Here is a 44,719-nt window from a genome sequence, read left to right on the forward strand (position 1 = left end):
CGTCATGGAGCATGGACGCATCGTCGAGCAATTCAATGCCGACGAGCTCGATGCCAAGATGCCGGTGCTCAACGAGTTGCTCGGGGTGTGAACTTTCGCCACGCCCGTTTTTCGCATCCTTTTCACTTCACTTCTGTTCACCCGGCAACTAAATTTTGCACTGCGGCATAGCGCACCCGCTCAGGGTTATCGTGCAGCATCTGCACGTGTGTCTCGGTGGCCTGCCTGAGCTTATCCTTGGTGCGCACCTGCACGCGCGAGCCCAAGGCGTGCTTGAGATCGGCATTGAGTCTTTCGTCTGGATTGAACCCAGATTGTCCATAAGGCGGCGCTGCGCGCCTACGCGGGTGCTGGCGGACGTCTGGCGGTCATTTTGGCCGCTGCTTCGGCGTCCATGGCACCGGCCATGGACTTCTCACCCGCGACCAAACCGCCTCGCCAGCCGCCTCGCCATCATCCCGCGTCCTCATGAACAATCTGGGTTGAACTCGGGGCTGTAGCTGGGTAAGTAAAACACCTCGATCTGCGCCTCATGCTGGGCAAGCCATGCCTTGACCGGTTTGCTGTGATGTACGCGCAGGTTGTCCAGAATCAAAAACACCTTCTTACCCGCATCCTTGATCAAGGCCTGGAGAAACTCGATCAGTTTGTCCGAATTGAATGCCTCGTCAATGATCATCCAGCGCGTTTTGCCTTGGTTGGTGACGGTGGAGATCATCGAGAGCTTTTGCCGGCTGCCCGCAACGGCATAGGCCACCGGTGTCTGCGCCTTGGGTTGATAGCCACGCCCGCGCACATCGGTGTTCACCACCGCCGTCTCATCGCCCCAGTGAATTTCGGCCTCCTCGGCCTTGGCGCGTTGCGCAATCTTTGGATACTGCTCTTGGAGCCATTGTTTGACGGCCTCAGGACGTTGCTCGTAGGCCTTGGTGATGGGCCTTTGTGGCGTGAAGCCCCAGCGCTTGAGGTATTCGCCCATGGTGCGCACGGGCAGCTCGATGCTGCACTCTTGTTGCACGAGCTGCATCACAGCGGCGCGTGTCCACAGCGCAAACGATAGCTTGAGTTGTTCGGGCCGGTTTTTGCAGATCAAGCGCTGAATGTGCAACTCTTGCTCGGCCGAGAGCTTTCTCTTTTGGCCAACGGCCCGGCCCGTGGGCTTGGGCTTGAGCGCCTTGATGCCGCCGGTTTGCATTACTTTAATGGCGCTGCGCACCGTACCCTGCGCCATCCCCAGCGCGGCAGCGATGTCTTTGACCGGCATGCCCCCTGGTGCAGCCGTACCGCCTGCTTGCGTCTTTCATGCTGCGCTTGCCGCGGCAGCTTGCGTCCGTCTTCTTTGTCCATGTCTTTTAGCTGAGGCCGGATGCTTGAAAATTAACCCTTAGGTGCCTGGTCTATAGTGCGGCTCCGCGACTTTGGTGCGCGCGGCGCAAGCCCGGCGTCTGCGCCAGGCTTTCTCCACTTCCACCACGGCATAGACGAGCAGGGCGGCGCCAAAGCACAGGGCCAGTTCATCCCAACTCAGGGGCTGGGTTTTGAAAATGGGGTTGAGCGCGGGCACGTAGATGGTGGCCAGTTGCAGGGCCAGGGTGAGCAGCACGGCGCCGAGCAGCGGCAGGTTGCTTGCCAGGCCCAGGCGCCACAGGGGCTGGGTTTCGGAGCGGATCGCAAGGATGTGCGCCATCTGCGTGAGCGTGAGCACCGTGAACACCATGGTCTGCCAGTGCGCGTGGCCGGTGTGCAAGGCCCAGGCCTGCACGGCCAGGCACAAGCCGCCGATCAGCAGGCCCACGGCCAGGATGTGTTGCCACATGCCGTGCGCAAACAGGCTCTCGCGCGGGGGGCGGGGAGGGCGGCGCATGATGCCTGCCTCGGCCGGCTCGGCGGCCAGCGCCAGGCCGGGCAGGCCGTCGGTCACGAGGTTGACCCACAGGATGTGGATGGGTTGCAGCGGGATGGGCAGCAGCAGGAAGGGCGCCAGGAAGATGGTCCAGATTTCGCCCGAGTTGCCCGTCATGGCGTAGCGCACGAACTTGCGGATGTTGTCGTAGATGCGCCGGCCTTCGCGCACGGCTGCGACGATGGTGGCAAAGTTGTCGTCGAGCAGCACCAGGCTGCTGGCTTCGCGCGCCACGTCGGTGCCGCCGCGGCCCATGGCCACGCCGATGTCGGCGCGCTTGAGTGCGGGCGCGTCGTTGACGCCGTCGCCCGTCATGGCGACGAAGTGGCCCAGCGCCTGCAGGGCTTCGACGATGCGGATTTTTTGTGCCGGATCGACGCGCGCATAGACGCGCACCTGCTCGACACGTGCGCGCAGCGCGGCGTCGTCGAGCTCGGCAAGCTCCTTGCCCGTGAGCACGGGCGCTTCGGCGCTGGCGACGATGCCCAGGCGCAGGGCGATGGCGCGCGCCGTGGCCGGGTGGTCGCCTGTGATCATCACGGGCACGATGCCGGCGCTCTGGCAGTCGCGCACGGCGGCGGCGGCCTCGGCGCGCGGCGGGTCGATCAGGGCCACGAGGCCGAGGAACTGCAGCGCGTTTTCCACGCCTGCGAGGTCGTTGGTGTCGGGCAGGCGCGCGTGCTCGCGCCGCGCGAGGGCGAGCACGCGCAAGCCTTGTTCGGCCAGGGCGCTCGCGGCGGCGAGTACGGCGGATTTTTCGAGCGCAGCGTCGCCCGAAGGCGTCCATTGGCTGCGGCAGCGCGGCAGCACGGATTCGGGCGCGCCCTTGGTGTAGGCCACGTAGCCAGCGCTTGCACCACCGCCGGGCAGGCGGTGGAAGGTGGTCATGCGTTTGCGGCTGGAGTCGAAGGGCTGCTCCTGCACGCGCGGCAGGGCGGCGTCGAGCGCCACTTTGTCCAGCCCTGCGGACAGCGCTGCGAGCACCAGCGCGGTTTCGGTCGGGTCGCCCAGCCAGGCGCCGTCTTCGTTCCTTTCCTCTTCGGTGCTGTTACCGTTTTCGCCGTTTTCGCCGTTTTCGGCGCTTTTTTGCCGCACGGCATCGTTGCACAGCGCGGCGGCGCGCAGCGCCTCGGCGTGCACGGGGCTGGCGGGCTCGCCGGGGGTCCAGCGTTCGCCGCAGGCCAGCAGCAGCTCGGCGTGCATGCGGTTTTGCGTGAGCGTGCCGGTTTTGTCGGAGCAGATCACGGTGACCGAGCCCAGCGTCTCCACAGCCGGCAGCCGGCGCACGAGCGCGTGGAAGGCCACCATGCGCCGCGCGCCCAGCGCCAGCAGCACCGTGACCACGGCGGGCAGCGCCTCGGGGATCGCGGCCACGGCCAGGCTGATGGCGGTGAGCGCCATGCGCAGCGGGTCTTCGCCGCGCAGCACGCCGGCGGCGAAGATCACCAGGCAGATGCCCAGAATCACCAGCGCCAGCCGGCGGCCAAAAGCGGCAAGGCGGCGCTGCAGCGGCGTGCTGCGGTCTTCGGTGTCGAGCAGCTGCGCGATCTTGCCGAGCTCGGTGTGCATGCCCGTGGCCACGACGAGGCCGCGCGCCCGGCCCAGCGTCGCCGTGGTGCCTTTGTAGGCCATGTTGCTGCGGTCGCCCAAAGCGCCGCCCGTCTGCGGCGGCAGGGGGGCGCTTTGCTTGGCTACGGGCACGGATTCGCCCGTGAGCGCCGATTCGTCCACCTGAAACTGCGCGATCTGCAGCAGGCGCAAGTCGGCCGGGATCTGGTTGCCGGCTTCGAGCAGCACGACGTCGCCCGGCACCAGCGTGTGCGCGGGCACGGTCTGCACCTGACCGCCGCGCAGCACGGTGGCCTGCGCCGCGGCGAGCTGGCGCAAGGCCGCGAGCGCCTGGTCGGCGCGCCAGGCCTGCACGAAGCCGATGACGGCGTTGAGCACCACGATGACCAGGATGACCAGCGTGTCGGTGATCTCGCCCACGAGGCCCGACACCACCGCGGCCGCGAGCAGCACCAGCACCATGAAGTCCTGAAACTGCTCGGCCAGCAGGGCGAGCGCGCTGCGGCGGCGCACCTGGGCCAGGCTGTTGGGGCCGCAGAGCGCGGCGCGGCGCGCGGCCTCTTGCGGGGCCAGGCCCGTGTGCAGATCGACGCCCAAGGCGCGTGCGAGTGCCTCGACGTCGTGCAGGTGGGCGCTTTCGGCCCAGCGTGCGGCGGTTTGCGCCTCGGGCGCGGTCGGGGAATCTGGCGCGCAGGAAGTGGACGTTGGGTTGTGTGTCATGCCTTCCTCGCTTGTCGTCCGACTCGACAGGCTCAGCGGCCTTGTTGCGGGCGTGCCGTGTAAAAGCGCAGCGGCACCTCGTGCTGCTGGGCGCGCGCCTGCTGCAGCACCGGGCGCTTGATTTTGCCCACCACGTGCATTTCGCAGGGCTTGCAGTCGAAGCGCAGTGTGAGCTTTTCGCTGCCGTTGACGAGCGTCAGCGGCTCGGCGCGGATGGTGCCCTGCACGCCCGTGACGCCCTTGGCCTGCTTGGGGCACAGGCTCATCGAATAGCGCACGCAGTGCTTGGTGATCATGAGGCTGACTTCGCCCGTCTCTTCGTGGCTCTCGTAGGCGGCGGCGATGACTTTGACGCCATGTTTGGCGTAAAAGTCGCGCGCCTTGTGGTTGAACACGTTCGCCAGGTAGCTCAGCGTGTCCTCGGGGTAGGGCGCGGGCGGCTGCACGGCCTGCGCGCGCGGCAGGCGCTGCCAGGCGGCGCTGCGCGCGGCTTCGAGCGCGGCGATGGCGTCGCGCCGCAGCTGCTTGGCCAGGCTCGCGGGCACGAACCAGGGGTGCGGCAGGTCGAGCGCCACGTCGAATGCGCTGAAGATGGTGTCGCCGAGCGCACCCAGGGCCGCGCGCAGGCGCTGCGCCGCATCCGCTTCATCTTTAGGAGCTGCATATGCAAGCAGTATCTGCGCTGAGGCCGTATTTCCCTCTTCATCGGTGACCTGCAGGCGCAGCCCGCCCATGTCTTCCTCTTCCTGCAGGCGCAGCCAGACGGCGATGCGGCGCTCGCTCGATTTTTTCTCGAGCATGCGCACCCAGTCCATGTCGCGGTTGCGGTGCAGCGTCGTGCCTTTGCGCAGGTCTTTGCAGCCGGCGACGGCGTCTTTGGGGAACACGCGCCAGGCATTCGCGCCACGCTCTTCGATGCGCTCGGCGCGGTTGATCGCCAGGCCCATGAGCTCCTGCTGCAGGTCGAAGTAGCACAGGCCGTCGCCGTTGTGCAGCACGGTCGTAGCGTCTTCGGTTTCGAGTTCGACGAAGTTCGCGCCGACCTTCGTCACCCAGCCTATGGGCTGGCCGGGGTTCTTGGGCGTGTCGAAGGCGCCTATATCCTGCTGGCGGCCGTGCGTGAAGTAGTCGGTGAAGCCGCGCTGGAAGTTTTGCAGCGGGTCGGGCGTGAAGAAAAAGCGCGTGCGGCCGCTCGAAGCCCTTGCAAGCGGCTGGGCCGAAGTTTCGCTTTCGTCGATCAGGGCGTCGAGCAGCTGGCGGTAGTGCGCCGTGATGTTTTTCACATAGCCCAGGTCTTTGTAGCGCCCCTCGATCTTGAAGCTGCGCACGCCTGCGTCGATGAGTGCGCGCAGGTTGGCGCTCTGGTTGTTGTCCTTGACCGAGAGCACGTGCTTGTCGTGCGCGACGAAGCGGCCCTGCGCGTCCAGCACCTGGTAGGGCAGGCGGCAGGCCTGGCTGCAGTCGCCGCGGTTGGCGCTGCGCCCGGTGTGCGCGTGGCTGATGTAGCACTGTCCGCTGTAGGCCACGCACAGCGCGCCGTGCACGAAGTATTCGAGCGTGCAGCGCTGCGGGTCGGTGGCGGCGCGGATCGCGGCGATCTGCTGCACGTCGAGCTCGCGCGCGAGCACGATCTGCGACAGGCCCGCGTCCTGCAAAAAGCGCGCTTTTTCGGGTGTGCGGATGTCGGTTTGCGTGCTCGCGTGCAACTGGACGGGTGGCAGGTCGAGCTCGAGCAGCCCCATGTCCTGGATGATGAGCGCGTCGGCCCCGGCCTCGTACACCTGCCAGACCATGCGCCGCGCGGCTTCGAGTTCGTCGTCGCGCAAAATGGTGTTGAGCGTGATGAAAATGCGCGCGTTGAAGCGGTGCGCGTGGCGGATCAGGCGCTCCAGGTCGATGATGGGGTTGCCGGCGTTGGCGCGCGCACCGAAGGCCGGGCCGCCGATGTACACGGCATCGGCGCCATGGTCAATGGCCGCAATGCCGATGTCGGCGTCGCGCGCGGGGCTCAGCAGCTCGATCTGATGTGAAAGCAAAGACATGGCGCGGATCGTAAACAGCTTTGAATACCTGAATGCGACGAGCCCCCGCCGACTTGCCGGGCATTTGCGCGGGTGGGTGCGCGCCTGCTTTGATGAGCGCTTTGCCGAGCTGCGCCCCTGCGCCGCGTGGATGTGTCGTGGCGGTGCGCGTACCATGGCTGCTTTATTCGCGTCTGTTTGCAAGGAGGTCTCTCATGCACCGTCGTACCTGGATCGCCCTGGCGCTGGCCGCAGCGGCAGGGTCTGTCGCCGCGCAGGGCTACCCGAACAAGGTCATCAAACTGCAAGTGCCTTTTGCGCCCGGCGGCACGACCGACATCATTGCGCGCGTGATCGCCGATCCGCTCGGGCGCGCGCTGGGGCAGAGCGTGATCGTCGAGAACAAGAGCGGCGGTGGCGGCATCGTGGGCGCCAATGAGACGGCCAAGTCGGCGCCCGACGGCTACACGCTGGGCATCGCCACGGTCTCGACCACGGCGGCAAACCCGGCCATCAACCCCAAGACGCCGTACCACCCGCTGACCGACTTCACGCCCATCACCAACATCGCGGCCACGCCCAACATCATCGCGGTGCACCCGAGCTTTCCGGCCAAGGATTACAAGTCCTTCGTCGCGGCGCTCAAGGCGGCGCCGGGCAAATACTCGTATGCATCCTCGGGCACGGGCGGCATAGGCCATCTGCAGATGGAGCTGTATAAAAACCTCAGCCACACCTTTGTCACGCACATTCCGTACCGCGGCGCGGGGCCGGCGCTCAATGACGTGGTGGCCGGGCAGGTGCCCATCATCTTCGACAACCTGCCCTCGGCGCTGCCCTTCATCAAGGAAAAGCGCCTCGTGCCCATCGTCGTCGCCGCGCCGCAGCGCGTGGCGGCGCTGCCCGACGTGCCCACGTTCAAGGAGGTGGGCCTGGAGCCCGTGAACCGCATGGCCTACTATGGCATCGTCGGCCCCAGGGGCCTGCCCAAGGACGTGGTGGACAAAATCCATGCCGCCACGCGCAAGGCGCTCGAAGACCCGGCCGTGCGCAAGCGCATCGAAGACACGGGCTCCATCATCGTCGGCAACACGCCCGAGCAGTTCGCCGAGCAGATCCGCGCCGAGTACGAGGCCTATAAGCGCGTGGTGGCGCAGCAAAAGCTTTCGCTCGAATAGCGAAAGCGGCAGCGAAATATCGAAGGAATATGCATCAAATATGGCTTTTGCGCAGTATCCACGTGCACAAGCAGCTCCTGAAATGATTGCGCAAAGCCACCTGGCGATAGACGCCTTCATCGACGCCCTGTGGCTCGAGGACGGCCTGGCGCGCAACACGCTCGAGGCCTACCGGCGCGACCTGCGCCTGTACGCCGAGTGGCTCGCGCGCCAACAGCCGCCCATCGGGCTCGACGCCACGGCCGAGCACCACCTGCAGGCCTACTTTGCCGAACGCCACACGCAAAGCCGCGCCACCTCGGCCAACCGGCGCCTGTCGGCGCTGCGGCGCTACTTTCGCTGGGCGCTGCGCGAGCGGCGCATCACGGCCGACCCCACGGCGCGGCTGGACGCCGCGCGCCAGCCGCTGCGCACCCCGCGCACCCTGACGCAGGCGCAGGTAGAGGCGCTGCTGCAGGCGCCCGACGTGGCGGGCGCGCTGGGCCTGCGCGACCGTGCCATGCTCGAGCTGATGTATGCGAGCGGCCTGCGCGTGAGCGAACTCGTGGGCCTCAAGACCTTCCAGATCGCGCTCAGCGACGGCGTGCTGCGCACCCTGGGCAAAGGCGCGAAGGAGCGCATGCTGCCCTTTGGCGATGAGGCCAGGGAATGGCTGCTGCGCTATCTGCAGGACGCGCGCCCCGCGATCCTCGCTGGCCAGCAGAGCGAGGACTTGTTCGTGACGCGCCGCGGCGCCGGCATGACGCGCGTGATGTTCTGGATGATCGTCAAAAAATACGCCGTGCAGGCCGGCATCACCGCGCCGCTCTCGCCCCACACCCTGCGCCACGCCTTCGCCACGCACCTGCTCAACCACGGCGCCGACCTGCGCGCCGTGCAGTTGCTGCTGGGCCATGCGGACATCTCCACCACCACCATCTATACCCACGTGGCGCGCGAGCGCCTCAAGACGCTGCACGCCCAGCACCACCCGCGCGGGTGAACGTTTACTGTGGTCAGGCGTTGAAGGATGAGTGGCGCAGATTTCGCTGATCTGAAATGGAAGATCAAATCGAGCCCAAGCGAAGACCCATCAAGCGCGAGGCGCTCTTGTTTTCGAAGTGATAAAGGACCCACCATGAAAAAACTCACCGCCGGAGCCGTTCTGGCCGCGGCCATGGCCGTGCCTGTATGGGCGCAGGCGCAAGCGGCGTATCTCGCGGCCACCGTCAACCTGCGCGCGGGGCCGGGGCAGGCATATCCCGTCGTCGTCGTGCTGGGTGGCGGACAGACCATCAACGTGCAAGGGTGTCTGAGCGATTACAGCTGGTGCGATGTCATCGCCGGCCCCTACCGCGGCTGGGTGTACGCGGGCTACATCAACTACCCCTACCAAGGGGCCTACGTGCCGGTGCCCGACTACGGCCCGGTCATAGGCATAGGCATCATCAGCTTCACCCTGGGCGCCTACTGGCACGACCACTACCGTGACCGGCCCTGGTATCACGAGCGCGATCGTTGGGAGCATCGCTCTTTTGACGACCACTCGGGCTACTACCGCCGTCCGCCTGGCGACTACCGCACCGATCACTCCGACCACTCCGACCACTCCGACCACTCCGACCACTCCGACCGCATCGCCCCGCCCGGATACCGTCCTGCGCCCCCGGGCTACCGTCCGCCGCATGGAGACAATCGCCCAGACCACACGCGTCCCCCGCAGCCAGCGCCTGGAATGCAGCCGCCGCCGCAATACCCGCAGCACCGTGAGCCTCCTGGGCGGGGCCAGTACCGCACCGCACCCAACGCTCCCGAGGCCCACCCCCAAGACCGCGGCTACCGTCCAGCGCCGCCCTCGGCCCCGCGCGGCCCTGAAAATGTGCGCCCCATGCCGCCAGGCCAAGAAGGACGTGGGCCGGAGCGGGCAAACCCCGGGCAAGACCGCAGGCCGGACCGCGGGAGCCACGGGCCCGAGCGTGGCAACCCTGGAGATGAGCGTGGAAGCCCCGGATTCGGAAACCGTGGGCATTGATGATGCGGTCGGCGGGTTTGCCCGCTCGCGCATGAAACCGTGCGCTCCAGGCCTCTTTCGACCTTGCATGCTTTCGTTGTATGAATAAATAGGGAAAATTTCCCGTTATTTGTGGTTCAATACGGACTCCTATGTTGTGGGAGTCTTGTCATGGAATTTTTGAACCTTGTTGGGGTTTGGTGCCGCTGGGGGCGCGCCTGGTGGTGGGGTGTGGCTGTTCTATGGGGTCTGGGGGGCGGTGCCGCACAGGCGGCTGACGAGTTTTTGCCGCCTGAGCAGGCCCTGGCGTTTTCTGCCACGGCGGTCGATGGGCGCACCGTGCACTTGCACTGGGCCATCGCGCCTGGCTACCACCTGTACCGCGACCGCATCAGCGTGCAGGCCGATGCGCCCGGTGTGCGCTGGGAAAAGCTGGCCCTGCCCGCGGGGGTGGAAGAATTCGACAGCAATTTCAACAAGACGGTGGCGGTCTATCGGCAGACGCTGGATGTGGACCTGCACCTGACGGAAGGCCGGGCCAGCGTTCCCATCACCGTGGGCTGGCAAGGCTGCGCCGACGCCGGGCTTTGCTATCCGCCCGACAGTGCGCAATTGCAAGTGGAGCTGACGGGCTTGGGCGCTGCACGCAATGGCATCGTGCGCGCGGGTGCCGCTGCCGACCCGCAGGCCGGGGCCGCGGCGGAACCGCCAGCGCCTGCATCGCCTGTGCGCAAGCTTGCAGAAGAAAAACGGGCGCCAGCGCAGGCGCAGAAGGCGCAGGAAGCTACTGATTCAATAGCTTCCGCGCTGGCCTCCGGCAGCTTGCTGCGCACCATGGGGGTGTTTTTGCTGGCAGGGCTGCTGCTGGCCTTCACGCCCTGTGTGCTGCCCATGGTGCCGATCTTGTCCTCGTTGATCGTGGGCCAAACCGGTACGGTGAGCCGCAGCAAGGGCTTTGTCTTGTCATTGGCTTATGCCTTGGGCATGGCGCTGGTGTATGCCGGCTTTGGCGTGGCGGCCGGGTTGGCGGGCGAGGGGCTGGCCGCGGCTTTGCAAAACCCGTGGGTGCTGGGCGGCTTCGCCCTGCTGCTGTCGACGCTGGCGCTGTCGATGTTCGGCTTTTACGAACTGCAGATGCCCAGTGCGATCCAGAGCCGTGCGACGCAATGGTCGAACGGCTTTCAGGGCGGCTCTTTGCTCGGGGTGTTTCTCATGGGCGGCATTTCGGCGCTAGTGGTGGGGCCTTGCGTGGCCGCGCCGCTTGCCGGGGCACTGATTTACATCAGCCGAACGCGCGACGTGGTGCTCGGTGGCCTGGCGCTGTTTTCCATGGCCATGGGCATGAGCGTGCCGCTGCTGCTCGTGGGCCTGTCGGCAGGCAGCCTGCTGCCGCGTGCCGGCGTCTGGATGGAGCGCGTCAAGCAGGTGTTCGGCATGATGCTGCTGGGAGTGGCCATCTGGATGGTGTCGCCGGTGCTGCCAGCCGCCGTGCACATGCTCGTGTGGGCCGTGTGGCTGCTGATCGGCGCGGCCTTGCTGGGCGTGTTCGGCGCGGGCACGCTGCAGCATGTGCCGGTGGCGGCGCGTTCGGCAGGTGTCTTTCTGCTGGCGCTTTCCGGGCTGCTGCTGGTGGGCGCGGCATCGGGTGGGCAATCAGTGCTGCAGCCGCTGGCGCACTGGAAGGCGGCCCCTGCCGGCGCAGGCAGTGTGGCTACGACCGCCCGCGAGGGGCTGCGGTTCGAGCGCGTGGCCACGCGGCGCGAGCTGGATGCGCTGCTGGCGCAGGCCCACCAGTCCGGCCAGAAGGTGATGCTCGATTTTTATGCCGACTGGTGCGTGGCCTGCAAGGAATTCGAGACTTTCACCTTCAGCGACCCCGAAGTGCAGAAAAGCCTGGCCTCGGTGCGTCTGCTGCAAGTCGATGTCACGGCCAACAATGCAGAGGACAAGGCCTTGCTCAAGCGCTTCGACCTGTTTGGGCCGCCCGGCGTGGTGTTTTTCGATGGCGCAGCGCAGGGCGCCCTGATCCATAAGGTCGTGGGCTACCAGGCGCCCACGGACTTTCTGGCCTCGCTGGGCAAGGCGCGCATACGGTAGGGAATGGCGCCAGGGCAGAGGGCCTGCTACCGCCATGCCCTGCTGTGCGCCATGCGGGAGTCAGTGATCGAATTCCAGTTCGGTCACCTGCAGCACGCTCCCAGCCAGGCTTCCTTTGAGCTGCACGCGCACACCCGTGCGCAGGTCGGCCAGGGTTCCGTTTTGGAGCAAGGCTTTCGATGCGTCGCAGCGCTGGCTGCGCACGATGAAATCCGTCGCGTTGACGTATTGCTCCACGTAGCCCGTGAGTTCGAGCGTGTATTCGGTTTCCTGATCTTCGATCTCGATCGAGCGGGCCAGCAATACGCCTGACTGCCAGACCCCATGCACATCCAGCCGTGTGCCCACGGCAAGGGCGGCGCCTGTGGGCTGCGCCGTGGCCTGGCTGGCATCGACTTCGACGTCGCCGAGCTTGAAGCGTGTGGTGGAGAGGACTGCCGTCACCACCCCTTCGATTTCCGCTTCACCCGTGGGCGCGGTGGGGCCTTGCGTGAGTCCTTGCAGGCTGGCCTGCTGCACCTGCAAAGTGCTGCCATCGCTGGAAAGGTTGCCTTGCACGCGCACCAGCTGTCCCGCCTGAAGTGCCTGGGCTGCCGTGCCGGCAAGACGCAGTCCATTCACGTAGCGCACGTCCCCGATGACTTGCACCAGGCCCGTGCTTACCAAGGAGGACGCTGGCATCGTGGGGGCCAGTGCCACACGGGTGGCAGTCCAGCGGCTTGCGCTGGCATCGGCCTGCAGGCCCCAGACCGTCACCCGCTGCCCGGCGCTCAGCGCCGCCATCGAATCCAAGCCGTCGAGCACCGTGTTGGCATTCGTGGTTACCGTGATGCCGGCCACGGTGAAAACCCCTCCTGGCAGCACGCTGCCGACGATCCCCTGCGCGACCGACCACGCGGCGATGCTGCGGGCCGTGCCCTGCGTCAGGTCTGCGCCGCGCTCGCCCTGCACGTCGATCACCATGCCCAGGCGCAGCGCGCTCGAGCTGCCGCTGATGCCATCGACCTGCACGCTTGCCGCGCTGTCGTCGAAACGGATGCCGTTGACGATCACGCTGCCGAAGCCGGCGATGAACCCCCGGGCGAACACCGCGGCGATCTGCCCCGTGCCGCCGGTGCCGGGCAGCAGACCGGCCACGCCCACGGCCACGCCGCCGCCGCAGCCGGATAGCGTGCCCAGCGCCCCGCCGAGCGTTGCTGCACTGGTGAACTGCAGCCATTGGCGCCGGCTCCAGGGGTTTTTGTCTTCAGGTCGGGTCATTTCGTTTTTTCCTTTTTTTCGCGCCTGTTTCGGGTGCGGGCGGGTGTTCCGTTTCTTGATGGAAATAGACCCCGAACCGCACCCTTTGCGGCAGCGCAGCCTCCTCGCTGCGCTGCTCGGCGACCGTGGCACTTTGCAGAAATCGTTGCAGGCAGTCCGCCCAGAGGCGCCGGGCCTGCTGGTGCAGTGCCTCGGCCTGTTCTGCGGACAGCCCTTGTGAAAAAGCGCTTTGCTCCAGCAGCAGCGGTGCGCTGCGGTGCGGGCTGAGATTGTGCACGGCCGTGGCCAGGTGGGCGCTGACGTTGGCCGCGAGAAAGTGAAACGACTCTGCCAAACCTTCCTGCGGCACGAAGGCCGCCGACTGGAGCTCGGCATAGCCATCTTCGCGCAGTGTCACCACGCCCAGACGCACGAGCTCGTCGAGCACTGCGCGCGCCCCGAGGTCGCGGCTGACTTCGGCGACCAGCATGCTGAAGTCGGGCTCGCCGGGCCTGCCGCGTCCCGGTGTGCGCGCCAGCGGGCGCACCGAGTGGTCGGCGTTCAGAAAGCGCGGGTCGCTGATCCAGCGCGCCACCACGGCTGCGGCCAGCGGCACCATGTGCGTGGCGGGCGGAGATTGCGGGGCTTCGCGCAGGCGCTTGACGTCCTTGCGATGCACCCCCGTAAGCAGGGCCACACGGGTGTCCGAACTGCCCTTGTCATCGAGCGCAAAGGTGCTCAGGGCCTCGTCCACCAGAGCCTTTTTCAGCAACTCGACCATGACAGGCAGTTGCAGGCCGTGATCGATCATCAGCCGCGCGAGCGGCCGCAGCACCTCGGCGATGGCTTGCGCTGCCAGGGAGGGCTCTGGCGGGCCAGTGCCTGCCGGCGTCTCGGTCGGAGGGGATGGATCGGTCATAGGGCTGTAGCTCGGGAGGGCTAGGCACATATGGTACCCGCACAAACAATTACACAATGGTTTTGGGTTTTTTTACCGAAATTCTGTGTGGACTATTGACGGGTACGCGCATTTCGCGGATATTTGCGGGAAATTTTCCCAAGTTGTGCTTTCTGCGCAGGTTTCACTTTCCCCAAGGAGCGCGAGTCCCATGAAAAAAGCCATTGCAAAAACCCTTTCCCTGACCCTGGTGGCCGTGCTCGGCCTGCCGGCGCTGGCGGTCGAAGTCGGCCAGCCGGCGCCCGATTTCGAATTGCCGGGCCGGGCCGGCACGGTGCGCCTGAGCGACTACAAGGGCAAGACGGTGTATCTGGATTTCTGGGCCTCGTGGTGCGGCCCCTGCAAGCAGTCGTTCCCCTGGATGAACGAGCTGCAAAGCCGCTACGCAGCCAAAGGGCTGCAGGTGGTGGGGATCAACGTCGATCAGAAGGCGGGCGATGCCCAGGCCTTCCTCAAGGACGTGCCGGCGAACTTCGACGTGGCTTTCGATGCCGCTGGCAAAAGCCCGCGCCTCTATGCCATCAAGGGCATGCCCACTTCGGTGTTGATCGGCCCCGACGGCAAGGTGCTCAGCATGCACAGCGGCTTCAAGAGTGAGAGTCGCGCCGAACTGGAGCAGCAGATCAAGCAAGCCCTGCGCATTTCCAACTGAAGGCGCGGCAAGACCATGAAAAACGCCATCGTGAACTTGCTTGCGCTCACCTCCCTGTCGTGGCTCGGCGGGTGCAGCCAACTCGGCCCTCTGGAGCAGCTGGGACAGGTGAGCCCGTGGGAGAAGGGGCATCTCGCGCAGCCCAGCATGACTTTCGAAGCCGATCCGCTGGACCAGCGCTTCGTGCAGCACATCTACGGCAGCAAAGAGAGCTCCAGCGGCGGTTACGGCGTGGGTGGCGGCGGCTGTGGTTGCAACTGAGCGGGGGCCGACGATGTCACATACCCCGCCCACCCTTGCTCCGGGCCTGCGCAACGCCACGCTCGCCCAGGCCGCAGGCACTGTCTTGCGCGCTTCGCTGCTGCTGCCCGGCCTGGCCGCCCTGTCCGCACTCGCGCCACTGTCTGCCGGGGCCGAAAACGCCCCCGAAAAAACCACCATCGCCGTGAAATATGGCGACTACAAAGACTGGCAGCCAGGCTGGGACCGCGTCAAGGTCAAGGCGCCGCAGCTCTACGTGCAGGCCCCGATCGCAGGCGAATGGGCCGTGGAGGGCACGCTGGTCGGCGACAGCGTCTCCGGCGCCACGCCGCGCTGGTACACCGAGCGCTCGGGCGCCACGCAGCACATGAAGGACTACCGCAGGGCCGGCGACTTCAAGGTGACGCGCTATCTGCCGCGCGCGGCTTTTTCGGCCAGCGTGGCCTATTCCACCGAGCACGACTACATCTCGCGTGCCATCGGCCTCGAGGCGCGCTGGTCCAGCGACGACAACAACCGCACCTGGAACCTAGGTTTCGGCCATTCCAGCGACGTGATCGACAACAGCTCCAATGGCGTCAATACGGCGATCGACCGGCACAAGCGCACCAACGAGCTCATGGCCGGCGTCACGCAGGTGCTCACGCCCAACGACATTGCGCAACTCAACCTCACGCGCAGCGTGGGCGGCGGCTACTTCAACGACCCCTACAAGTCGTTCGACCTGCGTCCGTCGCAGCGCAACGCCTGGATCGCCCTGGCGCGCTGGAACCACTATCTGGAGCCCTTCAGGGCCTCGCTGCGCAGCAGTTACCGCTATTACCACGACAGCTTCGGCGTGAACTCGCACACGCTGGGGCTGGACTGGGTGCAGCCCGCGGGCGCGTGGACCTTCACCCCCGGCGTGCGCTACTACAGCCAGAGTGCCGCGCGCTTTTACGTCGATCCGGTGTTCACGTCGCAGGGGGCGGTGGACCTGAGCCCGCTGCTGGCGCTTTACGGGCAAAACCGCTTCGTGTCGGCCGACCAGCGCCTGGCGGCCTTCGGTGCCACCACCTTGTCGCTCAAGGCGGCCTACGCCTTCACGCCCGACCTGGTGGTCGACGCCAAGATCGAAAGCTACCGGCAATCGGCGGGCCGCCATCTGGGGGGCGGCGGCAGTCCGGGGCTGGCGCCCTTCAGCGCGCGCTTCATGCAGCTGGGTCTGACCTACCGCTTTTGAGGTGTTCATGGGCCGCTGGTGCACCTTGCGTTTCGAGTTCCAGGCCATGGCTTCGCCCTGCAGCCTGCAGCTGGACGGCCGCAACGAGCGCGCCATGCGGCAGGCGGCCCAGGCGGCGATCGCCGAGGTGCAGCGCATAGAGCAAAAATTTTCGCGCTACCGCACAGCCAGTGTCGTCAGCCATATCAACCGGGCCGCCGGGCAGGCAGCGGTGGAGGTCGATGCCGAAACCGCCGGCCTGCTCGACTTTGCCGCGCAGCTGTGGCAGGCCAGCGATGGCTTGTTCGACATCACCTCGGGGGTTTTGCGGCGCGCCTGGGACTTCCAGCGCTGCGTACCTCCTGATACCCAGGCCGTGCAGGCGCTGCTGCCCCTGGTGGGTTGGCAGCAGGTGGAGCGCAGTGGCGCGCAGGGCTGCAAAGTGCGCCTGGCGCGCTCCGGCATGGAACTGGACTTTGGCGGTTTTGGCAAGGAATACGCGGCCGACCGTGCTGCAGCCGTGCTGCAGCGGCACGGCATGACGCACGCTTTGCTCAACCTCGGCGGCGACTTGCATGCGCTGGGCGGGCGGGGCCTGCCGCAGCAACAGGATACCCCCTGGCAGATTGCCATTCAGCATCCCCGCCCCAGTCCAGAGCAACCGCAGGCGACGCTGGCCCTGCTGCCGCTTGCACGCGGCGGCCTGACCACGAGCGGCGATTACGAGCGCTTTTTCATTCATGAGGGGCGCCGGTATTGCCACATCCTCGATCCGCGCACGGGCTGGCCCGTGAGCCATTGGCGTTCGGTCAGCGTGCTGGCGGCCAACACCACGAGCGCCGGCGCGCTGTCCACCATTGCCATGCTCAAGGCAGACGGCGCGCTGCCCTGGCTGCAGGCGCAGGGCGTGCGCTACCTCGCAATGGACCAGAGCGGCCGATGCTGGTCCGATGGGCTTGCCATGCCGCCCATGACGTCCCCCCCGCCGCGCGGCTTGTGCGACGTCGCTGCCTCCCCTTGATGTTCCCCATTTTTCTTCAACCACCAGGAGCTATCCATGTACTTCAAGAATCCTACGTTTGCCCTTTCCTGTGTCGCGGCGGCGGCGCTGACCCTGACTGCCTGCGGTGGCGGAGGTGGCGGCACCGGAACAACAGCCACTCCGAAGGCCCTGAGCGCGACCGTCGTGGACGGGGTGATCAGCAACGCCTTGGTCTGCGTGGACAGCAACAGCAACGGCAATTGCGATCCGGGTGAAGTCCAGGGCCGCACCGGCAGTGACGGCAAGGTCACACTGCAGGTGCCCCCGGCGCAGGAGAATGCGCCGCTGCTCGCGCTGGTCGGCACGGATGCCGTCGATGCGGACACCGGCCCGGTGCTGCAGCCTTTTCAGATGAGCACCCCTGCAGGCCAGACCGTCATCAGCCCGCTGACCTCTCTGGTGCACCTCAAGATGACCACGCAGGGCAAGACCCTTGCCGACGCGCAGGCCGCCACGGCTCAGGCTTTGGGCCTGCCGCCCACCGCGGCCCCCATGGCGGACTATGTGGCCAAACGCGGCAGCGACAGTGACAGCCAGAAGGCGGGCATCCTGGCGCGCAGTGTCGTCCTTGCCTACACCCAGGCCTTGAAGAGCAAAAACCGCGACGACGCCTTGACCGAGGCCGAGCACCAGGTCAGCACGCAAAGGCAGCGCCTGGAAGACAAGCTCCAGGCAGGAGCGTCGTGCGCAAGCGGGCTCAGCCATGAGTGCGAAATGGAACTCGAAAACGAATTCCATGGCACGGCAGCCCCCGCACCAGCCCCCGCGCCAGCCCCAGCCCCAGCCCCAGCCCCAGCACCAGCACCAGCACCAGCACCAGCACCAGCACCGGCACCAGCACCAGCACCGGCACCAGCACCGGCACCAGCACCGGCACCGGCACCAGCACCGGCACCGGCACCGGCACCGGCACCGGCACCGGCACCGGCACCGGCACCGGCACCGGCACCGGCACCGGCACCCGCAACACCGGCGCAGCTTGGCAAACCCCTCTATTCGGCGAACTGCCAGGCTTGCCATGGCATGCCGCCGTCCTCCAACAAGATCGGCAACGGCGCCAACAATCCCACCGCGATTCAAAATGCCATCAACAACAACACCGGAGGCATGGGCATGTTTGCCGGCAAGTTCAGCACCGCCGACCTGACCAACATCGCGGCCTTCATCGCAGCCCCGTTCTGAGCGAAAATTGCTTCTTATTCAATAGCTTTCTGTGCACTACAGATAAGCGCAAGAAGCCAATATCACTTCTAGTTTCTTGCGCGTTATGCGTGGGCCTGCGCAACTGCGCAGGCCCACGCCCCGGCAGCGCAGGCCGGCTGGTTCTACACTGCGCGGTTGTTTTTCCGCGCCAGGGGCCTGTCGGACTTTGCGCTTCGAAAGGCGAAGATGCGTCGTTGAGACGCATTTGCAGCCGATGATTCCAAGGTCCGACAGGCTCTGGAGATTGCCAGACCATGCCTGCTTCCTCGAATCCCCCTGATTTTTCCTTTCCCTCCCCCCACGACACCCTGGCCCAGCGCAGCCTGCAGTACGTCTGGCACCCCTGCACGCAGATGAAGCAGCACGCAGGCCCGCGTGCGGTGCCGCTGGTGTCGATAGAGCGCGCCGCCGGCGTGTGGCTTTATGACTACCAGGGCCGGCGCATTCTGGACGCGCTGAGCTCGTGGTGGGTCAACCTGTTCGGGCACAGCCATCCGCACATCCAGGCGGCGCTGCGCGAGCAGCTTGCGCAGCTCGACCACGTGATGCTCGCGGGTTTCACGCATGCGCCCGTGGTGGAGCTGTCGCAGCGCCTGCACGAGCTGACCGGGCTGGGGCACGCCTTTTACGGCAGCGACGGCGCCTCGGCGACCGAGATCGCGCTCAAGATGAGCGCGCACTACTGGCGCAACGCCGGCCGGCCCGAAAAATGCCGCTTCGTCGGCCTGGCGGGCGGCTACCACGGCGAAACCGTGGGTGCGCTGGCCGTGACCGACATCGACATCTTCCGCACCGCCTACGCCCCGCTCGTGCGCCTGGGTGCCACCGTGCCCAGCCCCGACGCGCGCCAGGCGCAGCCAGGCGAGAGCGCCGCCGACGTGGCACGGCGCTGCGCGCGCACGCTCGAAGCCTGGCTTGCGGCGCACCATGCCGAAACCGCCGCGCTGATCCTCGAGCCGCTGGTGCAGTGCGCTGCCGGCATGGCGATGTACGACCCGCTGTACCTGCGCGAGGCGCGCGCGCTGTGCGACCGCTACGAGGTGCACCTGGTGGTCGACGAGATCGCCACGGGCTTCGGGCGCACGGGCAGCCTGTTCGCGCACCAGCAGGCGGGCATACGGCCGGATTTTCTGTGCCTCTCCAAGGGGATCACGGGCGGCACGCTGCCGCTGTCGGTGGTGCTCACGACCGACACGGTGTACGAGGCGTTTTACGACGACGCGGTGGCGCGCGGCTTCTTGCATTCGCACTCGTACACCGGCAACCCGCTCGCATGCCGCGCGGCGCTCGCGACGCTGGAGCTTTTTGCGCAAACTCAAGCCATAGCGCGCAACCAGGCGCTCGCGCAGCAGATCGGCACGGCGCTCGCGCCGCTCTCAGCGCATCCGCGCGTGCGCCATGCACGCCACCAGGGCATGATCTGGGCCTGGGACGTGCAAACGCGCCTGCCCGACTTCAGCCAGCGCCTGCACCACCACGCGCTCGCGCACGGCGTGCTGCTGCGCCCCATAGGGCATGCGCTCTACATCATGCCGCCCTACGTGATGGACGAGGAGGCGATCGACTGGCTCGCGCGCGGCGCGCTCGGTGCGCTCGAAGCCACGCTGGCCGAGGAGGGGCAGGTATGAACGGCGGCGCCAGCAAGGCTCCTGCAAGGTCCGAGCACGCTCCTGCTGTGCCTTCTGCGACTTCTGCGATTTCTACGGCCTCTTCACCTCCTGCGCCAGCGACATCGTTCGCCTGCTTCGTCACCGGCACCGACACCGGCGTGGGCAAGTCGCTGGTCAGCGCGGCGCTGCTGCGCGCGCTCGCGCGCCACTACCCGCGCGTGGTCGGCATGAAGCCCGTGGCCGCCGGCACTATTCATACGCCGCAAGGCCCGGCAAGCGAGGACGCGCTGCAGCTGCGCGCCGCCTCCACCGTGGCCGTGCCGCCTGCGCTCGACAACCCCGTGCTGCTGCCCGATCCGCTCTCGCCCCATTTGGCCGCAGAGCGCGCCGGCGTGCGCATCAGCGTGCCCGTGCTGCAGGCCAGCTACGAGGCGCTGTGCGAGCACGCCGATGCCGTGGTCGTGGAAGGTGCAGGCGGTTTTTTGGTGCCCCTGGCCGAGGATTGCACCATGGCCGACCTGGCGCAGGCGCTCGCCATTCCCGTGGTGCTCGTGGTTGGGCTGCGCCTGGGCTGCCTGAACCACGCGCTGCTCACGGCGCAGGCCATCCGCGCGTGCGGCCTGCCGCTCGCCGGCTGGGTCGCGAACCAGATCGACCCCGACATGGCCGCCGTGGAAGACAACGTCGCCTACCTGCGCCGCCACCTGGGCGCGCCCCTGCTGGGCCACATCGGCTATCTTGCGCAGCCGCAAAGCGCCGCCATAGAGCTGGCGCTGCCGACGGATTGGCTCTGCAGCAATGCCTTGCCGCTCTCGCGCCGCGGTGGTGGGAGGGGTTTATGATTTGGTGTCATTATTGATACCATTCGACGATGGCGGACGTCCTCAAGATTCTGGCGCAAATGCAGCGGGAGCCGGCCAATGTTCGGTTCGCAGACCTCCAGCATGTGTGCCGCCATTTCTTCGGGGAGCCACGCCAATCGGGAAGCAGCCACGCGATTTTCAAGACGCCATGGGCAGGAGACCCGCGGATCAACATCCAATCCGACAAAGGCAAGGCCAAGGCCTATCAGGTGAGGCAAGTGTTGTTGGCTGTCGAGAAGTTGAAAGGAATGCACCGTGACGGTTGATCACTACACCTATCGCGTCACTTGGTCGCCAGAAGATGGTGAATATGTCGGCCTTTGTGCCGAGTTTCCCTCCTTGTCTTGGCTTGCCCATACACCGGAAGCCGCCCTCCAAGGAATTCGGCGCATGGTCGCAGAATCCGTGGCCGATATGCGTGCGAACGGCGAAGAAGTCCCCGTGGCGCTCGCGGAGAAGCATTACAGCGGCGAATTCCGCGTTCGCGTTCCGCCCGAAGTTCATCGTGCTTTGGCCATCCAGGCTGCCGAGCAAGGGGTCAGCCTGAATCGCCTGGCAAGCGCAAAACTCGCAGCCTGATATCTATTTTGATAGCAAAAAACACTCCATAAAAACGCTGCTTGTGGCCACTATAAAAGCGCTAGAAGCTATGTTTAAAGAAGCAAAAAGCCAAAATTTCCATGCTCCTTCCGCAAAACCCGCTCGCTGCCGGTGAGCCCAGTAACCCAACTTCCTGGCTCGATGAAATCCCCGCGCACCTGGCCGAGATCGAGCGCGCGCAGCTGCGCCGCCAGCGGCGCGTCACTCAGCCCGGGCAGGGCGCGCAGCTGTGGGTCGATGGCACGCTCATGCTCGCCTTTTGCAGCAACGATTACCTGGGCCTGGCCACGCACCCCGCGCTCGCGCAGGCCGCGCGCGATGCGAGCTGGACGTATGGCGTGGGCGCGGGCGGCTCGCCCATGGTCAGCGGCCACAGCGTCGCCAACGCCGCGCTCGAGCAAGAGCTCGCCGCGTTTGTGCAGCTGCCGCGCGCGCTCTATTTCTACGCCGGCTATGCCACCAACACGGGCATCATCCCGGCGCTCGTCGGCCCCGGCGACGCCTTGTTCTCCGACGCGCTCAACCATGCCTGCCTGATCGACGGCGCACGCCTGTCGGGCGCGCAGATCCACCGCTACGCGCATGCCGACCTCGCGGCGCTCGAGCAGGCGCTCGCGCAGAGCACGCAGCGGCGCAAGCTCGTCATCAGCGACGCGGTGTTCAGCATGGACGGCGACGTGGCCGACATCCGCGCGCTGCTGGCGCTGTGCGAGCGCTACGACGCGCTGCTGCTGCTCGACGATGCGCACGGCTTCGGCGTGCTCGGGCCGCAGGGGCGCGGCAGCCTGGCCGAGGCCGGGCTCACAGGCGCGCAGGCGGCACGCCGCGTGCTCTACATGGCCACGTTGAGCAAGGCCGCGGGCGTGGCCGGCGCTTTCGTGGCGGGCGATGCGACGCTGATCGAATGGCTGCTGCAAAAGGCGCGCACCTACACTTTTGCCACGGCCGCACCCGCGCTGCTGGCCAACGCCTTGCGCACCAGCGTGCGCCTGATCGAACAGGGCGACGCGCTGCGTGTGCAGCTGCAGGCGCGCGTGGCCCAGCTGCGCGCGGGGCTGCTGCCGCTGTGCAACGCCGCCACGGGCTGGCGCCTGCTCGATGCGCGCACGCCCGTGCAGGCGCTCGTGATCGGCGACAACGCGCGCGCCCTGGCCGCTATGGAACGCCTGCGCCAGCAAGGCCTGTGGGTGCCCGCGATCCGCCCGCCCACGGTGCCTGCGGGCACCGCGCGCCTGCGCATTGCGCTCTCGGCCGCGCACACGGCGCAGGACGTGCAGCGGCTGGTCGATGCGCTCGCGGGCATTGCGCGGGCGGGTGGATAACGGGTTCCGACAAGGAGCTTGCCCCGCGGCACCGCGCGGCACCCTGCTGGCGCAGGCCTTGTCGGAAAACGAGCCCGATGGTTCTCACGGCGTGCCTACACGCGGTGAGATGGGCAGGAGGCGAAGCGGGGGAACTAGTGTAGTGTTCGACGCTATCTGCGACATAAAACCGCGTCTTTTCGGCCCGGGCCGCGTTGCAAATCCTCGCGATACCACCCGGTATCGCTGCGGTTTGCGCCTTGCCCAGACCAAAAATCCATCGGTTTTATTAGTCGCATCAGGCATCAAACACTACACTAGCAGCCTGTCGGACTTTGGGCGTCGATAGCGAGAATGGGCCCCAGCGAGGCCAGTTTTTGCCGGATTCGCCGCCCCATAGCGGGACTATGGGGCAAGAAGACGGTAAAAAATGGGCCGCTGCGGCACATTCGCAGCCGACGACTCCAAAGTCCGACAGGCTGCTAGTCAGCGGTTGCGACCACCCCCCGGCCCCATGCCGCCACCGGGCCCCATTCCTGCGCCTGGGCCCATGCCGCCGCCGCCGGGGCCCATGCCGCCGCCGCGCGCGGGCGGCTCGTCGGGAAGCGTCACGCCTTGCGCCTTGGCGCGCTCCTGCATGCGTTCATGGTGCTCCTTGCGCAGTTGCTCTCTTTCCTCCACGGTTTTGGCGGCCCGCATCTGGGCGCGGTAGGCATTGCGCTCCTGCTGCGTCATGAGCTGGCTGCCGTAGATGACGGGCTGCGGATCGGCCGCGGCGGCCAGTCCGGCAGTCAGGGACAGGGCGGCGGCGAGGGCACCGGTAATCCATGCTTTCTTGTGCATCACAAACTCCTGAAGATATCGGGTTGTTTCGTGGATGGCTGCAGTCGCCGCAACCCATTCGGCGAGGGCGCCTGGTGCAGTGTTTGATGCTTGATGTCGCAGAGAGCGTCGAACACTGCACAAGCTTCTTCCCGGTGGTCACGGGATGCGCCGCAATCCGGGCTTGTGGCAACCGGTCGGGGCATCCCGGCCGCATGGTAGTCCTTTTCCGCTTATTTCCGCGCACCGGCGCATGCCTTGGTCACGCCGGGCATACGGGGCGACAAAGCCGCGCCGCCGATAATCCCCCCATGTCCAGCCCCAAAATCCTGTTCGGCTTCCACGCCGTGGGCGTGCGTCTCAAGACCGCGCCCGAGTCCATCGTCGAGGTGTATTACGAGCCCACGCGCCGCGATGCGCGCATGCGGCAGTTTCTGGAGCGCGCGCGTGCCGCTGGCGTGCGGCTGATCGAGGCCGATGGTTTGCGCATCGCGCGGCTCGCTGGCACGCAGGGGCACCAGGGCGTGGCGGCGCGCGTGCAGCCGCTGGCGCAGGCGCGCTCGCTCGACGATCTGCTCGACGGCCTCGAAGCCGCGGGCGGCGCGCCGCCGCTGTTGCTCGTGCTTGACGGCGTGACCGATCCGCACAACCTCGGCGCCTGCCTGCGTGTGGCCGATGGTGCGGGCGCGCACGCCGTCATTGCGCCCAAAGACCACGCCGTGGGCATCAACGCCACCGTGGCCAAGGTGGCGAGCGGCGCGGCCGAGACCGTGCCGTATTTCATGGTCACCAACCTCGCGCGCACGCTCGGCGAGCTCAAGGAGCGCGCAATCTGGGTGCTGGGCACGAGCGACGATGCGCCGCAGTCGCTTTACCAGGCCGACCTGCGCGGCCCCACGGCGCTGGTGCTGGGCGCCGAAGGGCAGGGCATGCGCCAGCTCACGCGCAAGACCTGCGATGCGCTCGTGCACATTCCCATGCGCGGCGCGGTCGAGAGTCTCAACGTCTCGGTCGCGAGCGGCGTGTGCCTGTACGAGGCGCTGCGCCAGCGCTCGGCAAGCTGAGGCTCGCATTTCCCGCTGCGGGGCAGGGCGAAGTGCAGGTGAGGGCGCTGCGGGAAAGCCGAGCGCCCATGAACTCACACCCCTTCGGCGCTGTCCAGCGTCAGGTCTTCGAGCGCGTCGGGGTCGAGTTGCAACTGCGCGGCGCCTACCAGTTCCTGCAACTGGGCGACCGAGGTCGCACTCACGATCGGCGCCGTGATGGCCGGCTGTGCCATCTGCCAGGCCAGCGCGACCTGGGCGGGCGTGGCCTGGTAGCGTTCGGCCACTTCGTCGAGCGTGGCCAGGATGCGCAGGCCGCGCGGGTTCAGGTACTGCGCCACGATGCCCGCGCCGCGCGGGCTTTTCCCGGCGTCTTCGGCGCTGCGGTACTTGCCGGTCAGAAAGCCCGAGGCGAGCGCGTAGTAGTTGATCACGCCGATCTCATGTTCGAGGCAGATCGGGCGCAGTTCGTCTTCGAACACCGCGCGGTCGTAGAGGTTGTACAGCGGCTGCAGGCTTTCGTAGCGCGGCAGGCCCAGCGCGACGCTGGTTTCGAGCGCTTCGGCAAAGCGCGGCGCGCTGTAGTTCGAGGCACCGATTGCGCGCACCTTGCCCTCTTTGATCAGTGCGGCAAAGGTTTCGAGCGTTTCGGCCAGCGGTGTGTCGGGGTCGTCCTCGTGCGCTTGGTACAGGTCTATGTAGTCGGTCTGCAGGCGGCGCAGCGAATCTTCGACCGCGGCACGGATGTAAGCGGGACGCAGGCCTTGTCTGCCCGGCCCCATCTCCTTGCCGACCTTGGTTGCGAGCACGATGCGGTCGCGCTTGCCGCTTTGGCGCAGCCACTTGCCGATGATGGTTTCGGACTCGCCGCCCTGGTGGCCCGGTACCCAGCTCGAATACATGTCTGCGGTATCGACGAAGTTGAAGCCCGCATCGACCCAGGCGTCGAGCAGCGAGAACGAGGTGGCTTCGTCGGCCGTCCAGCCAAACACGTTGCCGCCGAAGCACAGCGGCGAAACCTGCAGGCCGGAGCGGCCCAGCGGGCGCAAAGGGGGTGTGGTCATGGCGATCTCCTTGGAGTGAAAACTATGGTGCGCTAGCAGCCTGTCGGACTTTGGGCGTCGATAGCGAGAAGGCGCCCCGGCGAGGCCAGTTTTTGCCGGATTCGCAGCCCCATAGCGGGACTATGGGGCAAGAAGACGGTAAAAAATGGGCCGCTGCGGCGCATTCGCAGCCGACGATTCCAAAGTCCGACAGGCTGCTAGCGTGGCCGCACATTGTTGCAGCAGATGCGGCTGGCGTGCATAGACCTTGCTCAAACCCAGCCCAGCGCGCCGAGCAAAGCGCCTGTGCCCAGCAGCCACAGCAGATGCAGCCGCGTGCGCCACACGAGCAAAGCGGACAGCGCGGTCAGCAGCCACAGCGGCCAGGCCTGCGCGTGGGCGCCGTGCGCGCTGCCAAGCAGCCAGGTCGTCGCGAGCAGCAGCCCGATCACCACTGGCGCCAGCCCCTGCTTGAAGGCGCGCACGCTGCGCCGCGTGTGGTTGCGCTGCGCCCAGCGCGTGGCCAGCCAGGTCAGCGTGGTGCTGGGCAGCAGCGTGCCGAGCATGGCAAGCAGCAGCCCCAAGGCGGCCAGGGCCCAGCGCTGCGCACCGGCGCCGCCCGCGTTCAGGCCCACGTTCCAGCCGAGCAGGGCGATGAACAGCAGATTCGGCCCCGGTGCGGCCTGCGCGATCGCGATCGAGGCGCTGAACTGCGCGTCGCTGAGCCAGCCTTGGCGCACGACCAGAAAACGGTGCATGTCGGGCGCCGTGCCGACCGCGCCGCCCACGGCGAGCAGCGACACCGAGGCGTAGTAGAGGAAAAGTTGCAGCCAGTCGGCGGGCTGCAGGTGCAGTAACGGGGCGCTCATGGCAGCACTTTCGCTTGCGCTTCTTCCGGCGCTTGCACTTGCGGCAGCTTGTGCCAGGTCAGCACGCAGGCCAGGCCGCCGAGCGTGGGCAGCAGCCAGACGAGCGGCCAATGCAGCCAGACCATGGCGGCGAAGGTGGCCGCCACGAACAGCCCGCACCACCACGGGCCCAGCGGGTGCGTGCGCAAGCTGCGCGCGAGCTTGAGTCCCGTGCCAGCGATCAGCCCTGCCGACACGGCGCCCATGCCGCGCAGCGCCCCTGCGACGGCGGGGTGCGCAGCAAAGTGTGCATACAGCACCGCCAGCACCAGCACGAGCAGCAGCGGAAAGAGCAGCATGCCCGTCAGCGCCGCGAGTGCACCGCGCAGCCCGAAATAGCGGTCGCCCACCATGAGCGCGAGGTTCACCACGTTGGGCCCCGGCATGATCTGCGCCACGGCCCAGCTCTCGACGAACTCCTCGGCGCTGAGCCAGCGCTTTTTCTCGACCAGTTCGCGCTGCACCACGGCCACCACGCCGCCAAAACCTTGCAGGGCCAGCCAGGTGAAGGACCAGAACAAATCGGCAGGATCGCGTGGGCGCGCAGACGCCGTCATGGAAAGCGAAGGGGAGTGCATCGATTCGTAATGAAATAAGCCTTTTGTCAAGGAATATCAAGCACAAGCAGCTATCAAAAATATACTTTCGAGAGCCCAGGCTTTGGACGTCGAAAGCGAGAATGTGCCCCAGCGAGGCCAGTTTTTGCCGGATTCGCCGCCCCATAGCGGGACTATGGGGCAAGAAGACGGTAAAAAATGGGCCGCTGCGGTGCATTCGCAGCCGACGATTCCAAAGTCCGACAGGCTGCTAGGCACTGCAAGCGCCTGCGAATGGTAAGCTGCTGCGGCGGACGACTTTGGGGCCGCGGTTTTTGCGTGCTGTGACGGGCGTGGTCATGGCGCACTGCATCTGGAGGAGACCGAGCGATGAAGCTGATCCGTTACGGCGCGCCCGGCGCCGAGCGCCCCGGGCTGGTCGATGCACAGGGCGTGCTGCGCGACTTGTCCATGCTGCTGCCAGACCTCGGGCCGGCGCAGCTCAGCCCGCGCACGCTTGCTGCGCTGGCCGCGATCGACGCGGGCCGCCTGCCTGCCGTGGAGGGCGAGCCGCGCCTGGGCTGCCCCGTGGGCGGCGTGGGCAAGATCGTCTGCGTGGGCCTGAACTACGCCGACCATGCCAAGGAGGCCGGCATGCCCATTCCGGCTGAGCCCGTGCTGTTCATGAAGGCCATCACCGCGCTCAGCGGCCCGAACGACCCGGTGCGCATTCCGCCCGGCGCGCAAAAAACCGACTGGGAGGTGGAGCTCGGCGTGGTCATAGGCACGCGCGCGAGCCACGTGCGCAAAGACACGGCGCTGCAGCATGTGGCCGGCTACGTGCTGGCCAACGACGTGTCCGAGCGCGCCTACCAGAGCGAGCGCGGCGGCCAGTGGGACAAGGGCAAGAGCTATGACAGCTTCGCCCCCATAGGCCCGTGGCTCGTGACCAGCGACGAGCTGCCCGACCCGCATGCGCTCGGCCTGTGGCTGGAGGTCAACGGGCAGCGCGTGCAGGACGGCAACACGCGCAACTTCATCTTCGACGTGCCCACAGTGCTGGCCTACATCAGCCAGTTCATGTCGCTCGAACCCGGCGACATCGTGCTCACGGGCACGCCGCACGGTGTGGGCCTGGGGCAAAAGCCCACGCCCTGGTTCCTCAAGCCCGGCGACGTGATGCGCCTGGGCGCCGCAGGGCTGGGCGAGCAGACGCAGACCTGCATCGCCGATTGACGCCGCCATCGGCGCTGCCCGCGCCGATGAAGGTGTTCAGAACTCGAACGCCACGGGCTCGGGGAAGCCGAGCAAGCGCGGCGCGTTGCAGTCCCAGGGCTGGCTGGCTTCGAAGCGGTTTTCGACCTGACGCACGAGCGTGAAGCGCATGATGGGCTCATCGCCGACGATGGCGCCCAGGCGCCCGCCGGGGCGCAGCTGGTCGAGCAGCCGCGCGGGGATTTCGCCCACCGAGCCGCTGAGCACGATGATGTCGAAGGGGCCCTCGGGCAAGGCGTCATGCGCGCCGTCGGCCACACGCACATGGGCGTTGCCGATGCCGGCACGCTGCAGGTTGCGGCGCGCGAATTCGGCGAGCTCGGGCACGATGTCGAGCGACACCACCTGTTGCGTGCAGCTGGCCAGCAGCGCCGCCATGTAGCCCGAGCCCGCGCCGACCTCGAGCACGCGGTCGCCGGGCTGGGGGCGCAGGTCTTGCAGCATGCGTGCCTCCACGCGCGGCGGCAGCATGCAGCGGCCCAGACGCAGCGCCTGCTCGGGCTCGCCGAGCAGCGGGATTTCGGTGTCCATGAACGCCATGGCGCGGTACGCCGGCGGCACGAAGTCTTCGCGGCGCACCTGTTCGAGCAGCGCCAGTACCTGCTCATCGAGCACATTCCACGGGCGCACTTGCTGCTCGATCATGTTGAAGCGGGCGCGGACGATGGGGTCGCCGGGGTTGGCAGTGGTGTTCAGGGGCAGGGTCATCAGGGGCTCCGAAGGAGGAGGGCAGACGTCGTGGCAGCATGCAGCTGCGTGGGGCGCGTGCCGAAAGATGCTGAGATTTTAGAGCCTTTGTTTTGGCCGATTGCCCATATTCCCGCCGTCGCAGTGCGCAGCAAGAAGGTGGCTCAATGGCTGCCTGCCGTTGCAGGCGGCTCGACGAGCGCGCGGTGGGCGCACAGGGCCTCTGCGACGATGGGCAGCAGGCCCGCACCGCCGGCGTCGAGGTGGGCAAGCAATTCCCGGCGCATGCGCGGCTCCCAGAATTTGCGCAGGTGCTGGGCGACTTCTTGCAGGGCTTGGTCGCGCGCGGGCATGGCCTCGAAAAAAGTGCCGATCTGGTTGGCCATGCGCAGCAGGTGGTGGATGTCCATGGTGCGGTTCAGGTTGCGGTTCAGGTGGAGGAAGTGGGCGGGGACTGGGGAGCTGCGGCAAGGCCGAAGCGTTCGGCAAAGGTGTAGGCCACGCAGTCGTCACCGCGCACGAAACCCGCCAGCGCCAGACCGCAAGCCTGCGCCGTCTCTATCGCCAGTGCCGTGGGTGCGGACACCGCGGCGAGCACGCCGGCGCCCGCCATTGCAGCCTTTTGCACCATCTCGAAGCTCGCGCGGCTCGTGACGAGGATGAAGCCCTCGTTCGGATCCACGCACGCGCGCACCATCGCGCCGACGAGTTTGTCGAGCGCGTTGTGCCGGCCCACGTCTTCGCGCGCGAATTGGAGCTTGCCGGCGCGGTCGCACCAGGCCGCGGCGTGGCTCGCGCCGGTGAGCTGCTGCGTCGGCTGGGCGTGGCGCAGCGCGCGCTGTGCGCATGCCAGTGCCGACGCTGGCACCTGCACCGCAGGTGCGCGCGGCAGGCTGCGGTGCACCTGCGCGAGGCTGTCGGTGCCGCACAGTCCGCAGCCGGTGCGCCCGGCCAGTGTGCGGCGGCGCTGCTGCAGGCGCCAGGCGCAGGCCGCGGCCACTTCAAGCTGCAGCTCCAGGCCCTCGGCCACTTCGTGCACTTCGCAGCCATAGAGTTCGGCCGGGCCGTCGAGCAGACCCTCGGTCAGGGCAAAGCCGAGCGCGAAGTCCTCGAGGTCGCCGGGGCTGGCGAGCATGACGGCGTGCGAGATGCCGTTGAAGACCAGCGCCACGGGCACCTCCTGCGCCACCCAGTCGGGCTGCGGCTGTGCGCGGCCACCGTGCCACGCGACCACATCGCAGCGGCGGATGCCCGCGGGCAGCAAGGTGGCATCCGGGGTTTTCATTTGCCGAACACCTCGGCTGTGTGCGCTTGCCGGCGTGGCAGCAAGGCCAGTTGCTGGCGCGTGAAGTCGGCCCAGCGGCGCTGCCATTCGGACGGCTGCATCACTTTGCTCACCTGCACGGCCGTGACCTTGTATTCGGGGCAGTTGGTGGCCCAGTCGGAGTTTTCGGTGGTGATTACGTTGGCGCCCGATTCCGGGAAGTGGAAGGTGGTGTAGACCACGCCGGGCTGCATGCGCTCGCTGATCTGCGCGCGCAGCACGGTCTGGCCCGCGCGGCTGCTCACGTCCACCCAGTCGCCGTCCTGGATGCCGCGCTCCTGGGCGTCGTGCGGGTGGATTTCGAGCCGGTCTTCGTCGTGCCAGTGCACGTTGGGCGTGCGCCGCGTCTGCGCGCCGACGTTGTATTGGCTCAGGATGCGTCCCGTGGTCAGCAGCAGCGGGTAGCGCGCGTTGACCTTTTCTTCGCTCGGCACGTACGGCGTGTTGAAAAACCGCCCCTTGCCGCGCACGAAGCCATCGACGTGCATGATGGCCGTGCCGGCCTCGTCGGTGTGCGCGTTGCAAGGCCACTGCACGCTGCCCAGGCGTTCGATTTTTTCGTAACTCACGCTGGCGAAGCTGGGGGTGAGCAGCGCGATCTCACGCATGATCTCTTCGGGGTGCGTGTAGTGCATGGGGTAGCCGAGCGCGTTGGACAGCTTCATGGTCGCCTCCCAGTCGCCCAGGCCGGCCAGCGGCGGCATTACCTGACGCACGCGGCTGATGCGCCGTTCGGCGTTCGTGAAGGTGCCGTCTTTTTCCAGAAAGCTCGCGCCGGGCAGCAGCACGTGGGCGAACTTGGCCGTTTCGTTGAGGAAGATGTCCTGCACGATCACGCACTCCATCGCGCTCAGCGCCGCGGCCACGTGCTGCGTGTTCGGGTCGGACTGCACGATGTCCTCGCCCACGCAATACAGACCCTTGAAGCTGCCGTCCAGCGCGGCCTCGAACATGTTGGGGATGCGCAGGCCCGGCTCGGGGCTGATCTCCACGCCCCAGGCGGCCTCGAAAGTGCTGCGCACCGTGCTGTCGCTGATGTGGCGGTAGCCGGGCAACTCGTGCGGAAAGCTACCCATGTCGCAACTGCCCTGCACGTTGTTTTGCCCGCGCAAGGGGTTCACGCCCACGCCCTCGCGCCCCACCATGCCGCAGGCCATGGCCAAGTTGCAGATGCCCATCACCATGGTCGAGCCTTGCGCGTGCTCGGTCACGCCCAGGCCGTAGTAGATGGCCGAGTTCGGGCCGCTCGCGTACAGGCGCGCGGCGGCGCGCACTTCGGCCGCGGGCACGCCGGTAACGGCTTCGAAGGCTTCGGGCGAGTTTTCGGGGCGGCTGACGAAGGCCCGCCAGGCCTCGAAGCTCTGCAGGTCGCAGCGCTCCTGCACGAAGGCTTCGTTCACGAGCCCTTCGGTCACCACCACGTGCGCCAGGGCGTCGATGATGGCCACGTTGGTACCCGGCTTGAGCGCGAGGTGGTGCTGCGCATGGATATGTGGCGAGCGCACGAGGTCTATGCGCCGCGGATCGATCACGATCAGTTTCGCTCCCTGGCGCAGGCGTTTTTTCATGCGCGAGGCGAACACGGGGTGCGCGTCGCTCGGGTTGGCGCCTATGACCATGATGACGTCGGCGTGCTCGACCGACTTGAAGGTCTGTGTTCCCGCCGAGGTGCCGAAGGTCTGGCCCATGCCGTAGCCCGTGGGCGAATGGCACACGCGCGCGCAGGTGTCCACGTTGTTGGTGCCCAGCGCGGCGCGCACCAGTTTTTGCGTCAGGTACACCTCTTCATTCGTGCAGCGGCTCGAGGTGATGCCGCCCACCGCGTCCTTGCCGTAGCGTGCCTGGATCGCCTTGAGGCGCGTGGCGGCGAAGTCGATCGCCTCGTCCCAGCTCACTTCGCGCCAAGGGTCGGTGATTTTTTCGCGCACCATGGGCCTCTTGATGCGGTCCGGGTGCGTGGCGTAGCTCCAGGCAAAGCGGCCTTTGACGCAGGAGTGCCCCTCGTTGGCCTTGCCGTCCTTCCACGGCACCATGCGCACCACGGTGTTGCCTTTCATCTCGGCCTTGAAGCCGCAGCCCACGCCGCAATAGGCGCAGGTGGTGATCACGCTGTGCTCGGGCTGGCCGAGTTTGATCACGGTCTTTTCCTGCAAGGTCGCGGTCGGGCAAGCCTGCACGCAGGCACCGCAGCTCACGCATTCGCTGTCCATGAAGGGCTGCTGCTGGCCCGCAGACACGCGCGACGCGAATCCTCGGCCTGCAATCGTCAGCGCGAACGTGCCTTGCACCTCCTCGCAGGCGCGCACGCAGCGGTTGCAGACGATGCATTTGGCCGGGTCGTACGTGAAGTAGGGGTTGGACTCATCCTTTTGCGCGCAGGTGTGGTGCGCCCCGGCGACGCCGTCCACGCTCTCGCCCGCGACGCCGTAGCGCACGTTGCGCAGCCCCGTCACGCCGGCCATGTCCTGCAGCTCGCAATCGCCGTTGGCGCTGCAGGTCAGGCAGTCCAGCGGGTGGTCGCTGATGTAGAGCTCCATCACGCCCTGGCGCAGCTTTTGCAGCCGCGGCGTCTGCGTGTGCACCACCATGCCGGGCTCGACCGGCGTGGTGCACGAGGCCGGGAAACCCCGGCGGCCCTCGACTTCCACCAGACACAAGCGGCACGAGCCGAACGGCTCCAGGCTGTCGGTAGCGCAAAGTTTGGGCACCTGGATGCCCGCGTGCACGGCAGCGCGCAGCAGCGAGGTGCCCTTGGGCACGGCGACGTGGTAGCCGTCTATGGTCAGGGCGACGGTCTCCTCGGCGCTGCGCGCGGGAGTGCCGTAGTCGATCTCGGGGGGGAGGTGGGGCAGCATCGTCGGTCTCCTTCGGTGGTCGGGCTCAGGCGGCGAGGTCTTGGGTTGCGGCGAGGCCGAAGTCCTGGGGGTAGTGCTCGAGCGCCGAGAGCACGGGGTAGGGCGTCATGCCGCCCATGGCGCACAAACTCGAGTGGAGCATGGTGTCGCACAGATCGCGCAGCAGCTGTGCTTGCTGCAGTCGGTGTTCACCGCGCAGCACCCGGTCTATGACCTCGACGCCGCGCGTGCTGCCGATGCGGCAGGGCGTGCACTTGCCGCAGCTCTCGAGGGCGCAGAATTCCATCGCGTAGCGCGCGAGCCGCGCCATGTCGGCGCTGTCGTCATGCACCACGACGCCGCCGTGGCCCAGCACCGCGCCGAAGGCGGCGTAGGCTTCGTAGTCCAGCGGCTCGTCCCATTTCGAGGGGGGCACATAGGCGCCGAGCGGGCCGCCGACCTGGATCGCCTTGACCGGTCGGCCGCTGCGCGTGCCGCCGCCGAAGTCGAACACCAGCTCGCGCAGGCTCAGGCCGAAGGCTTTCTCGACCAGGCCACCGCGCAGCACGTTGCCCGCAAGCTGAAAGGGCAGGGTGCCGCGCGAGCGCCCCATGCCGTAATCGCGGTAAAAAGCGCTGCCGCGCGCCAGGATGAGGGGCACGCTGGCGAAGCTGATCACGTTGTTGATCACAGTGGGCTGCCCGAACAGCCCCTGCAGCGCCGGCAGCGGCGGTTTGGCGCGCACGATGCCGCGCTTGCCCTCGATGCTCTCGAGCATCGCGGTTTCCTCGCCGCACACATAGGCACCGGCGGCCTTGCGCACTTCGAGGTGGAAGGCGCTCGCGCTGCCGCGCACGTGCGCACCGATCACGCCCGCTGCGGTGGCGCGTGCCATGGCTTCGCGCAGCGCCGCCACGGCGTGCGGATATTCGGCGCGCACATACACGTAGCCGCGCGTCGCGCCCACGGCCAGCGCGGCGATGGTCATGCCCTCGATGAGCATGTACGGATCGCCCTCGAGCACCATGCGGTCGGAAAAAGTGCCCGAATCGCCTTCGTCGGCGTTGCAGACCACGTACTTTTGCGCGGCTTGCGCCTGCGCGACGGTTTGCCACTTGACACCGGTCGGAAAGGCCGCGCCGCCGCGCCCGCGCAGGCCGCTGCTCTGCACCTCTTGCACGACGGCGGCGGCGCCCAGCGCCAGCGCCCGATCCAGCCCCTGCCAGCCGCCGTGGGCCTCGTAATCGGCCAGCGACAGCGGGTCGGTCACGCCCATGCGCGCGAAAGTGAGGCGCTCTTGCCGCGCGAGGTAAGGAATCTGCTCGGTCGGGCCCAGGCACAGCGCGTGCGCGGCGCCTTGCAGCAGCCCCGCGTCGAGCAGGCCGGGCACGTCCTGCGGCGCCACCGGCCCGTAGGCGATGCGCCCGGCGGGCGTGGCGACTTCAACGAGCGGCTCGAGCCAGAACATGCCGCGCGAGCTGTTGCGCACCAGTTGCACGGGCAGCTGGCGCGCCGCGGCGCCCGCTTGCAGCGCGGCGGCCACCGCGTCGGCGCCCAGCGCGAGGGCGGCGCTGTCGCGCGGCACATAGACGGTGACAGGGTTCGTAGCCATCACACTGCCTCCACATTGGCCAAGGATTCGGCGAGCAGCTGTTCGAGCCGCTCGGGCGTCACGCGCGCGTGCAGTTTTGCGCCGATCTGCACCGCCGGCGAGGATGCGCACAGGCCCAGGCAATAGACTGGCTCCAGCGTCACCGCGCCGTCCGCGCGCGTGCCGTGGCGTGCGCAGCCGAGCACGCGCTCGGCGTGCGCGAGCAGCTCTTCGGCGCCGCAGGCCTGGCAGGCTTCGGCGCGGCAGACCTGCACCACCTGCCGCCCCGGCGGTTCGCTGCGAAAGAAGTGGTAGTAGCTGATCACGCCATGCACCTCGGCCCGCGAGAGATCGAGCGCGCGCGCAATCATGGGCACTGCCTCGCTCGGCACATAGCCAAGCGCATCCTGCACGGCGTGCAGCAGCGGCAGCAGCGCGCCGGGCTGGTCGCGGTGCGCGGCGATCGCCTCGGAGACTTTGCCCAGATCGGGTGCGGAACGGGGTATGGGATTCATGGCGTGCGCGGGCTCATGGTGGAATGCCGGAAACGGCGCTCAATGAAAGAATTGGCTCGCGCTCAAGAGCGTGCGGTACACGCCCCAGGCGAGCGGGATGCCAACCGCGATCCAGGCTGCCCACACCAAGGCGGGGTTGCTGGGGTGGTAGGACGCAAGGCTCGCGCCGACTTCGCTGGCTTCGGCGCGCTCGTGCGCCAGGCGTTTTTCTTCGGCGAGCTCGGCCTCGGTCATGAAGTGCTTGTCTGCCACCGGGCGGATCATCAGGTTGCAAAGCAGGCCGATCACCAGCATGCCGACCAGGATGTACATGGTCTGGTTGTAAACCTGTTCACGGGGGATTCCCAGGCCGAGCTGATAGTCGCGCATGTAATTCACCACCACAGGCCCGAGAATCCCTGCGGTGGACCATGCAGTCAGCAAACGACCGTGGATCGCCCCGACCATCTGCGTGCCAAAAAGGTCCGCCAGGTAAGCCGGCACGGTGGCGAAGCCCCCGCCGTACATGCTCAGGATGATGCAAAAAGCAGCCACGAACATCAGTTTGTTACCCGCGGCTGCGCTGATCGGGACGCTGAAATACAGCAGGCCACCGAGGATGAAGAAAATCGAGTAGGTCATCTTGCGTCCGAGCTTGTCTGACAGACTGGCCCAGAAAAAACGGCCCACGATGTTGAACAGGCTCAGCAGCGCGGCAAAGCCTGCGGCCACGCCGGCGATGGCCGTCAGTTGGGCCTTGTCCAGTTCGCTGAATTTGGCAGGAACGCCGATCAGGCTGCCGCCGAACACCTCCTGCAGCATCGGGCTGGCCATGCCGATCACGCCGATACCTGCCGACACATTCATGCACAGCACCATCCACACCAGCCAGAACTGCGGAATGCCCCACACTTTTTTCACGTGCACATGGCCCTGCGTGATCATGGCATTCGTCTGCCCTTGCGCGGGCGGTGTCCAGCCCTCGGGTTTCCAGCCCTGCGCCGGAATCCGATAGCCGAAAGCTCCGATCAGCATGGCGATGGTGTAGACCACGCCCATGACGACGAAGGTCTCCCACACGCCTACGCTGGTTGGTGTGGCGAAATGCTTCATCAGCTCTGCCGCCAGCGGCGAACCGATCATGGCACCGCCGCCAAAACCCATGATGGCCATGCCGGTGGCCATGCCCCGTTTGTCGGGAAACCACTTGATCAATGTGCTCACCGGTGAGATGTAGCCGAGGCCCAGACCGATGCCGCCGATGATGCCCGAGCCGAGAATCATCATCCAGAATTGGTGCAGGTACACGCCCAGGGCCGAGAACAGCATGCCGCCGCCCCAGCAAAGCGCCGCGATCACGCCCACTTTGCGTGGCCCCACGCGCTCGAGCCAGCCGCCCCAGATGGCGGCCGAGAGACCGAGAAAGACGAAAAACAGCGTATACATCCAACCCAGCGTTGAAATCGGCCAGTCGCAGCTGGTAGTAAACAGCTGCGCGACAAAGCCCACGTCGGGGCCGCACTTGATGGATTCCTTGATGCCCAGCGCCCTGGACAAGGGCAGCCAGAACACCGAAAAGCCATAGGCCATGCCGATGCACAGGTGAATGGCCAATGCTGCGGGCGGCACCAGCCAACGGTTGAAGCCGGGCGCGGCGACGATGCGCTCTTTGGACAGAATGCCGCCCTTTGAGGGATGCGGGGCAAGTGCCCCTGGGCTGAGTGTCGTGGACATTGGGTTTCCTTTGGTGTGAGTTTGTCTTTGCATGGAAAATGGAGCCATCGTAGCCATGTTTTGCGAGCTCTCAGATCATCGCCGGACTTTTTCAAGCCCGTATTGCGCGACCCGTCCTTTCAGGCCGTGCTGTCGCAATTGCCGGGCTACGACCCCGCCTGCGCAGGGGCCGTCATGCCGCTCGCGCAGGCCTATCCGGCGCTCGGTGAGGCGCGCCGCCGCGCGTCTGGGCGCCGCATGGCAGGCGAAGGGCTGAAGCCGCGCAGTCAAGTCCACGAACATCCAGCCGAACGTCCATCCATAGAGGAGGTCTGAATGAACACTGAAGCTCTCGTGCTCGCCGGAGGTTGCTTCTGGTGCACCGAGGCGGTTTTTCAGCGTGTGCGTGGCGTTTTTGCGGTGCAAAGCGGCTACTGCAACGGCCACGTGCCGCAGCCGAGCTACGAGCAGGTCTGCGCGGGCACGACCGGGCATGCCGAGGCCGTGCGCGTCACGTTCGACGCGGCGCAGATCGATGTGCGTGAAATTTTGCAAATCTTTTTCGCCACGCACGACCCCACTACGCCCAACCGCCAGGGCAACGACGTGGGGCCGCAGTACCGCAGCGGGATTTATTACGAACGCCCCGAGCACGGCGAGGCCGCGCGCGCCTTGATCCGTGAGCTCGAGGCGCAGCGCGTGTTCGGTGCGCCCATCGTCACCGAGGTTCAGCCTTTGACCGCTTTCTGGCCCGCCGAGGATTACCATCGCGACTATTTCGCGCGCCATCCGCAGCAAGGCTATTGCGCCTTCGTCATCGCGCCCAAGCTGGAAAAATTCCGCAAGACCTTTGCGCAGTATCTGAAACCGTGAGGACCGTGCCGACGACAGGCCGGCCAGGCGTTCAGGCGCCAGCGTGGCGCCGTTTTCCCATCCAAAAAGAGGAGACAGCCATGCATGAAGTGATGGAACAAACCGTGGACACCATACGCTGGAGCGTCGCGCACGGCATCGGGCGCATCGTGTTCGACCGCAGCGACGGCCCGCACACGCTCGCGCTCGCGGCCACGGCGGCGCTGGCGCGGGCGGTGGACGAGGTGGCCGCAGCGCGGCCGCGCGTGGTCTTGCTCAGCGGCAGCGGCGGGCTGTTCAGCGCCGGTGGCAATATCGCCGAGATGCGCGCGCATGCCGAGACGCTGGAGTCCTACCTGCGCGCGCTCGTGGACATTGCGCACCCCGCGCTCATGCGCCTGTCGCAGCTGCCCGTGCCCGTGGTCACGGCGATCAACGGCCCGGTCGGCGGCGGCGGCGTGGGCTGGGCGCTGTGCGGCGATTTTGCGCTGGCGGCCGCGTCCATGAAATTGCGCACGGGCTACGTGGCGCTGGGCCTGTCGCCCGACATGGGTGCGTCCTATTTCGTCACGCGCCGCGTGGGCTCGCTGCGCGCACGCCAGCTGTTCATGCTCAGCGACGCGCTGGACGCGCGCCAATGCCTTGCAATGGGTTTGGTCGATGAAGTCGTGCCGGATGCCGAACTGGCACCACGCGCCGAGGCTTTGTGCGCGCGCCTTGCGCATGCGCCCAGCGGGTCGCTGGCCAAGATCAAGCACCTGTGCGAAGGCGCGATGCAGCGCGGCCTGCAGGCGCAGATGGCGCTTGAGCAGGCGCTTCTGCAGGAGTGCACGCGCGGCCAGGACGCGCGCGAGGGGCTGCACGCCTTTGTCGAAAAGCGCGCGCCGCGCTTTCATTGATGCGAAATACGAAGCGTGATCGAAGCCGTGCACAAACTGCGCAACCCCTCCCCACTGAGCGTGCCACGGCGTGGCTGGGAGAGTGTGCGCCGCGCTGCGCTCGCATGGCTGCTGCTGGCCCTGGTGCTCGTGCCCACCGTGGGGCAGCTGCACAAGGTGCTGCACTTTGCGCCGCACGCCGGGCAGGGGCGCGCTGTGGCGGCGCTGCACGCACACGGGCTCGATGCGCGCGGCGCTGTCGCGGGGGCGGCTGGAGCTGACGCGAAGAGTGAGATTTCGCCCGGCGCAGCCGCCGCCTCCGAAGAAGACTTTTCCCAAGGACTGCGGCGCCTGCTGCCGCAGCACACGGCGGCCGACTGCGAGCTGCTCGACCAGCTCGCGCTCGGGCAGGCGCTGCACGCCGCCGCGCTCGTCCTGCCCGCGGCGCTGCCGCCCGGTGCTCCTGCCGCACGGCCCCTCGTCGGGCGCGTGGTGCGGCACGTCGCAGCGTTTCGCGCACGCGCTCCGCCGACACGCTGAAAGCTCCTTCTTTCATAGCTGCTAGTGCTTTTCTGATAAGCGCTAGCGGCTGATTTCATTCATATTTCAGCAACGCTCTCGTGCGCTGGCCTTGGCCCGCATGGGCAGGGTGGCGTGCGCCGCCCCGGCGTTCTGTGTTTCCAAGATTCGATCCCATGAAATCCTCTCAAAAAACTTCTGCCACTTTGGCGCGGCGTCCCGTGGCGCTGGCGGTGGGGCTGCTGCTGGCGAGCGTCGGTCTGGCCCATGCGCAAAGCGTTCCGTCCGCCGCTGCGCCAGCCTCCGCTCCAGCGGCTGCGAATCCTGCGGCGACCACCTCCACGGCCACGCCCGCCGCCACGCCCGCCGCCGAGGCGCCCACGCTCGCCACCGTCACCGTGTCCGCCAGCGGCCTGCAGCTGGGCGGCAGCGACATGGGCGCACCCCTGGCCGTGCTCGAAGGCGACGAGCTCGTGCAGCGGCGCGCCGCGACGCTGGGCGACACGCTGGACGGCATGCCGGGCATCAGCGCGAGCCACTTCGGCGCGGGCGCGAGCCGCCCCATCATCCGCGGCATGGACGGCCCGCGCGTGAAGATATTGAGCGACGGCGCCGAGCTGCAGGACGCCTCCACCGTAAGCCCCGACCACGCCGTCGCGTCCTCCCCCTTGCTCGCGCGCCAGATCGAGGTGCTGCGCGGCCCTTCGGCGCTGCTCTATGGCGGCGGTGCCGTGGGCGGCGTGGTCAACGTGCTCGACGACAAGGTGCCCACCGCCATCCCCGAAAAGGGCTATGCGGGCAGCGCCGAGCTGCGCGCGAGCAGCAGCGCGCGCGAAAAAGCCGGCGTGTTTGCGCTCACCGGCGGCACGGGGCACCTCGCGCTGCACGTCGAAGGCGCGGCCAACGACGCGCAGGACTACCGCGCCGGCAGCGGCTGGTCGCAAGGCGCGCGCGTGCCCGGCAGCTACCAGCGCGGCGACACAGGCAGCGTGGGCCTGTCGTGGATCGACACCGACGGCTACCTCGGCGCGGCCTACACGCGCCAGACGGCCAAATATGGCTTGCCGGGCGACGACGCGGCGCACGCAGGCTGCGGCGCCGAGGGCAACCGGCTGGTCTGCCCCGCCGACGCAGCGCCCGCGCAAGCCGCGAGCGACGCCACCGCGCCCATGGTCGATCTGCTCAGCGAACGCTGGGACTTGCGCGGCGAGCTGCGCAACCCGTTTGCCGGCATCGCCGCCGTGCGCCTGCGCAGCGGCCTCACGCGCTACCGGCACAGCGAGATCGAGGACGGCGCGGTCGGCACCACCTTCAACAACCGGGCCTACGACAGCCGCATCGAGCTCGAACACCTGCCGATCGCGGGCTGGCGCGGCCTCGTGGGCCTGCAGCTCGGGCAGCGCAAGTTCCGCGCCGACGGCGAGGAGTCGTACATACAGCCCACGGCCACGCACAAAGTGGGCCTGTTCGCGCTCGAGGAATACCAATGGCGCGACTGGCGCTTCGAAGCCGCGTTGCGCCACGACCGCCAGAGCGTGGAGGCGCAAAGCAGCGGCAGCGAACGCGATCACCACGGCACTTCGGCCTCGCTCGGCGCGTTGTGGAAGTTCACGCCCGGCTACGCCCTGGGCGCCTCGTTCACGCGCGCCGTGCGCCTGCCCACGGCCGAAGAGCTCTACGCCCAGGGCCTGCACCTGGCCACACGCACCTACGAGCGCGGCAACGCCGATCTGCGCGCCGAGACGGCGCAAAACATCGACCTGAGCCTGCGCAAGACGGCCGGCGACACCAGCTTCGAGCTCAGCGTGTTCCGCAACCATATCGCCAACTACATCTACGGCCGCACCGTCGATGAGCTCGGCGGCCTGCAGCTGCTGCAATACAGCCAGCAGGACGCCACCTTCACCGGCTTCGAAGGCCAGGTGCACCAGCGCCTCACACGGCACCTGGGCCTCACGCTGCGCGGCGACGCGGTGCGCGCGCACCTGAACGATGGCAGCCGCGTGCCCCGCATGCCCGCTGCGCGCGCGGGGCTGCGCCTGGACGGCAGCTGGGGCCCGTGGCAGGGCTACACCGAATGGCTGCAGGTGGTGCGCCAGGATCGCACCGCCGCGTTCGAAACGCCCACGCCCGGCTACGGCATGCTGAACGTGGGCCTGAGCTACGGCGGCACCTCGAGCGGCGCGCTCGGGCAGCGCTGGCAGCTCTACCTCAAGGCCAATAACCTGAACAACCGCCTGGCCTACGCGAGCACCTCGTTCATCAAGACCGCCGCGCCGCTCATGGGGCGCGACATCACGCTGGGCCTGCGCGTGGAGTTTTGAGACCGACTCGGGAGTTTGACTTCGGTACTTTGCATCACCACGCACGCCCCCTATACTGGCGCGCCATGAAACACACTGGATCGATCACGCGAGGGGCGTTTGTGGTGCTGCTGCTCGCGCTGTGCGCGGCCTGCGGTACCCGGCCGGTTTATGAGGACGAGGAGTTCAAAAAGGACGCCCCGTACCAGAGAAGCTACGCCACCGGCGAGCAGGAGGCTTGCGACGCGGCGCAGCGCGCCCTGCTGAGCCAGGGCTACCGCATCGATGAGGCGAAAGACACGAACATCCATGCGCACAAGGAGTTCCAGCCCGAGGAGGAACTCAACGCCGTGCTCGACTTCCACGTGATCTGCAAGACCTCGAGCAAAGGCGCGACGGTGTTCGTGAACGCCATCGAAACCCGCTACAAGCTCAAGAAAGTCTCGGGCGGCGCCAGCGTGAGCGTGGCCGGCGGCGGCATCTCGCTGCCCTGGAGCAAGAGTGCCGACTCGCTCGTCAAAGTCTCGAGCACCACGGTGACCGAGAAAAAGTTCTACAAGCAGTTTTTCGACCTGGTCGGGACGCTCATCGACAAGTGAGCACCAACGCGAGTGCCAAGGTGAGCGCCATGCCGCCCTCCGGAAGCACCACCGGCGGCAGTGACGCAGCAGATGCCGCCACTCAAGGCGCGAGGCGCTCGCGCACCCAGGCGCCAGCCTCCTGCCGGTAGCGCAGCCGGTCGTGCAGGCGGCTCTTGCGGCCTTGCCAGAATTCCCATTGCTCGGGCTTCAGGCAGTAGCCGCCCCAATGCGGCGGGCGCGGCGGGCGCAGCAAAAACTGCGCGCCGTAGCGCGCGGCATTGGCCAGCAGCAGGTTGCGGCCCGGGATCACCTGGCTTTGCGGACTCGCCCACGCGCCTATGCGCGAGTCCAGCGGACGGCTGTGGAAGTAGGCGTCGCTTTCTTCCTCTCCGACCTTCTCGACCACGCCCTCGATGCGCACCACGCGCTCGAGTTCGACCCAATGAAACTGCAGCGCCGCATACGGGTTGCCCGCAAGTTCGCGGCCCTTGCGGCTTTCATAGTTGGTAAACCACACGATGCCGCGCGCGTCGTAACCCTTGATCAGCACCACGCGCGTGCTCGGGCGCAAGTCGCTGCCCACGGTGGCCACCGTCATGGCGTTGGGTTCGGGCAGCTGGGCGTTCAGCGCCTCTTTGATCCACTGGTCGAACTGCAGCAGCGGATCGGCATGCGAGGCATCTTCACTAAGCTCTGCGCGTTCGTAGCTTTTGCGCAGGTCGGCAAGGGCGGCGGGGGTGTGCGTCATGCCGGGGATTGTGCATCGTTCTGATGGGGCAGATGCCAAAGATTGTGGGAGGTGTTGGGGCATTCATTGGGCGTGGATGCCAAATTTTGGTAAGTTTCGGATGCGGTGGTGCGTGGTGGGGTGGGATGTGCGCCCGCCCCACGCCCCACCGCATCCCCCAATAATTGGAACCTGAATCCAATGATCCTGTTCACTGCTAAATCGGAGAGCACATTCATGGAAACCGTATATCTTCCGCTGCAGTTGGCGCCCAAAAGCCTGTATCAGCCCATTCTGCCGAACTGGTCTTTCAACATGTTCAATGTGAACGCGGGTGTTTCCACGAACTCCGCTGTTGAACAAAAGGTACTGCAAAATGTGGGAAGTTATGGAAAACAAATTGGCCACCTGGCTGAAGCGCTTGAGGTCGTAATCGGCCAACTCAAACTTTTTGATGACAAGACTCTCACACAAGACCAGAAGGATGCGATTCGCATTTTTCTTGGCGACGTGTCCACAGTCCGTCAGCTCAAGCCCGCAAATGTCGCACCACTGACGGCAGCAGAACAATGAGAAACCGATGATGACGTGGATCACCATCATCGTTCTTTCTGCAATCGTGGGGTTTTTGTGCTCGTCCTTCCTTGGCGGAGCCACCGCGTGGATTGCCTCGGCCCTGCTTCCTTGGCTGGGCGTGCTGGCCTGGGTGCTCTATCACGCCTACATCGTCCCCTATCAGGGCGGCGGTGCAAGCATGTGGCCCATTGCCCAATTATTCGCGGGCACCGTTGCGGCGGTTGTGGGGTTGGCAGCCCATGCCATTTTTCAGCGCAAAAGGCGGGTGGAGAGAACTTCTTGAAAAATGCCCGTCAGGCAAGCTACTGCGGACGGGATTCTTGTTTTGCGCCGAGTGCAAGCGAAGGTCTTTGTGGTATTTGAATCCCTGCCTGCCACCTCACCGCCAACTGCTAATTTGACTTCGCCAAACCGCCTTCGACCAAAATATTCTGGCCGGTAATATAGCCACCGCCTGGCGACAGCAAAAAAGCCACCGTGGTGGCAATTTCCTCGACGCGCCCGGCGCGCGCCATCGGAATCATTGCACGCACGGCGTCTCCGATCGGAAAGCTGTCGATGAAACCAGGCAAAACATTGTTCATTCGGATATTTGCCGCCGCATACCGGGTGGCATACATCTTGGTGAAATTCGACAAGGCAGCACGAATCGCCGACGATAAGGGATAGGCCGGCGTTGGTTCATGCGCGCCATACGTGGAGATATTCACCATTGCGCCTTGTCCCTGGCGCTCGAAAATCGGAGTCACCAGCCGCGCCATGCGCACCACGTTCAGCAGCAGAAGATCCAGCGCCGCATGCCAATCGGCATCGCTCAGAGCCAGCAGATCGCCGGATGCGGCATGGCCGGTGTTGTTGACTACCGCATCCACCCGACCGTATTCGTTCATTGCCAGCGCTACCAGCTTCTCCAAATCAGCCGGATCGGTGACCGAGCCCTGCAGACCGACACCCCCGAGTTGCTTTGCCAGCGCCGTTGCACCGGCAGAACGCGACATCAAGACCAGGCGGTAGCCCTGCGCAGCCAACGCGCGAGCGCAGGCAGCACCCATGCCCTGCGAAGCAGCGGTAACAATGGCGACTTTCGTTGGTTCACTCATCGGTTTCTCCTTAAAAAAAGGCCGTGTTCTTCCGTGTCATCAACAGATTAGATCGCGGCTTCGCGCGATCCATCCTTACTCGTTGGGCGACATTTGGTAAGAACGCTCTATGCGAGCAACCTCTACAGAGTACGACTCGTACCATTCACTCTGCCCCAACTTCTGCGCTTCTCGATGCTCTGGATGCACACGCCACGCCTGAACGTGCTGCTCATCTGGCCAATACGAAAGAGCGACCTCTTCATGTCCTTTCGTGAGCGCGTGAAAAGCGAGGCAGCCGAATTCTTGCAACGCCAGCTCTCGCATTCGGGATGCGGTTTTCAAATAGCGCTCATCGATTTTCTTGATTCGAGCTCGGAATATCACGACAAGCACTGCTTCGCTTCTTTGCTAGGAGCCCAACGTTTGAGCTGAGGGGCGCGCGCCGGCATGGCGCTTGGCCCGCGAGGCGGATGATGGACCACACCGCCTCGCGGGCCAAGTGCCATGCCGGAGCGCGTCCACT

43 protein-coding genes and 2 pseudogenes are annotated in these 44,719 nt (G+C 66.6%); 26 read left to right on the plus strand and 19 right to left on the minus strand.

Translation table 11 applies throughout. The features are described 5' to 3' along the window. Window positions 1-91, plus strand: a pseudogene (locus PYV55_RS09180) (ABC transporter ATP-binding protein); the annotation flags it as partial. Between the two features lie 384 nt (window positions 92-475). Here the strand turns inward: PYV55_RS09180 and PYV55_RS09185 are convergent. From PYV55_RS09185 to PYV55_RS09195, 3 genes and pseudogenes are all read right to left on the minus strand, one after another. Next, window positions 476-1,347, minus strand: a pseudogene (locus tag PYV55_RS09185) (IS630 family transposase); the annotation flags it as partial. 37 nt (window positions 1,348-1,384) lie between these two features. Beyond that, on the minus strand, window positions 1,385-4,192 hold the full coding sequence (locus PYV55_RS09190) for a cation-translocating P-type ATPase (protein ID WP_275850379.1): 2,808 nt from the start codon (window positions 4,190-4,192) through the stop codon (window positions 1,385-1,387). A 32-nt stretch (window positions 4,193-4,224) separates the two neighbouring features. Then, window positions 4,225-6,234, minus strand: a complete 2,010-nt coding sequence (locus tag PYV55_RS09195) for a peptidase U32 family protein (RefSeq protein WP_275850380.1) — start codon at window positions 6,232-6,234, stop codon at window positions 4,225-4,227. Window positions 6,235-6,428: 194 nt separating this feature from the next. Here PYV55_RS09195 and PYV55_RS09200 point away from each other — a divergent pair, with 194 nt between their 5' ends. The 4 genes from PYV55_RS09200 (at window position 6,429) to dsbD (ending at window position 11,478) form a co-directional block, all read left to right on the plus strand. Then, the gene (locus PYV55_RS09200) at window positions 6,429-7,391 is read left to right on the plus strand and encodes a tripartite tricarboxylate transporter substrate binding protein BugE (RefSeq protein WP_275850381.1); all 963 of its coding nucleotides are present in this window, start codon (window positions 6,429-6,431) and stop codon (window positions 7,389-7,391) included. 82 nt (window positions 7,392-7,473) lie between these two features. Next, window positions 7,474-8,373 (plus strand): site-specific tyrosine recombinase XerD, encoded by a 900-nt coding sequence (gene xerD, locus PYV55_RS09205; RefSeq protein ID WP_275850382.1) that lies wholly within the window; start codon window positions 7,474-7,476, stop codon window positions 8,371-8,373. Window positions 8,374-8,508: 135 nt separating this feature from the next. Next, window positions 8,509-9,402: an SH3 domain-containing protein gene (locus PYV55_RS09210; protein WP_275850383.1), complete on the plus strand. Its 894-nt coding sequence runs from the start codon at window positions 8,509-8,511 to the stop codon at window positions 9,400-9,402. A 150-nt stretch (window positions 9,403-9,552) separates the two neighbouring features. Next, the gene (gene dsbD / locus PYV55_RS09215) at window positions 9,553-11,478 is read left to right on the plus strand and encodes a protein-disulfide reductase DsbD (protein WP_275850384.1); all 1,926 of its coding nucleotides are present in this window, start codon (window positions 9,553-9,555) and stop codon (window positions 11,476-11,478) included. A 60-nt stretch (window positions 11,479-11,538) separates the two neighbouring features. Here dsbD and PYV55_RS09220 read toward each other — a convergent pair whose 3' ends face one another. Beyond that, complete coding sequence (locus PYV55_RS09220) at window positions 11,539-12,738, minus strand: DUF5666 domain-containing protein (protein WP_275850385.1); 1,200 nt, start codon at window positions 12,736-12,738, stop codon at window positions 11,539-11,541. Next, on the minus strand, window positions 12,725-13,636 hold the full coding sequence (locus tag PYV55_RS09225; RefSeq protein WP_275850386.1) for a DUF6502 family protein: 912 nt from the start codon (window positions 13,634-13,636) through the stop codon (window positions 12,725-12,727). The genes PYV55_RS09220 and PYV55_RS09225 overlap by 14 nt, the downstream gene beginning before the upstream one ends. Window positions 13,637-13,826: 190 nt before the next feature. Here PYV55_RS09225 and PYV55_RS09230 point away from each other — a divergent pair, with 190 nt between their 5' ends. The 10 genes from PYV55_RS09230 to bioF all read left to right on the plus strand — a co-directional run bounded on the left by PYV55_RS09230 (window position 13,827) and on the right by bioF (window position 22,429). Beyond that, window positions 13,827-14,327 (plus strand): TlpA family protein disulfide reductase, encoded by a 501-nt coding sequence (locus PYV55_RS09230; RefSeq protein WP_275850387.1) that lies wholly within the window; start codon window positions 13,827-13,829, stop codon window positions 14,325-14,327. Between the two features lie 15 nt (window positions 14,328-14,342). Further along, a complete protein-coding gene (locus PYV55_RS09235; RefSeq protein WP_275850389.1) occupies window positions 14,343-14,588 on the plus strand; it encodes a DUF4266 domain-containing protein in 246 nt (81 codons plus the stop codon). A gap of 13 nt (window positions 14,589-14,601) precedes the next feature. Further along, window positions 14,602-15,810, plus strand: coding sequence for a DUF3570 domain-containing protein (locus PYV55_RS09240; protein ID WP_275850390.1), 1,209 nt, complete (start codon window positions 14,602-14,604; stop codon window positions 15,808-15,810). A 7-nt stretch (window positions 15,811-15,817) separates the two neighbouring features. Next, entirely contained in the window at window positions 15,818-16,810 is a 993-nt protein-coding gene (locus tag PYV55_RS09245) for an FAD:protein FMN transferase (RefSeq protein ID WP_275850391.1), read from the plus strand. Window positions 16,811-16,846: 36 nt separating this feature from the next. After that, the gene (locus PYV55_RS09250) at window positions 16,847-18,013 is read left to right on the plus strand and encodes a c-type cytochrome (RefSeq protein ID WP_275850393.1); all 1,167 of its coding nucleotides are present in this window, start codon (window positions 16,847-16,849) and stop codon (window positions 18,011-18,013) included. 275 nt (window positions 18,014-18,288) lie between these two features. Continuing rightward, the gene (gene bioA, locus PYV55_RS09255; protein WP_275850394.1) at window positions 18,289-19,662 is read left to right on the plus strand and encodes an adenosylmethionine--8-amino-7-oxononanoate transaminase; all 1,374 of its coding nucleotides are present in this window, start codon (window positions 18,289-18,291) and stop codon (window positions 19,660-19,662) included. Further along, window positions 19,659-20,486 (plus strand): dethiobiotin synthase, encoded by an 828-nt coding sequence (bioD, locus tag PYV55_RS09260; RefSeq protein ID WP_275850395.1) that lies wholly within the window; start codon window positions 19,659-19,661, stop codon window positions 20,484-20,486. Before bioA ends, bioD begins: the two co-directional genes overlap by 4 nt. A 29-nt stretch (window positions 20,487-20,515) precedes the next feature. Beyond that, window positions 20,516-20,773, plus strand: coding sequence for a toxin HicA (locus PYV55_RS09265; RefSeq protein WP_275850398.1), 258 nt, complete (start codon window positions 20,516-20,518; stop codon window positions 20,771-20,773). Continuing rightward, window positions 20,763-21,086 carry a type II toxin-antitoxin system HicB family antitoxin gene (locus PYV55_RS09270; RefSeq protein WP_275850400.1) on the plus strand — a complete coding sequence of 108 codons (324 nt, stop codon included), beginning with the start codon at window positions 20,763-20,765 and terminating at the stop codon, window positions 21,084-21,086. Before PYV55_RS09265 ends, PYV55_RS09270 begins: the two co-directional genes overlap by 11 nt. 101 nt (window positions 21,087-21,187) lie before the next feature. After that, window positions 21,188-22,429, plus strand: a complete 1,242-nt coding sequence (gene bioF / locus PYV55_RS09275) for an 8-amino-7-oxononanoate synthase (protein WP_275850401.1) — start codon at window positions 21,188-21,190, stop codon at window positions 22,427-22,429. Window positions 22,430-22,894: 465 nt separating this feature from the next. Here the strand turns inward: bioF and PYV55_RS09280 are convergent, their stop codons facing one another. Beyond that, the gene (locus PYV55_RS09280) at window positions 22,895-23,251 is read right to left on the minus strand and encodes a hypothetical protein (protein ID WP_275850402.1); all 357 of its coding nucleotides are present in this window, start codon (window positions 23,249-23,251) and stop codon (window positions 22,895-22,897) included. A gap of 290 nt (window positions 23,252-23,541) precedes the next feature. Between PYV55_RS09280 and rlmB the strand changes: the two genes are divergently transcribed. Then, window positions 23,542-24,294: a 23S rRNA (guanosine(2251)-2'-O)-methyltransferase RlmB gene (rlmB, locus tag PYV55_RS09285; protein WP_275850404.1), complete on the plus strand. Its 753-nt coding sequence runs from the start codon at window positions 23,542-23,544 to the stop codon at window positions 24,292-24,294. Window positions 24,295-24,368: 74 nt separating this feature from the next. Here rlmB and PYV55_RS09290 read toward each other — a convergent pair whose 3' ends face one another. The 3 genes from PYV55_RS09290 to PYV55_RS09300 form a co-directional block, all read right to left on the minus strand. Further along, window positions 24,369-25,337, minus strand: a complete 969-nt coding sequence (locus tag PYV55_RS09290) for an aldo/keto reductase (protein WP_275850406.1) — start codon at window positions 25,335-25,337, stop codon at window positions 24,369-24,371. Between the two features lie 251 nt (window positions 25,338-25,588). Beyond that, on the minus strand, window positions 25,589-26,185 hold the full coding sequence (locus PYV55_RS09295) for a chromate transporter (RefSeq protein WP_275850408.1): 597 nt from the start codon (window positions 26,183-26,185) through the stop codon (window positions 25,589-25,591). Beyond that, entirely contained in the window at window positions 26,182-26,781 is a 600-nt protein-coding gene (locus PYV55_RS09300) for a chromate transporter (protein ID WP_275850409.1), read from the minus strand. The genes PYV55_RS09295 and PYV55_RS09300 overlap by 4 nt, the downstream gene beginning before the upstream one ends. A gap of 103 nt (window positions 26,782-26,884) precedes the next feature. Here PYV55_RS09300 and PYV55_RS09305 point away from each other — a divergent pair, with 103 nt between their 5' ends. Then, window positions 26,885-27,061: a hypothetical protein gene (locus tag PYV55_RS09305; RefSeq protein ID WP_275850411.1), complete on the plus strand. Its 177-nt coding sequence runs from the start codon at window positions 26,885-26,887 to the stop codon at window positions 27,059-27,061. An 89-nt stretch (window positions 27,062-27,150) separates the two neighbouring features. Further along, the gene (locus PYV55_RS09310; protein ID WP_275850412.1) at window positions 27,151-27,996 is read left to right on the plus strand and encodes a fumarylacetoacetate hydrolase family protein; all 846 of its coding nucleotides are present in this window, start codon (window positions 27,151-27,153) and stop codon (window positions 27,994-27,996) included. A gap of 36 nt (window positions 27,997-28,032) precedes the next feature. Here the strand turns inward: PYV55_RS09310 and PYV55_RS09315 are convergent, their stop codons facing one another. From PYV55_RS09315 to PYV55_RS09345, 7 genes are all read right to left on the minus strand, one after another. After that, window positions 28,033-28,743: a protein-L-isoaspartate O-methyltransferase family protein gene (locus PYV55_RS09315; protein ID WP_275850413.1), complete on the minus strand. Its 711-nt coding sequence runs from the start codon at window positions 28,741-28,743 to the stop codon at window positions 28,033-28,035. A 143-nt stretch (window positions 28,744-28,886) separates the two neighbouring features. Then, window positions 28,887-29,132: a formate dehydrogenase subunit delta gene (locus PYV55_RS09320; protein ID WP_275850414.1), complete on the minus strand. Its 246-nt coding sequence runs from the start codon at window positions 29,130-29,132 to the stop codon at window positions 28,887-28,889. 20 nt (window positions 29,133-29,152) lie between these two features. Then, window positions 29,153-30,007: a formate dehydrogenase accessory sulfurtransferase FdhD gene (gene fdhD / locus PYV55_RS09325; RefSeq protein ID WP_275850416.1), complete on the minus strand. Its 855-nt coding sequence runs from the start codon at window positions 30,005-30,007 to the stop codon at window positions 29,153-29,155. Next, a complete protein-coding gene (fdhF, locus tag PYV55_RS09330; protein ID WP_275850418.1) occupies window positions 30,004-32,901 on the minus strand; it encodes a formate dehydrogenase subunit alpha in 2,898 nt (965 codons plus the stop codon). The genes fdhD and fdhF overlap by 4 nt, the downstream gene beginning before the upstream one ends. A 25-nt stretch (window positions 32,902-32,926) precedes the next feature. Beyond that, the gene (locus PYV55_RS09335; protein ID WP_275850419.1) at window positions 32,927-34,492 is read right to left on the minus strand and encodes a formate dehydrogenase beta subunit; all 1,566 of its coding nucleotides are present in this window, start codon (window positions 34,490-34,492) and stop codon (window positions 32,927-32,929) included. Then, window positions 34,492-34,986: a formate dehydrogenase subunit gamma gene (locus tag PYV55_RS09340; RefSeq protein WP_275850420.1), complete on the minus strand. Its 495-nt coding sequence runs from the start codon at window positions 34,984-34,986 to the stop codon at window positions 34,492-34,494. The genes PYV55_RS09335 and PYV55_RS09340 overlap by 1 nt, the downstream gene beginning before the upstream one ends. Before the next feature lie 39 nt (window positions 34,987-35,025). After that, on the minus strand, window positions 35,026-36,699 hold the full coding sequence (locus PYV55_RS09345) for an OFA family MFS transporter (protein WP_275850422.1): 1,674 nt from the start codon (window positions 36,697-36,699) through the stop codon (window positions 35,026-35,028). 102 nt (window positions 36,700-36,801) lie between these two features. On the opposite strand from PYV55_RS09345, the gene PYV55_RS09350 reads away from it, so the two are divergent. The 6 genes from PYV55_RS09350 (at window position 36,802) to PYV55_RS09375 (ending at window position 41,829) form a co-directional block, all read left to right on the plus strand. Next, complete coding sequence (locus PYV55_RS09350) at window positions 36,802-37,014, plus strand: hypothetical protein (RefSeq protein WP_275850423.1); 213 nt, start codon at window positions 36,802-36,804, stop codon at window positions 37,012-37,014. Beyond that, the gene (msrA, locus tag PYV55_RS09355) at window positions 37,015-37,551 is read left to right on the plus strand and encodes a peptide-methionine (S)-S-oxide reductase MsrA (RefSeq protein WP_275850424.1); all 537 of its coding nucleotides are present in this window, start codon (window positions 37,015-37,017) and stop codon (window positions 37,549-37,551) included. It begins immediately after the preceding gene. Window positions 37,552-37,631: 80 nt separating this feature from the next. Beyond that, window positions 37,632-38,429: an enoyl-CoA hydratase-related protein gene (locus PYV55_RS09360; protein ID WP_275850426.1), complete on the plus strand. Its 798-nt coding sequence runs from the start codon at window positions 37,632-37,634 to the stop codon at window positions 38,427-38,429. Between the two features lie 15 nt (window positions 38,430-38,444). Next, entirely contained in the window at window positions 38,445-38,948 is a 504-nt protein-coding gene (locus PYV55_RS09365; protein ID WP_275850428.1) for a hypothetical protein, read from the plus strand. Window positions 38,949-39,103: 155 nt separating this feature from the next. Further along, on the plus strand, window positions 39,104-41,251 hold the full coding sequence (locus tag PYV55_RS09370; protein WP_275850430.1) for a TonB-dependent receptor: 2,148 nt from the start codon (window positions 39,104-39,106) through the stop codon (window positions 41,249-41,251). Between the two features lie 65 nt (window positions 41,252-41,316). Further along, window positions 41,317-41,829, plus strand: coding sequence for a DUF2242 domain-containing protein (locus PYV55_RS09375; RefSeq protein ID WP_275850431.1), 513 nt, complete (start codon window positions 41,317-41,319; stop codon window positions 41,827-41,829). An 82-nt stretch (window positions 41,830-41,911) separates the two neighbouring features. Here PYV55_RS09375 and pdxH read toward each other — a convergent pair whose 3' ends face one another. Then, entirely contained in the window at window positions 41,912-42,559 is a 648-nt protein-coding gene (gene pdxH / locus PYV55_RS09380; protein WP_275850432.1) for a pyridoxamine 5'-phosphate oxidase, read from the minus strand. 216 nt (window positions 42,560-42,775) lie between these two features. Here pdxH and PYV55_RS09385 point away from each other — a divergent pair, with 216 nt between their 5' ends. Both PYV55_RS09385 and PYV55_RS09390 read left to right on the plus strand, forming a co-directional pair. Beyond that, window positions 42,776-43,111, plus strand: a complete 336-nt coding sequence (locus tag PYV55_RS09385) for a hypothetical protein (protein ID WP_275850433.1) — start codon at window positions 42,776-42,778, stop codon at window positions 43,109-43,111. A gap of 7 nt (window positions 43,112-43,118) precedes the next feature. After that, window positions 43,119-43,397 carry a hypothetical protein gene (locus tag PYV55_RS09390; protein ID WP_275850434.1) on the plus strand — a complete coding sequence of 93 codons (279 nt, stop codon included), beginning with the start codon at window positions 43,119-43,121 and terminating at the stop codon, window positions 43,395-43,397. 109 nt (window positions 43,398-43,506) lie between these two features. Here the strand turns inward: PYV55_RS09390 and PYV55_RS09395 are convergent, their stop codons facing one another. Together PYV55_RS09395 and PYV55_RS16320 are read right to left on the minus strand one after the other, a co-directional pair. Further along, the gene (locus PYV55_RS09395; RefSeq protein ID WP_275850435.1) at window positions 43,507-44,214 is read right to left on the minus strand and encodes an SDR family oxidoreductase; all 708 of its coding nucleotides are present in this window, start codon (window positions 44,212-44,214) and stop codon (window positions 43,507-43,509) included. A gap of 75 nt (window positions 44,215-44,289) precedes the next feature. Next, window positions 44,290-44,520, minus strand: coding sequence for an antibiotic biosynthesis monooxygenase family protein (locus PYV55_RS16320; RefSeq protein ID WP_407066785.1), 231 nt, complete (start codon window positions 44,518-44,520; stop codon window positions 44,290-44,292). Window positions 44,521-44,719 lie beyond the last annotated feature (199 nt).

This window comes from Extensimonas soli (assembly GCF_029211265.1).
In the GTDB taxonomy this organism is placed as follows: Bacteria; Pseudomonadota; Gammaproteobacteria; order Burkholderiales; family Burkholderiaceae_C; genus Extensimonas; species Extensimonas soli.

Coding starts and splice junctions, on each gene's coding strand:
- PYV55_RS09190 (WP_275850379.1), bottom strand. CDS start 4,192: ATGACACACAACCCAACGTCCACTTCCTGCGCGCCAGATTCCCCGACC.
- PYV55_RS09195 (WP_275850380.1), bottom strand. CDS start 6,234: ATGTCTTTGCTTTCACATCAGATCGAGCTGCTGAGCCCCGCGCGCGAC.
- PYV55_RS09200 (WP_275850381.1), top strand. CDS start 6,429: ATGCACCGTCGTACCTGGATCGCCCTGGCGCTGGCCGCAGCGGCAGGG.
- xerD (WP_275850382.1), top strand. CDS start 7,474: ATGATTGCGCAAAGCCACCTGGCGATAGACGCCTTCATCGACGCCCTG.
- PYV55_RS09210 (WP_275850383.1), top strand. CDS start 8,509: ATGAAAAAACTCACCGCCGGAGCCGTTCTGGCCGCGGCCATGGCCGTG.
- dsbD (WP_275850384.1), top strand. CDS start 9,553: ATGGAATTTTTGAACCTTGTTGGGGTTTGGTGCCGCTGGGGGCGCGCC.
- PYV55_RS09220 (WP_275850385.1), bottom strand. CDS start 12,738: ATGACCCGACCTGAAGACAAAAACCCCTGGAGCCGGCGCCAATGGCTG.
- PYV55_RS09225 (WP_275850386.1), bottom strand. CDS start 13,636: ATGACCGATCCATCCCCTCCGACCGAGACGCCGGCAGGCACTGGCCCG.
- PYV55_RS09230 (WP_275850387.1), top strand. CDS start 13,827: ATGAAAAAAGCCATTGCAAAAACCCTTTCCCTGACCCTGGTGGCCGTG.
- PYV55_RS09235 (WP_275850389.1), top strand. CDS start 14,343: ATGAAAAACGCCATCGTGAACTTGCTTGCGCTCACCTCCCTGTCGTGG.
- PYV55_RS09240 (WP_275850390.1), top strand. CDS start 14,602: ATGTCACATACCCCGCCCACCCTTGCTCCGGGCCTGCGCAACGCCACG.
- PYV55_RS09245 (WP_275850391.1), top strand. CDS start 15,818: ATGGGCCGCTGGTGCACCTTGCGTTTCGAGTTCCAGGCCATGGCTTCG.
- PYV55_RS09250 (WP_275850393.1), top strand. CDS start 16,847: ATGTACTTCAAGAATCCTACGTTTGCCCTTTCCTGTGTCGCGGCGGCG.
- bioA (WP_275850394.1), top strand. CDS start 18,289: ATGCCTGCTTCCTCGAATCCCCCTGATTTTTCCTTTCCCTCCCCCCAC.
- bioD (WP_275850395.1), top strand. CDS start 19,659: ATGAACGGCGGCGCCAGCAAGGCTCCTGCAAGGTCCGAGCACGCTCCT.
- PYV55_RS09265 (WP_275850398.1), top strand. CDS start 20,516: ATGGCGGACGTCCTCAAGATTCTGGCGCAAATGCAGCGGGAGCCGGCC.
- bioF (WP_275850401.1), top strand. CDS start 21,188: ATGCTCCTTCCGCAAAACCCGCTCGCTGCCGGTGAGCCCAGTAACCCA.
- PYV55_RS09280 (WP_275850402.1), bottom strand. CDS start 23,251: ATGCACAAGAAAGCATGGATTACCGGTGCCCTCGCCGCCGCCCTGTCC.
- rlmB (WP_275850404.1), top strand. CDS start 23,542: ATGTCCAGCCCCAAAATCCTGTTCGGCTTCCACGCCGTGGGCGTGCGT.
- PYV55_RS09290 (WP_275850406.1), bottom strand. CDS start 25,337: ATGACCACACCCCCTTTGCGCCCGCTGGGCCGCTCCGGCCTGCAGGTT.
- PYV55_RS09295 (WP_275850408.1), bottom strand. CDS start 26,185: ATGAGCGCCCCGTTACTGCACCTGCAGCCCGCCGACTGGCTGCAACTT.
- PYV55_RS09300 (WP_275850409.1), bottom strand. CDS start 26,781: ATGACGGCGTCTGCGCGCCCACGCGATCCTGCCGATTTGTTCTGGTCC.
- PYV55_RS09310 (WP_275850412.1), top strand. CDS start 27,151: ATGAAGCTGATCCGTTACGGCGCGCCCGGCGCCGAGCGCCCCGGGCTG.
- PYV55_RS09315 (WP_275850413.1), bottom strand. CDS start 28,743: ATGACCCTGCCCCTGAACACCACTGCCAACCCCGGCGACCCCATCGTC.
- PYV55_RS09320 (WP_275850414.1), bottom strand. CDS start 29,132: ATGGACATCCACCACCTGCTGCGCATGGCCAACCAGATCGGCACTTTT.
- fdhD (WP_275850416.1), bottom strand. CDS start 30,007: ATGAAAACCCCGGATGCCACCTTGCTGCCCGCGGGCATCCGCCGCTGC.
- fdhF (WP_275850418.1), bottom strand. CDS start 32,901: ATGCTGCCCCACCTCCCCCCCGAGATCGACTACGGCACTCCCGCGCGC.
- PYV55_RS09335 (WP_275850419.1), bottom strand. CDS start 34,492: ATGGCTACGAACCCTGTCACCGTCTATGTGCCGCGCGACAGCGCCGCC.
- PYV55_RS09340 (WP_275850420.1), bottom strand. CDS start 34,986: ATGAATCCCATACCCCGTTCCGCACCCGATCTGGGCAAAGTCTCCGAG.
- PYV55_RS09345 (WP_275850422.1), bottom strand. CDS start 36,699: ATGTCCACGACACTCAGCCCAGGGGCACTTGCCCCGCATCCCTCAAAG.
- msrA (WP_275850424.1), top strand. CDS start 37,015: ATGAACACTGAAGCTCTCGTGCTCGCCGGAGGTTGCTTCTGGTGCACC.
- PYV55_RS09360 (WP_275850426.1), top strand. CDS start 37,632: ATGCATGAAGTGATGGAACAAACCGTGGACACCATACGCTGGAGCGTC.
- PYV55_RS09370 (WP_275850430.1), top strand. CDS start 39,104: ATGAAATCCTCTCAAAAAACTTCTGCCACTTTGGCGCGGCGTCCCGTG.
- PYV55_RS09375 (WP_275850431.1), top strand. CDS start 41,317: ATGAAACACACTGGATCGATCACGCGAGGGGCGTTTGTGGTGCTGCTG.
- pdxH (WP_275850432.1), bottom strand. CDS start 42,559: ATGACGCACACCCCCGCCGCCCTTGCCGACCTGCGCAAAAGCTACGAA.
- PYV55_RS09385 (WP_275850433.1), top strand. CDS start 42,776: ATGGAAACCGTATATCTTCCGCTGCAGTTGGCGCCCAAAAGCCTGTAT.
- PYV55_RS09390 (WP_275850434.1), top strand. CDS start 43,119: ATGATGACGTGGATCACCATCATCGTTCTTTCTGCAATCGTGGGGTTT.
- PYV55_RS09395 (WP_275850435.1), bottom strand. CDS start 44,214: ATGAGTGAACCAACGAAAGTCGCCATTGTTACCGCTGCTTCGCAGGGC.
- PYV55_RS16320 (WP_407066785.1), bottom strand. CDS start 44,520: ATGCGAGAGCTGGCGTTGCAAGAATTCGGCTGCCTCGCTTTTCACGCG.